At 39.5% G+C, this 57,671-nt stretch carries 39 protein-coding genes and 1 pseudogene (1 of these 40 running past the window's edge); 23 read left to right on the forward strand and 17 right to left on the reverse strand.

What is annotated here, in order from left to right; translation table 11 throughout:
* Nucleotides 1–166 precede the first annotated feature (166 nt).
* Nucleotides 167–499 carry an IS66 family insertion sequence element accessory protein TnpB gene (gene tnpB / locus H6A27_RS08880; RefSeq protein ID WP_148330882.1) on the reverse strand — a complete coding sequence of 111 codons (333 nt, stop codon included), beginning with the start codon at nucleotides 497–499 and terminating at the stop codon, nucleotides 167–169.
* Complete coding sequence (locus tag H6A27_RS08885; RefSeq protein WP_204508442.1) at nucleotides 493–858, reverse strand: hypothetical protein; 366 nt, start codon at nucleotides 856–858, stop codon at nucleotides 493–495. Before H6A27_RS08885 ends, tnpB begins: the two co-directional genes overlap by 7 nt.
* A gap of 359 nt (nucleotides 859–1,217) precedes the next feature.
* Here H6A27_RS08885 and H6A27_RS08890 point away from each other — a divergent pair, with 359 nt between their 5' ends.
* Nucleotides 1,218–2,717 carry a S41 family peptidase gene (locus tag H6A27_RS08890; protein WP_204508443.1) on the forward strand — a complete coding sequence of 500 codons (1,500 nt, stop codon included), beginning with the start codon at nucleotides 1,218–1,220 and terminating at the stop codon, nucleotides 2,715–2,717.
* Here H6A27_RS08890 and H6A27_RS08895 read toward each other — a convergent pair.
* Nucleotides 2,680–3,861, reverse strand: a complete 1,182-nt coding sequence (locus H6A27_RS08895; RefSeq protein ID WP_239469645.1) for a hypothetical protein — start codon at nucleotides 3,859–3,861, stop codon at nucleotides 2,680–2,682. The two genes, H6A27_RS08890 and H6A27_RS08895, sit on opposite strands and share 38 nt — an antisense overlap.
* 112 nt (nucleotides 3,862–3,973) lie before the next feature.
* Here H6A27_RS08895 and H6A27_RS08900 point away from each other — a divergent pair, with 112 nt between their 5' ends.
* Entirely contained in the window at nucleotides 3,974–5,152 is a 1,179-nt protein-coding gene (locus tag H6A27_RS08900; RefSeq protein WP_204403501.1) for an ATP-binding protein, read from the forward strand.
* Between the two features lie 49 nt (nucleotides 5,153–5,201).
* On the forward strand, nucleotides 5,202–8,753 hold the full coding sequence (gene nifJ, locus H6A27_RS08905; RefSeq protein ID WP_204508444.1) for a pyruvate:ferredoxin (flavodoxin) oxidoreductase: 3,552 nt from the start codon (nucleotides 5,202–5,204) through the stop codon (nucleotides 8,751–8,753).
* A gap of 78 nt (nucleotides 8,754–8,831) precedes the next feature.
* On the opposite strand, the gene H6A27_RS08910 is transcribed toward nifJ, so the two are convergent.
* Nucleotides 8,832–9,593, reverse strand: coding sequence for a LytR/AlgR family response regulator transcription factor (locus tag H6A27_RS08910; protein WP_204508445.1), 762 nt, complete (start codon nucleotides 9,591–9,593; stop codon nucleotides 8,832–8,834).
* A gap of 2 nt (nucleotides 9,594–9,595) precedes the next feature.
* Complete coding sequence (locus H6A27_RS08915; protein WP_204508446.1) at nucleotides 9,596–11,263, reverse strand: tetratricopeptide repeat-containing sensor histidine kinase; 1,668 nt, start codon at nucleotides 11,261–11,263, stop codon at nucleotides 9,596–9,598.
* A 563-nt stretch (nucleotides 11,264–11,826) separates the two neighbouring features.
* Here H6A27_RS08915 and H6A27_RS08920 point away from each other — a divergent pair.
* The 7 genes from H6A27_RS08920 to H6A27_RS08950 all read left to right on the forward strand — a co-directional run bounded on the left by H6A27_RS08920 (nucleotide 11,827) and on the right by H6A27_RS08950 (nucleotide 20,240).
* A complete protein-coding gene (locus tag H6A27_RS08920; protein ID WP_204508447.1) occupies nucleotides 11,827–13,122 on the forward strand; it encodes a bifunctional folylpolyglutamate synthase/dihydrofolate synthase in 1,296 nt (431 codons plus the stop codon).
* A gap of 129 nt (nucleotides 13,123–13,251) precedes the next feature.
* Entirely contained in the window at nucleotides 13,252–14,346 is a 1,095-nt protein-coding gene (locus H6A27_RS08925; protein ID WP_204403491.1) for an aldose epimerase family protein, read from the forward strand.
* A gap of 40 nt (nucleotides 14,347–14,386) precedes the next feature.
* Complete coding sequence (locus H6A27_RS08930) at nucleotides 14,387–15,874, forward strand: MFS transporter (RefSeq protein WP_204508448.1); 1,488 nt, start codon at nucleotides 14,387–14,389, stop codon at nucleotides 15,872–15,874.
* Nucleotides 15,875–15,951: 77 nt separating this feature from the next.
* On the forward strand, nucleotides 15,952–17,106 hold the full coding sequence (gene galK / locus H6A27_RS08935; RefSeq protein ID WP_204508449.1) for a galactokinase: 1,155 nt from the start codon (nucleotides 15,952–15,954) through the stop codon (nucleotides 17,104–17,106).
* Nucleotides 17,107–17,309: 203 nt separating this feature from the next.
* Nucleotides 17,310–17,972, forward strand: a complete 663-nt coding sequence (locus H6A27_RS08940) for a hypothetical protein (protein WP_204508450.1) — start codon at nucleotides 17,310–17,312, stop codon at nucleotides 17,970–17,972.
* A 208-nt stretch (nucleotides 17,973–18,180) separates the two neighbouring features.
* Nucleotides 18,181–19,545 (forward strand): MATE family efflux transporter, encoded by a 1,365-nt coding sequence (locus H6A27_RS08945; protein ID WP_204508451.1) that lies wholly within the window; start codon nucleotides 18,181–18,183, stop codon nucleotides 19,543–19,545.
* Nucleotides 19,546–19,610: 65 nt separating this feature from the next.
* Nucleotides 19,611–20,240: a cytidylate kinase-like family protein gene (locus H6A27_RS08950; protein WP_204405164.1), complete on the forward strand. Its 630-nt coding sequence runs from the start codon at nucleotides 19,611–19,613 to the stop codon at nucleotides 20,238–20,240.
* A 32-nt stretch (nucleotides 20,241–20,272) separates the two neighbouring features.
* On the opposite strand, the gene H6A27_RS15160 is transcribed toward H6A27_RS08950, so the two are convergent.
* On the reverse strand, nucleotides 20,273–20,407 hold the full coding sequence (locus H6A27_RS15160; RefSeq protein ID WP_338083599.1) for a helix-turn-helix domain-containing protein: 135 nt from the start codon (nucleotides 20,405–20,407) through the stop codon (nucleotides 20,273–20,275).
* Nucleotides 20,408–20,725: 318 nt separating this feature from the next.
* Here H6A27_RS15160 and H6A27_RS15430 point away from each other — a divergent pair, with 318 nt between their 5' ends.
* The gene (locus H6A27_RS15430; RefSeq protein ID WP_262897123.1) at nucleotides 20,726–20,851 is read left to right on the forward strand and encodes a hypothetical protein; all 126 of its coding nucleotides are present in this window, start codon (nucleotides 20,726–20,728) and stop codon (nucleotides 20,849–20,851) included.
* Nucleotides 20,852–20,929: 78 nt separating this feature from the next.
* Here H6A27_RS15430 and thrC read toward each other — a convergent pair whose 3' ends face one another.
* From thrC to H6A27_RS08985, 6 genes are all read right to left on the reverse strand, one after another.
* The gene (thrC, locus tag H6A27_RS08960; RefSeq protein WP_204508452.1) at nucleotides 20,930–22,231 is read right to left on the reverse strand and encodes a threonine synthase; all 1,302 of its coding nucleotides are present in this window, start codon (nucleotides 22,229–22,231) and stop codon (nucleotides 20,930–20,932) included.
* A gap of 87 nt (nucleotides 22,232–22,318) precedes the next feature.
* Entirely contained in the window at nucleotides 22,319–23,527 is a 1,209-nt protein-coding gene (locus H6A27_RS08965; RefSeq protein ID WP_204508453.1) for a cofactor-independent phosphoglycerate mutase, read from the reverse strand.
* A 52-nt stretch (nucleotides 23,528–23,579) separates the two neighbouring features.
* Nucleotides 23,580–26,012, reverse strand: a complete 2,433-nt coding sequence (gene thrA / locus H6A27_RS08970) for a bifunctional aspartate kinase/homoserine dehydrogenase I (RefSeq protein WP_204508454.1) — start codon at nucleotides 26,010–26,012, stop codon at nucleotides 23,580–23,582.
* A gap of 498 nt (nucleotides 26,013–26,510) precedes the next feature.
* The gene (locus tag H6A27_RS08975; protein WP_204508455.1) at nucleotides 26,511–27,353 is read right to left on the reverse strand and encodes an MBL fold metallo-hydrolase; all 843 of its coding nucleotides are present in this window, start codon (nucleotides 27,351–27,353) and stop codon (nucleotides 26,511–26,513) included.
* A gap of 335 nt (nucleotides 27,354–27,688) precedes the next feature.
* Nucleotides 27,689–29,455, reverse strand: a complete 1,767-nt coding sequence (locus H6A27_RS08980) for a RagB/SusD family nutrient uptake outer membrane protein (protein ID WP_204508456.1) — start codon at nucleotides 29,453–29,455, stop codon at nucleotides 27,689–27,691.
* A gap of 15 nt (nucleotides 29,456–29,470) precedes the next feature.
* Complete coding sequence (locus H6A27_RS08985; protein WP_204508457.1) at nucleotides 29,471–32,701, reverse strand: SusC/RagA family TonB-linked outer membrane protein; 3,231 nt, start codon at nucleotides 32,699–32,701, stop codon at nucleotides 29,471–29,473.
* Between the two features lie 1,001 nt (nucleotides 32,702–33,702).
* On the opposite strand from H6A27_RS08985, the gene radA reads away from it, so the two are divergent.
* From radA to H6A27_RS09010, 5 genes are all read left to right on the forward strand, one after another.
* Nucleotides 33,703–35,076 (forward strand): DNA repair protein RadA, encoded by a 1,374-nt coding sequence (gene radA, locus H6A27_RS08990; RefSeq protein WP_204508458.1) that lies wholly within the window; start codon nucleotides 33,703–33,705, stop codon nucleotides 35,074–35,076.
* Nucleotides 35,077–35,178: 102 nt separating this feature from the next.
* Complete coding sequence (locus tag H6A27_RS08995; RefSeq protein ID WP_204508459.1) at nucleotides 35,179–36,744, forward strand: ATP-binding protein; 1,566 nt, start codon at nucleotides 35,179–35,181, stop codon at nucleotides 36,742–36,744.
* A 65-nt stretch (nucleotides 36,745–36,809) separates the two neighbouring features.
* Entirely contained in the window at nucleotides 36,810–38,453 is a 1,644-nt protein-coding gene (locus tag H6A27_RS09000) for an NAD(P)/FAD-dependent oxidoreductase (RefSeq protein ID WP_204508460.1), read from the forward strand.
* Between the two features lie 44 nt (nucleotides 38,454–38,497).
* On the forward strand, nucleotides 38,498–39,079 hold the full coding sequence (locus H6A27_RS09005; protein ID WP_204401468.1) for a response regulator transcription factor: 582 nt from the start codon (nucleotides 38,498–38,500) through the stop codon (nucleotides 39,077–39,079).
* Nucleotides 39,080–39,164: 85 nt separating this feature from the next.
* The gene (locus H6A27_RS09010; RefSeq protein WP_204508461.1) at nucleotides 39,165–41,576 is read left to right on the forward strand and encodes a TonB-dependent receptor; all 2,412 of its coding nucleotides are present in this window, start codon (nucleotides 39,165–39,167) and stop codon (nucleotides 41,574–41,576) included.
* Between the two features lie 106 nt (nucleotides 41,577–41,682).
* Here H6A27_RS09010 and H6A27_RS09015 read toward each other — a convergent pair.
* From H6A27_RS09015 to H6A27_RS09035, 5 genes and pseudogenes are all read right to left on the reverse strand, one after another.
* Nucleotides 41,683–45,081: pseudogene (locus H6A27_RS09015) on the reverse strand (glycoside hydrolase family 2 TIM barrel-domain containing protein); the annotation flags it as partial.
* A gap of 124 nt (nucleotides 45,082–45,205) precedes the next feature.
* Nucleotides 45,206–46,144 carry a Ppx/GppA phosphatase family protein gene (locus tag H6A27_RS09020; RefSeq protein WP_204401472.1) on the reverse strand — a complete coding sequence of 313 codons (939 nt, stop codon included), beginning with the start codon at nucleotides 46,142–46,144 and terminating at the stop codon, nucleotides 45,206–45,208.
* 111 nt (nucleotides 46,145–46,255) lie between these two features.
* A complete protein-coding gene (locus tag H6A27_RS09025) occupies nucleotides 46,256–48,319 on the reverse strand; it encodes an RNA degradosome polyphosphate kinase (protein ID WP_204508462.1) in 2,064 nt (687 codons plus the stop codon).
* 111 nt (nucleotides 48,320–48,430) lie between these two features.
* Nucleotides 48,431–49,549: a glycosyltransferase family protein gene (locus H6A27_RS09030; RefSeq protein ID WP_204401476.1), complete on the reverse strand. Its 1,119-nt coding sequence runs from the start codon at nucleotides 49,547–49,549 to the stop codon at nucleotides 48,431–48,433.
* Nucleotides 49,546–50,346: a UDP-2,3-diacylglucosamine diphosphatase gene (locus tag H6A27_RS09035; protein WP_204401478.1), complete on the reverse strand. Its 801-nt coding sequence runs from the start codon at nucleotides 50,344–50,346 to the stop codon at nucleotides 49,546–49,548. The genes H6A27_RS09030 and H6A27_RS09035 overlap by 4 nt, the downstream gene beginning before the upstream one ends.
* 219 nt (nucleotides 50,347–50,565) lie before the next feature.
* Here H6A27_RS09035 and H6A27_RS09040 point away from each other — a divergent pair, with 219 nt between their 5' ends.
* The 7 genes from H6A27_RS09040 to H6A27_RS09070 all read left to right on the forward strand — a co-directional run.
* The gene (locus H6A27_RS09040) at nucleotides 50,566–50,949 is read left to right on the forward strand and encodes an L-rhamnose mutarotase (RefSeq protein WP_204401480.1); all 384 of its coding nucleotides are present in this window, start codon (nucleotides 50,566–50,568) and stop codon (nucleotides 50,947–50,949) included.
* A gap of 54 nt (nucleotides 50,950–51,003) precedes the next feature.
* Nucleotides 51,004–51,936, forward strand: coding sequence for an aldo/keto reductase (locus tag H6A27_RS09045; RefSeq protein WP_204401482.1), 933 nt, complete (start codon nucleotides 51,004–51,006; stop codon nucleotides 51,934–51,936).
* Between the two features lie 12 nt (nucleotides 51,937–51,948).
* Entirely contained in the window at nucleotides 51,949–52,872 is a 924-nt protein-coding gene (locus tag H6A27_RS09050) for an amidohydrolase family protein (protein ID WP_204401484.1), read from the forward strand.
* A complete protein-coding gene (fucP, locus tag H6A27_RS09055) occupies nucleotides 52,869–54,116 on the forward strand; it encodes an L-fucose:H+ symporter permease (RefSeq protein ID WP_204401486.1) in 1,248 nt (415 codons plus the stop codon). Before H6A27_RS09050 ends, fucP begins: the two co-directional genes overlap by 4 nt.
* Before the next feature lie 29 nt (nucleotides 54,117–54,145).
* Entirely contained in the window at nucleotides 54,146–55,162 is a 1,017-nt protein-coding gene (locus H6A27_RS09060) for a zinc-binding alcohol dehydrogenase family protein (protein WP_204508463.1), read from the forward strand.
* A gap of 66 nt (nucleotides 55,163–55,228) precedes the next feature.
* Nucleotides 55,229–56,677: a tagaturonate reductase gene (locus tag H6A27_RS09065; protein ID WP_204508464.1), complete on the forward strand. Its 1,449-nt coding sequence runs from the start codon at nucleotides 55,229–55,231 to the stop codon at nucleotides 56,675–56,677.
* An 8-nt stretch (nucleotides 56,678–56,685) separates the two neighbouring features.
* Nucleotides 56,686–57,671 carry the 5' portion of a UxaA family hydrolase gene (locus tag H6A27_RS09070; RefSeq protein WP_204508466.1) on the forward strand. The gene runs 505 nt beyond the window's last position, so 986 of the gene's 1,491 nt are visible here — the first part of the coding sequence; its start codon is at nucleotides 56,686–56,688; its stop codon lies beyond the right edge, outside the window.

The following is a 57,671-nucleotide window of genomic DNA, read 5'->3' on the forward strand; positions in this document are numbered from 1 at the left end:
AGCACGCCTCTTTAGGCTACTGTTGACGGAACAACAGGTTCAGACATCATGCTGAACAATTACTTGTACGACTTCTTGTCGCACAATTTTATGTAAAGATACTCATTTTTAATGAGACATACAAATATTTAGAGAACTTTTATCGCTGATTATCAGAACTTTATCATTAAATTCTTATGCTCGTTATTACCGGAGTTTCAAGTATTGTGACCAGGTCTTTCCAGTCTATTTTATATACTGTCACATCGTCCTTGCGCTCTATTTTCATGAACTTATAGCCCTTTATGAAGGACTTCTCATGAAGGTAGTAGGCATTGCGCTCATAGTGTATCATGCGGACCTTACGCTGGTCTTTCGACATGAACATGTAAACATCACCATTCAACGGATCACGGTGGTATCGACCGCGGATTATCTCACATATACGCTGAGCCTTGCATCTCATGTCGTGAAGTTCAGGAAGGTAGTAGAAGTTGTGAAGTCCGTTTATACTTAGCATAAGCCCTCCAATTTCTCCACCAGTGTTTTCAGCCCCTGATAGTCTAAGCCTTTCTTCTGAATGCACAAGCCCTCACGGGTTCTTATCGTCACCATGATGCTTCCTTTATGGGGAGTTGTACGTTTGGGCTTGTCTTTAGCAACATCCTGCTGCTCTTCATTGCCTGACTGGATCAACTCTTCAGGAATTCCTTCCACTTCTACAGGTACAACCTTCTTTTGTGTCTTCTTGAACCAGTCATAGAATGCCGTGTATGGAATATTGTTGCTAATGCAGAATGAGTTGATGGAAACTCCTTTGGGTTCACCTTCGGTCTTGTAGAGGAACCACAGTCTTTCAAAGTCTTTTTCGCTAAACATAATCTTTCAAGTTTTAAGTTTAGCACAAAGGTATGAGAAAGAGCCATGCTAGTCAATACGCCAATTTTGGATGGTTACTCTTGGCACAACCGGATTTGGTTAATATAGACCAACCGGAACTTTGGTAACGTGTTTTGGCGGAAAGTAACGGAGAAAATGCGTCTCCATTGGCACAACCATAATGAATTGATATTTAAAATAGGGAAAAACCATAAGCTCAATTCACTAACTGGAGCATCAGGTATATTAAAATTTATTCCATGAGGCACAATCTTTCTTATTAAACTGAAGCAAAATCTGTTTTTTTATATATCTTTGAAACCAAAGTAAAAAATTTTAATCTTAAAAAAACAACAACTATGGACTTAAACAGACTTAAACTTACATTGTCCTGCTTAATAATTTCAGGATATGTTATCACAGGATGTACAAAAGAAGAAGGAAACAGTAACAATTCGGGTGATAAATCAAAAATCACAGAAGAGACAAGATATGCAAACATGTTTGCAAAAGATATACTTGAAATATACTACTATTGGAACAATGAAATATCGCAAGACCTGAATAAGCTTGATCCGGAAAAGAATAGTGACCCTATAACTACTGTGGAAGAAATAAGATATCACGACGGCACAAACCCAATAGACAAATGGACCATGCTAACAAACAATATGGATGAATTTACAAGTAGTGTACAGGGGGTATCTACCACATATGGCTACACTCCTATTGTCTATTATATTACGGCTGACAGTAATGACCTTATTGCTGTAGTTGCATACGTATCAAAAGACAGTCCCGCAGAGAAAGCTGGCCTTAAAAGAGGAGATATTATATATCAGATAGACGGCAAAACTCTTACTGTAGACAATTACATGGATTTGTATTATTCATCAAATATTACACTATCTTTTGCCAAACTTAATGGTTTAGAAGTTATACCTACAGATAAAAAGGTATCTATGATAGCTATTGAAATGTATGAAAACCCAATTCTATGCGACACAGTATATAATTTCAATGGAAAGAAAGTAGGATATCTGGCATACAGCAGTTTTGACTTGACATCTATTCCTGAACTTATAAATATATGCAAGGATTTCAAAAGTGAAGGCATTAAAGAACTTGTCCTTGACTTAAGATACAATGGAGGAGGATACGTAATAACTGAAAATGTTTTGGCATCAATGTTTGCACCACAAACTAATGTCACCAATAAAGATATTTTTGAAAAAGAAGATTATAATGATTTCTTTACTGAATACTATAAGCAGGAAGGAATTTCTACTGAAACACGGTTCGAAACAGAATATAATTATAATTATAATGACATAAACCAGCATGTCAGCACCAAAGATGCGAACATTGGTCTTGAAAAGATTTATGGTATTATAACAGGTAACAGTGCCTCTGCTTCAGAAGCTTTGCTTTCAGGACTTATGCCATATATGGATATTGAACTAATAGGACAGAAGTCGCATGGTAAATATTGTACAGGATGGATGCTTGCTGCTGAAGATGCTTACAAGACAGTTCCACCAGCAATAAAGAACTGGGGTATTTATGTAATGGTCAGCATATATAAAAATGCAAACGACGAAACTCCTTGTATGCCAAACGGACTTACACCTGATTTAAATGCAGAAGATTACCCACTGGAAACATATCAGCTGGGCGACGTAAATGAGGCTATGCTGAAGGTGGCATTGCAAAGAGCAGGAAAGGTATATCCAGAATCAAGAAGCAGCGTAACTTATTCACCATTTATTGACTCTAAGGTAATTGAAACTCCTAAAAAAACTAACTTCGGAAAAAGAATCATCATGCCTTCACTATCACGTATGCCTGGTATCGAGTAGAAAGCAGAACAGGAGTAAGAGTGAGATATCCGCTTTTGATACGACCATCGGAATCGAGAACCAAAGGTTGTTCGGACAACATTTTCCGATGAGACAGCAGTGCTTCACCATCTGAATTATAATGTTCTGTAACAAAATAGCCATGTGAGGATGAAGATAGGTATCTGTCACAAATGATACGTGACACGACACCCATATTCATCCTCATATTTATTTCAACACAAGGATGCAATAATATTGATTCATCTTGGGAACAAAGCATCATATCTACACCTAAATAACCGGAATAACATCCGGCAATCATATCACCTAAAACGCTGGTTAGAATACCACGTACTTCATGCAAGAGTTCAATAGATATACCATACGAAAGTAAATGAGATTCAATTTGCGAATCAGACATTAATATATTCCGCTTATAATTACCAAAAGCATCAGTATCAAACAATGAATAACCAGCAAAACTGACTCTTGCATCTGCCGAAGAATAGAATTCCATTGCAAAATCGCATACCTTTTTATATATAGGCTCGGCCATTATACATCCCTGGGTACGCAATATGCGGGATATCCATCCTTCAATATTTGTACTCCAAGTAGATAATGAAACCTTACATAATCCTCTCCCACTACCAGACCATGGAGCTTTCAAAATTATATTACCGTCAGTAAGAAGATGAGTCTTTACATCATCTATGCTATAACAGCAATATGCCCGTCCACATGTACCTTTGACAGAAGAAAAATATGACAATACATCTACGCATCTCTGACGACCGGACAAATAACGAATTCTATTCAATCTATCTTTATCAGGCAATATCATTGTATCGACACCTTCACTGGCAAGAGAATAAACTAAAGCCGGACTCCATCCCCAAGGAATTATTTCGCTATAAAGACTACTGTCAACAAATCTTTTTGTATCAAACTGTATAAACGATGATACCTGACTGACAAAAGTACTTATGACATTATTATCTGATATTCTGACATAAGCATCTTCTTGAGCGTACCACACAGGAAGAGAACTCAAATCGTCACTCATACGGATTATCTCAGAGGAAACCTTAAAATAAGGAGTAAAATTGGCCAATGCCATATCATGCCACGGATTAAATATATATAACTGCTTGCTCATCATAAAATCGCCGGATTTTATTTACAAAGATATACTAAAAATTAATTTTTGCTATGTTGAGTTTGCAATATTATTAACTATTCGTATATTTGCACCGAAAGTAACGAATATATTCATGGAGGCTTTTTACAGAACACATTCTTATTTGGTAGAACATACCAATGCTCCTGTACGCAGAGAGCTAATGGACGAAATAGACTGGAGCGCACGTCTGATTGGTATCAAAGGTACACGGGGTGTTGGCAAGACTACTTTCCTTTTGCAGTATGCGAAAGAAAAGTATGGTTTTGACCGTTCATGCCTGTATGTAAACATGAATAACTTCTACTTTTCTAAAGTAAGTCTTGTTGACTTTGCCGCCGATTTCATTAAGCGCGGAGGTAAAGTTCTTCTTATAGACCAGGTGTTCAAACTGCCAGACTGGAGTGCTGCCCTTCGTACATGTTACGAAAAGTATCCAAACTTAAAAATCGTATTTACAGGTTCATCTGTAATGAGACTAAAGGAAGAAAATCCGGAGCTTAACGGTATCGTTAAATCATATAATTTAAGAGGATTTTCATTCAGGGAATTCCTTAACCTACAGACTGGCAACAATTTCTCAAAATATTCGTTGGAAGAAATACTTAACAACCACGAACATATAGCCAAGACTATACTTCCACATGTCAATCCAACACAGTATTTACAGGATTACATACATCATGGTTTTTACCCGTTCTTCCTCGAAAAAAGAAATTTTTCAGAAAATCTACTTAAGACCATGAACATGATGGTTGAAGTAGATATACTGTTAATCAAACAAATCGAGCTGAAATATCTCTCGAAAATAAAAAAATTACTATATTTACTGGCAGTTGACGGACCTGGAGCTCCAAACGTAAGCCAACTGGCGGAAGAAATACAGACTTCACGCGCTACTGTAATGAATTACATCAAATATCTGGCCGATGCAAGACTGATAAACATGGTTTACCCTAAAGGAGAGTCTTTCCCGAAAAAGCCCGCTAAAATCATGATGCATAACACCAGCCTGATGTACAGCATATACCCGGTGAAAGTTGAAGAACAGGATGTACTGGAAACATTCTTTGTAAATTCTTTGTGGAAGGACCACAAGATAAACAAAGGAGATAAAGGCACTTCATTCCTTGTGGACAATGACTTGCACTTCAGGATTTGCGCTGAAGGATGCAAATTCAAGACAAGCCCGAATGTGTATTATGCAATGCATAAACTTGAGTTGGGACACGGAAACCAGATTCCACTATGGATGTTCGGTTTCCTATATTAACGCGAGAATATAAGTTCTTATTAACTAATTATTATAATTTAGTAATTGTATGACTAAACAAAAAAAATTCATCACTTGTGATGGTAACCAGGCTGCTGCACATATATCATATATGTTCTCAGAAGTAGCAGCTATCTACCCTATCACTCCATCTTCTACAATGGCTGAATATGTAGATGAATGGGCTGCCGCAGGACGTAAAAACATCTTCGGCGAAACAGTTCTTGTTCAGGAAATGCAGTCAGAAGGCGGTGCAGCAGGTGCTGTTCACGGATCTCTTCAGGCTGGTGCCTTGACTACTACTTACACTGCATCTCAGGGTCTGCTTCTTATGATTCCTAACATGTATAAGATTGCAGGTGAATTCCTTCCATGTGTATTCCACGTATCTGCACGTACACTTGCATCTCACGCATTGTGTATCTTCGGCGACCATCAGGACGTTATGTCTTGCCGTCAGACAGGTTTCGCTATGCTTTGCGAAGGTTCTGTACAGGAAGTTATGGATTTGGCTGGTGTTGCCCATTTGTCAACTATCAAGTCTCGCGTTCCATTCCTGAACTTCTTCGACGGTTTCCGTACTTCACACGAGATACAGAAAATTGAAATGCTGGAAAATGAAGACCTTGCTCCTCTTATCGATCAGAAAGCATTGGCTGAATTCCGCGAACGTGCTCTTAGCCCTAACAAACCTGTTGCGCGCGGTATGGCTGAAAACCCAGACCACTTCTTCCAGCACAGAGAATCATGCAACCCATTCTATGAAGCAGTTCCTGCTATCGTAGAAGAATATATGAACGAAATCAACAAGATTACAGGACGTAACTACGGCTTGTTCAACTACTATGGTGCTGAAGACGCTGAACGCGTAATCATCGCTATGGGTTCTGTAACTGAAGCTGCCCGCGAAGCTATCGACCACTTGATGGCTAACGGCGAAAAAGTTGGTTTGGTTTCTGTACACTTGTATCGTCCATTCTCTGCTAAACACTTCCTTGCTGCTGTACCTAAGACTGCTAAACGTATCGCAGTTCTTGACCGTACAAAAGAACCTGGAGCTAACGGCGAACCTCTTTACCTTGACGTTAAAGACTGCTTCTACGGACAGGAAAATGCCCCAGTTATCGTTGGTGGACGCTACGGTCTTGGTTCTAAGGACACTACTCCTGCTCAGATTCTTTCTGTTTACGAAAACTTGGCATTGCCTACTCCTAAAGACCACTTCACAATCGGTATAGTTGACGACGTTACATTCACTTCTCTTCCTAAGAAAGAAGAAATCGCTCTTGGCGGTGAAGGTATGTTCGAAGCTAAGTTCTACGGACTTGGCGCTGACGGTACTGTAGGTGCTAACAAGAACTCTGTAAAAATCATTGGTGACAACACTAACAAATATTGCCAGGCATACTTCTCATACGACTCTAAGAAGTCTGGTGGTTTCACTTGCTCTCACTTGCGTTTCGGTGACCACCCAATCCGCTCTACATACTTGGTAACTACTCCTAACTTCGTAGCTTGCCACGTACAGGCTTACTTGCACATGTACGATGTAACTCGCGGTTTGCGTAAGAACGGTACTTTCCTTCTTAACACTATCTGGGAAGGTGAAGAACTTGCTAAGAACTTGCCTAACAAGGTTAAGAAATATTTCGCAGAAAACAATATCACTGTTTACTACATCAATGCAACTAAGATTGCTCAGGAAATCGGTCTTGGTAACCGTACTAACACAATCCTTCAGTCTGCATTCTTCCGTATCACAGGCGTTATCCCTGTAGAACTTGCTGTAGAACAGATGAAGAAATTCATCGTTAAGTCTTACGGTAAGAAGGGTGAAGACGTTGTAAACAAGAACTATGCTGCTGTTGACCGTGGTGGTGAATACAAACAGCTTACTGTAGATCCAGCATGGGCTAGCCTCGAAGTTGAAGGTGCTGCTGCTAACAACGATCCAGCATTCATCAACGAAGTTGTTCGTCCTATCAACGCTCAGGACGGTGACTTGCTTCCAGTTTCTGCATTCAAAGGTATCGAAGACGGTACTTGGCATCAGGGAACAGCTAAATACGAAAAACGTGGTGTAGCTGCTTTCGTTCCAGAATGGAATGCTGAAAACTGTATCCAGTGTAACAAGTGTGCTTACGTTTGTCCTCACGCTGCTATCCGTCCATTCGTTCTTGACGCTAACGAACAGGCTGGAGCTAACTTCACTTCATTGAAGGCTGTTGGTAAGCAGTTCGACGGTATGACATTCCGTATGCAGGTTGACGTTTTGGACTGCTTGGGTTGCGGCAACTGTGCTGACGTATGTCCGGGTAATCCTAAGAAGGGTGGTAAGGCGCTTACTATGAAACCTCTTGAAACACAGCTTGCTGAAGCTGCTAACTGGACTTACTGCATCGACAACGTTAAGAGCAAACAGCACTTGGTAGACATCAAGGCTAACGTTAAGAACTCTCAGTTCGCTACTCCATTGTTCGAGTTCTCTGGAGCTTGCTCTGGTTGTGGTGAAACTCCATACGTTAAGTTGATTTCTCAGTTGTTCGGTGACCGTGAAATGGTAGCTAACGCAACAGGATGTTCTTCTATCTATTCTGGTTCAGTTCCTTCAACTCCATATACAACTAACGAAAAAGGTCAGGGTCCAGCATGGGCTAACTCATTGTTCGAAGACTTCTGCGAATTCGGTCTTGGTATGGAATTGGCTAACAAGAAACTCCGCAACCGTCTGGAAGAAGCAATGAAGGCTGCTATCGCTGCTGAAGGTACTCCAGCTGAATACAAGGAAGCATTCCAGGAATGGATTGACGGCCGCAACGATGCTGACAAGAGCAAAGCTGCTGCTGAAAAGATCATCCCTATGGTAGAAGCTGCAAAAGACAAGTGCTCTTACTGCGCTACTATCGCTGAATTCAAAGACTACCTGGTAAAACGCTCACAGTGGATTATCGGTGGTGACGGTGCTTCTTACGATATAGGTTACGGTGGTCTTGACCACGTTATCGCTTCTGGTGAAGATGTAAACATCCTTGTACTTGATACAGAAGTTTACTCTAACACTGGTGGTCAGTCATCTAAGGCTACTCCTCTTGGTGCTATCGCTAAATTCGCTGCATCTGGTAAGAGAGTACGTAAGAAAGACCTTGGTATGATAGCTACAACTTACGGATATGTTTACGTTGCACAGATTGCAATGGGTGCTGACCAGGCTCAGACATTGAAGGCTATCCGCGAAGCTGAAGCTTATCCAGGTCCATCATTGGTTATCGCATACGCTCCATGTATCAACCACGGTTTGAAAGCTGGTATGGGTAAATCTCAGGCTGAAGAGGCTAAGGCTGTAGAATGTGGTTACTGGCACTTGTGGCGCTTCAACCCAGCATTGGAAGACGAAGGTAAGAACCCATTCTCACTTGACTCTAAAGAACCAAACTGGGAAGGATTCCAGGATTACTTGAAGGGCGAGGTTCGTTTCGCTTCTGTAATGAAACAGTATCCTGCTGAAGCTGCTGACTTGTTCGCTGCTTGCGAAGACATGGCTAAGAAACGTTATGCTTCTTACAAGCGTATGGCTGCTATGGACTGGAGCAACGAAGAATAATCTATAACGGATTAATATAAAAAATTGACGGCTGAGTACAAATCGAACTCAGCCGTCTCTTTTTTATTTAAAATAAAATCAAAATATACAGAACTTATCCATCAAATTTTTCTTATACTTCCGCGATACAGCAATGTCAGTACAGTCATCAAACGGTGGGCATAACACACAATTATTATCCTGAATCATCACAAGATAATCCAAATTTATGATATATGACTGATGTACCTGTACAAACCTTTTATAAAATGAGCATAAAAAATCTGCCGAAACATTTCTCCTCAATGAGACGCTTTCCTTTGTAATCAATACAGCCTCCCAGATTTTGCGGTCGGAAGCATATCTGAAAAATCCTACATCTGCCAACTTGATCATCTTCATTTCTCCCGTAGGCAACACTACCATAAATGAAGATTCATTATGAGTATTTACTATATCTTCGCTTTCAAATAACGGAGGATTGGTCTCATAATCAACAAGAAATCTTGAAATAACTATATCAAACTCCTTTCTGTCTATAGGCTTAAGCAGGAAATCAAAAGCACTATTCCTCAAAGCATTTATCATATATTTGTCGTGTGCGGTATAGAACACAACACGCATATTCCAGTTTATATCATTCTTTACTTTACCCAACACCTCCATTCCGTACATTTCAGGCAACTCAACATCAAGGAACAATAAATCCGGCATAACCCTCTTTATCATGGATATTCCCGATACCGCATCATGGGCTACTCCTTCGACATGAAATCTGGGATAACTTTTCAACTGCTCTATCAAAGCTTTTGCAGAATCATGTTCATCGTCTATTATCGCAACTTTGTAAAATACTGACATAATCATTTACTAATAATATATGAGTAATCCAAAGGCAATGAATATCTTATTTCACAGCCTGTTTCTGAATTGTCAAGTGGTACATTAACTATTCGCATTGTTATGGGCACTTTGTTGTACATATTAAGCAACTGGATACTCTGTGTTACTACCTTCAATCCGGTTCCAGTTCCACGATTATCACTAATCTGCTTAAATCCGCCACCGTTATCTGTTATACTGATATATATTTTATCTGCATCTTTATTTATTCTGATCCATAATTTCTTATCACCTTTCTTTGTCCTCAAGGCATGTTTCAACGCATTCTCAACTGGAATCTGAATTAGCATAGAAGGGATTTGAATTTCATATAAAGACATATCATCCATTTTATTAATCTCATAATGAAAATCACTTCCCATAGTCTGCTCTTGCAATGATATGTATGTTTTCACGAAATCAAGTTCATCGTACAGACTAATAGATAAGTTTCCTGTCAATTCAAGGTTTTTACGGATTAGTTTAGAAAGGTTTACCAGACTATTCTTGTCTTCCTCGTTATTAAATCTGACAACCTCCCTGTTTAATACATTAAAAATAAAATGTGGAGAAATTCTGTTTCTTATGTTTTCAAGTCGCAAAGAACTGATATCCTTACGCATATTCCAGATTTTCTTGTCGGTACGACGTTTTCTGAATATAATAAGAATACACAACAAAGAAACTATAAGGAGCAAACTAAGTATCAATACATAAATCCACTGATGAAGGATCAATACCTGGCTTTCTTTTTCTTTAATAAAAATCTCCTTCTTCATCAAAGTGCTGTCCTGCTTATACTTCAAAGAAATTTCCGCCGAATGCATTTTAATTCTTTCATTTCTGATGGAATCGTCCATTCGCACATTTTTCGTTTGATAAATATATGCATTCTTGTAGTCTCCACTTTCCTCAAAATAATGCTGAAGATACTTATTTCGAATGAGCAACATATTAGGCTCTATAAAATCAGGTTTTACAGCATTATTAATAATATTCGAAGCAAGCTTTATCTCACCTTTCTTTAAAGCCAATTCTATCAGCTGAGTTTCAATATAGTATAAAGCAGATACCTGGTTTATTGATTTAAAAAAAGAATAACAGTCCTCAAGATAAAGAGTAGCCGAATCTGTCTCATTCATAAGCATAAAGACCTCGCCCATATTTACCTTAGTAAAATTACGTTCAAATTCCATATCAGGGTAAGAATTGGCCAAAGCCAACGATTTTCGGAAATACTCCATAGACTTTTCATAATCTCCCCGATAATAATATGAATTTCCACGATTATTCAAGTAAATATGCTTTTCGAAAGGCAGCATTAAATCATAATAGAAACCCGCCTTATCGAAATAATAATCACAATGCTTGTAATCACGCAAATCCATATAAACTTGAGCAAGGCCATAATATGAAGGGAACCTTTCTTTCTCAGGTATCTGAAGCGAATCTGAAATCAACAATGACTTTCTATACCAATATGCACCCAAATCAAACTTACCACAACGTACATAAGAATCTGCAAGATTTATGGAAATATCTATCAAATCGCGCGAAAGGCCAAGCATTGAAGAATTCTTATATGCATTTTCAAAATAATAAACAGCAGAATCCATTACAGCCCTCCTTGCATATAAATTACCTCGCATATTATTAACGTTGGAAAGTAATTTATAGGATATATTTTCATTTTGACTATTGTTTAAGAACTCTGAGATTCCATCAAGAAATATTTCAACAGAGTCATATTCCGACAAGAATAATTTAGCCTTTGCCTTGAGTAGCAACAATGAATAATAATCTTCATTTATCCCTGAAACAGAGATAACACTATCAATTTTCCTAACCACTATATCAGGATATGCCCCTATCAAGCTATCACACTGAGATAAAAAAACGTCATTATGATAGTTTGCTTCCCCTTCATGCCTTGATATACAGACAGTAAACAACAGTTGTGAGATAATTAGACTAAATACAATAACAAAAAATCTACCCATAAATTATTGTCTATTTATTTACAAAGAAATAAAAAACATATTAGTAAACAAAAGTTATAATCATTTATTTCCATTAATAATTAAACGTTTTTCATTAATTTGTACAATCATAAATCATCACTAAACTATTCACTGGAAAAATAAAAGGCAGTATTACATGTAAACAAAAAAAATTTGATGATATTTGCATCATAATTAAGTATAAAGAAGACATGAACTATAAAGAAACCATTGAATATTTGTATAATGTCACTCCACTATTCCAAAACATTGGAAAAGATGCATATAAGGAAGGATTAGGTAACACAATCGAACTGGACAATTATTTTAATCATCCACACAAAAAATTCAAGACTATTCATATTGCAGGAACAAACGGCAAAGGCTCATGTTCGCATACAATTGCTGCAATATTACAGTCTGCCGGATATAAAACCGGATTATACACTTCACCTCATTTGGTTGACTTCAGCGAACGTATCAGAGTGGACGGGGAACCTATTGAAGAGGAATTTGTAGTAAAATTCGTTAAAGACCACAAACACTTTTTCGAGCCGTTACATCCGTCATTTTTTGAATTGACAACAGCTATGGCTTTTCTATATTTTGCACAAAAAAAAGTAGATGTGGCAGTTATTGAAGTCGGACTCGGGGGAAGATTGGATTGTACAAACATAATATCACCTGATTTAAGCATAATAACAAATATAAGCTTAGACCACACACAGTTCCTTGGAACCACACTTCCTGCCATAGCAAAAGAAAAAGCCGGTATAATAAAAAGTAATATTCCGGTAATTATAGGTGAATACACAGACGAGACTAAAGATGTTTTCAGCGAGAAGGCCAAGTCTGTAAATGCCGAAATTATATTTGCACAAGATAATGTATTGATAGAAAATGTAACAACAAATGATAATGCCCACTTCGTATATCAAACAAAAAATATAAAAGACCTTTACGGCGAGCTAAACGGATATTATCAGATAAAAAATACCAATACTATTCTTAACGCAATAAAGAAACTGAAAGATATTGGATACAAAGTTAATGAAAACAACGTAAGGGAAGGATTCAAAAATGTATGCGAACTTACAGGATTAATGGGAAGATGGCAAAAGCTTGAGGAAAAACCAACAATAATATGCGACACCGGACATAATATCGGTGGAATGAAATATATCACCGAACAGCTATCCAACATGAAATATGACAAGCTTCATATAGTAATAGGTATGGTAAACGACAAAGACATAAATGGAGTTATGTCTTTGCTTCCACCCAATGCGCAATATTATTTCACTCAGGCATCTGTGAAAAGGGCTTTACCCGCTAATGAGATAAAGAACATAGGGAATAATCACGGACTAAAAGGAAATGCATATAGCAATGTAAATGAAGCTTTGGAGGCTGCCAAAGCTTCTGCAAGCCATAATGATTTGATTTTCGTTGGAGGAAGTACTTTCATTGTGTCAGACCTTATTGTATTATACAAAAATCATAAATAAGCCCGGTATCAATACTTTTAAAAGAAGATAGAGTTTCTTTTTCGTGAAAAAAGTTTGGGTATTTTAAATAAAATCTTTTTATTTGCACTATAAAATAATTGATGTGTAAATAAAAAGATTTTTTAATATATGGACAACACATTTTACCATGAAAACAATTTAAGCGGTCTTAAAAGAGAAGACTTTAAGAAAACAATCGATGGAAAAGAAACAGATTTGTTTATCCTGACTAATGAAAAAGGTGCAGAAATCGCAGTAACAAACTATGGAGGTGCCATTTTGACAATGATGATGCCAGACAAAAACGGCAAATTCGAAAGTGTAATACAAGGTCATGACACAATAGATAATGTTATCAACAGCCCTGAAACGTTCTTAAGTACACTGATAGGAAGATATGGCAACAGAATAGCCAAGGGTAAATTCAAATTAGACGGAGTAGAATACAATCTTACCATAAACAATGGTCCAAATTCACTTCACGGAGGACCTACAGGTTATCACGCACGCGTTTGGGACGCTGAACAAACAAGCGCAAATAGTCTCGCATTACATTATCTTTCAAAAGACGGTGAAGAAGGTTTTCCTGGCAACCTTGACATAACTGTTACATATACATTGTCTAACGACAACGAATTTATTATCACATATACAGCCGTAACTGATAAAAAGACATTGGTTAATCTTACACATCATGCTTTCTTCAGCCTTTCCGGTGTAAAGAATCCAACACCATCTGTAGAAAACAACATACTTACAATTAATGCCGACTTCTATACTCCTATTGACGAAGTTTCTATACCAACAGGAGAAATCAGCAAAGTTGAAGGTACACCAATGGATTTCAGAACTCCACAAACAGTAGGAAGCAGAATTAACGATAACTTCCAGCAACTTATCAATGGTGCAGGTTACGACCATTGCTATGTATTGAATAAAGAAGAACAGGGTGTATTGACTTTCGCTGCAAAATGCGTTGACCCTGATAGCGGCAGAAGCCTTGAAGTATATACTACAGAACCTGGAGTACAGCTATATACAGCAAACTGGCAAAGTGGTTTCAAGGGTTACCACGGTGCAACATTCCCTGCAAGAAGCGCTATATGCTTTGAAGCACAGCGTTTCCCGGACACTCCTAATAAAGCACATTTCCCATCAGCAGTACTTGCTCCCGGCGAGACTTACCATCAGGTAACAATTTATAAATTTGGAATTGAAAAATAACCTAACCTAATAATTAATCATTTTATCTCTTAAACAAATTATGAACCAACAAAAACAAAACGGTAACTTCATTGCAATCATAACAATGTTCTTTTTGTTTGCGATGATTTCATTCGTTACCAACCTTGCTGCTCCTTTTGGCACTATATGGAAAAACCAATATGCCGGAGCAAACACATTAGGTATGATGGGAAACATGATGAACTTCCTGGCCTATTTGTTTATGGGTATCCCTGCCGGTAATATGCTGGTTAAGATAGGATACAAAAAAACAGCTTTAACAGCTATTGCTATCGGTTTTGTAGGATTGCTTATTCAATACTCTTCAAGCTTGTTTGGAGCAAATGTAAGTGTATTCAATGCCGGCGAATACGTAATTAAACTTAATTTCATCATCTATCTGCTCGGTGCTTTTGTCTGCGGTTTCTGCGTATGTATGCTCAACACAGTAGTAAACCCTATGCTTAACCTTCTCGGTGGAGGTGGTAACAAAGGTAATCAGCTCATCCAGACAGGTGGTGCGCTTAATTCTTTGTCAGGTACTTTGACACCTCTATTTGTAGGTGTACTTATCGGTACAGTAACAGAAAAAACTGCCATGTCCGATGTCGCTCCATTGTTGTTCATCGCAATGGGAGTTTTCGCATTTACTTTTATCGTTATTTCATTTGTTGCCATACCTGAACCTCACATGAGAAAAGGTAATGAGAAAACTGAAAAGTTTGCTCATAGCCCATGGAGCTTCAGACATACTGTTCTTGGTGTTATCGGCATATTTATCTATGTAGGTATTGAAATAGGTATCCCTGGCACATTGCTTTTCTATTTGGCTGACCCTACAGAAAAAGGCGCAGGCATTCTTACCAACGGAGCGGCAATCGGAGGTGCAATTGCAGCAATCTACTGGTTATTGATGTTGATAGGACGTCTTACAAGTAGTATCATCAGTGGAAAAGTATCAACACGCACTCAGCTTATCACCGTTTCAGCTACTGCTATTGTATTTACAGTATTGGCAATCTCTATACCAAAATCTGTTGGTGTAAATGTTCCAACATTCGTATATGACCCAATAGCAAAAACAAGCGAAACTCTTGTAAATGCCGGAATATCTGAAGAAGAAGTCGCAACATTCATTGCAAATCCATCTGAAGAAGCGTTGACACAGTATTCAGACGAACTTCAGGCAGCTAATATCAAGCCTTCTTATATAATGGGCTCACTTGAAACTCCAAAAGTTCCTTTCAGTGCTATTCTTTTGGTTTTGTGCGGTCTTTGCACATCAATCATGTGGGGTGGTATTTTCAACCTTGCAGTAGAAGGCCTTGGTAAATATACAGCTCAGGCATCAGGTATTTTTATGATGATGGTAGTCGGTGGAGGTATTCTTCCGCTTGTTCAACAGTTCATCTCTGACGAGGCTGGATATATGGCAAGCTATTGGTTAATCGTAGCAATGTTTGCCTATCAGCTATTCTACGGTCTCATAGGATGCAAGAACGTAAACAAAGACATTCCTGTAGAATAATTAACACAGAGTCATGATAGTATAATTCAATTATGCTATCATGATTTTATTATATTAACCTTTTAATATTTACAATCATGGACATAGAATTTGTAAGAAGCCGCTTTATCAAACATTTCGACGGTACTACTGGCTCAATATATGCCTCACCGGGACGTATCAACCTTATTGGTGAACACACAGACTACAATGGTGGTTTTGTTTTCCCTGGTGCAGTTGACAAAAGTATGATGGCAGAAATCAAGCCTAACGGAACAGATAAGGTTTGCGCATATTCAATCGACCTTAAGGATTATGTAGAATTCGGTCTGAACGAAGAAGATGCTCCATCAGCAAGCTGGGCAAGATATATTTTCGGTGTTTGCCGCGAAATGATCAAACGTGGTGTTGACGTAAAAGGATTCAATACAGCATTTGCAGGTGACGTTCCTCTGGGTGCCGGTATGTCTTCTTCTGCTGCATTGGAATCAACATACGCTTTTGCATTGAACGACTTGTTTGGCGATAACAAAATTGACAAATTTGAATTGGCAAAGGTTGGTCAGGCAACAGAACATAATTATTGCGGTGTTAATTGCGGTATCATGGACCAGTTTGCATCAGTATTTGGTAAAGAAGGCAGCTTAATCCGTCTTGATTGCCGTTCATTGGAATACCAATACTTCCCATTCAAACCAGAAGGCTACAGACTTGTACTTGTTGACTCTGTAGTTAAACACGAATTGGCATCATCAGCTTACAACAAACGCCGTCAGAGTTGTGAAAATGTAGTTGCAGCAATTAAGAAAACTCATCCAAACGTTGAATTCCTCCGCGACTGTACAATGGATATGCTGAATGCTGTTAAGAATGATGTCTCTGAAGAAGACTACAAACGTGCAGAATATGTAATCGAAGAAATCCAAAGAGTTCTTGATGTTTGCGACGCTTTGGAAAAAGGCGATTATGAAACTGTAGGACAGAAAATGTTCGAAACTCACCACGGCATGAGCAAATTGTACGAAGTAAGCTGCGAAGAACTTGACTTCTTGAATGATATCGCATTCGATTGCGGCGTAACCGGTTCTCGTGTAATGGGCGGTGGATTTGGTGGATGTACTATCAACCTCGTTAAAAATGAATTATACGAAACATTCGTCACTACAGCAAAAGAACGTTTCAAAGAAAAATTCGGCCGTAGCCCTAAAGTTTACGATGTAGTTATCGGCAACGGTTCACGCAAAATATGCTAATATAATATTTGAAATAGAAATATATGAGAGAGAGTCCGCAAACGGACTCTCTTTTTTTTCATATACCCAATAATAAAATTAAATATATTAAAATCATTTTAAAGACTGACTAACCACCTTATTTTTCCTAAAAAAACATATTGACAGACTACATATAGAATATATATTCAGTATCTTTGGAAATAACATCAAATATTCTATATATGAAGATAATATATTCCATAATCATATTTCTCTTATTCCCTCTATTTATCAACGCACAGAGCTTGAATGAGAAAGGAGTAATAATATCATCGACTGATTCAGTAACCAATACTGATTACATGTTACCTGCGGAAAGCAATACAGACTCACTAAACATAAATCTGGTTGCCCCAATAAGCAATATCAGTATATATTCACCATTCAGCATGTATGGAATAAGTCCTTTCTCGTATAATTACGCTAATTGGGAGCTACATAAGGGATTTAATGCTTCAATAGGCATGAACGTAACCTTCAGTCCTTCAAAATATGCGCCATCCGGTGTTGGTTTCGGACAAGACGTTGCTTTTATGTATGCTTTACCTGTCAACAACAGACTAAGTGTAGCAGCCGGACTGTATGCTACAAACATGAATTGGGGATTTATCAATTACAGAAATATAGGAATAGCCGGTGTAGCCGCATTCAAATTAAACGACAAAATAACTCTTTACGGATACGGCAACAAATCGCTGATGCCTCAACGTTCACCTATGTATTGTCCACTACCCAATTTTGCTCCCGACAAATTTGGAGGTATGATTAATTTCAAGATAGGAGAAAGTTCTTCCATTAGTTTTGGTGTAGAAGGTATAAAAGGATACGGTCCATACTATTGGTAACATCATACGGGCATATTTCCTGGTGCAAACTGAAGTGTGACGCACCGCAAACTAAAGTGTGACGCACTGCAAACTATAGTATGAAGCACTGCAAACTATAGTCAGCAGAAAAGAACATCAGAGTTTCTACACAAATCTGTTGGTAAACCTTATCACATTATGGGATAAAAATCATAACTTTGCACCCCGAAAATTAAATAGAGTATATATGTCACAAAAAGTAACTGCTACCGAATTAGGAACCAAACCTATAGGTAAACTTCTTATGCAATATGCTATACCTGCAATTATTGCAATGACAGCATCGTCACTTTATAACATGGTGGACAGTATTTTTATCGGTCACGGAGTTGGTCCAATGGCAATTTCAGGACTTGCCATCACTTTCCCTTTGATGAATTTAGCCGCAGCCTTCGGTTCTTTGGTAGGTGTCGGCGCGTCAACTTTAGTATCTGTAAAATTAGGGCAGAAAGATTATTCTTCAGCGCAGCACATATTGGGAAATGTTGTTTCGCTTAATGTTATAATGGGTATATTGTTCACCATAATAGCCCTTATATTTCTTGACCCGATATTATACTTCTTCGGCGCGAGCGAAGCTACAATACCTTATGCACGCGACTATATGGTAATAATCCTGCTCGGAAATGCAGTCACACATCTTTATCTCGGTCTGAACTCTGTCCTCCGTTCGGCAGGACATCCACAAAAAGCAATGGTGGCAACCATACTTACCGTTGTAATAAATACAATACTTGACCCTCTGTTCATATATGGTTTTGATATGGGGATAAAAGGTGCGGCGGTTGCAACCATTTTAGCACAGATAATATCTCTGGTATGGCTCATAATAATATTCTGCAATAAAAATGAGCTCCTACACTTCAGGCGTGGCATTTACAGGCTTCACGGAAATCTGGTGTCAAATATTATCGGTATCGGTATGGCTCCATTCCTTATGAATTTAGCTTCATGTTTTATTGTCATTCTTATTAATAAGGGTCTGAAACTATACGATGGCGACCTTGCCATAGGTGCATTCGGTATAGTGAACAGAATAGTATTCCTGTTTGTCATGATTGTAATGGGACTTAATCAGGGAATGCAACCAATTGCAGGATACAACTTCGGTGCAAAACAATACCAAAGAGTAAACCATGTTATGAAACTGACAGTGATTGCCGCCACAATAATAACAACTTCCGGATTTATTGTAGGCGAATTCATACCAAGACTCGCAGTCTCTGCATTTACAACTGATGAGACACTTGTCAATCTTTCTGCAAACGGACTGAGAATAGTAGTGATGTTTTTCCCAATCATAGGCTTTCAGATGGTTACATCAAACTTTTTCCAAAGCATCGGAATGGCAAGAAAAGCAATTATACTTTCACTGAGCCGTCAGGTTCTGATACTAATCCCTTGCCTGTTTATCCTGCCGTTGTTTTTTGGTTCACGCGGGGTATGGATAAGCATGCCTATCTCAGACCTTGCAGCAAGCATATTGGCTGCAATCATGCTTTACAAACAGTTCCAGCAATTCAAGAAACATAGCACTGAAGTTATTTCATAAATAGATTTTGAATTTTAATTCTTAAGAATTATATTTGTAGAAAGTCATATTAAAATCATACGACCATGAAAGATAATTTTGTTATAAACCTTGGACGCCAATTAGGTAGTGGCGGAAGGGAAATAGGCGAAAAATTAGCAAAAGAACTTAATATAGCTTTCTATGACAAAGAGTTGATAAACCTTGCTTCAAAAGAGAGCGGACTATGTAGGGAATTCTTTGAACAAGCAGACGAAAAAGCTTCGAAAACAATACTGGGCGGACTTTTCGGATCAAGATTCCCTTTTCTGACAGAAGGTGCCTATCCATATAATTCATATCTCAGCAATGATTCCTTATTCAAGATTCAAAGCGATGTGATAAGGGATTTGGCGGAGAAACAGTCTTGTCTTTTTGTTGGAAGATGCGCCGACTATATATTACGTGACCATCCTCGATGCGCAAACGTGTTTATATCATCATCACCTGAAGCAAGAATTGAAAGATTAATGTCAAAATTAGAAGTTTCGGCCGAAGAGGCGGAAGAACTGATGGAAAAGGCCGACAAGAAACGTTCGTCATATTATAACTATTACAGTTACAATACATGGGGAGCAGCAGCGACATATCATCTGTGTGTAGATTCATCGGTTTTGGGAATTGACGGCACAGTAGAATTCGTAAAAGAATTTGTCACAAAAAAGCTAAATCTATAAAATATCATCATAAGCCATAGAGCATTATTGTTCTATGGCTGTTTTTTATTATCCACCACTTCTTTTTCATATAGTCCGGGAGAAGTTCCTGTTATCTGTTTAAATACGCGATTGAAATTATTGGGTGTGCTAAACCCTGTCTCATAAGCTATCTGCTGCATTGTCATCCCTCCATCCGAAAAAAGCTCTATAGCTCTGTTATTCTGTGCATATTCAAGAACGAATTAAATCTGATTCCTGAATCATGCAGCAAACGGCTCAGATTTCTTACAGAAATATTAAATTCAATTGCTACCTGCTCTATTTTAAGATTTGAAAAAGCATGTTCCCTCATATAGCATAATATAGGGTATAATCTGTGATCATTAGGTATGGACATCGTTTTCAGCAGGAAATCAACTTTATAGCTCAATGATGGGAGCAAATTAAAGAAAGAATTATTCGGTTGGGTATGTATTCAGGGTACAATATTCCTGCTCATCATCATGAGCTATCGACTTTGGCGTGACCGCGAAGAGACATTCCGCCATCCCGTACATAAGGCCATGAACTTCCACAGGAAAGTGAAGACCAGAATGCGCAAAGGATACAAGACAATTGAAAACCAATAACCATAAATTTAAAGAAAAAAGGTTGCCTAAGAAAAAATCTTAGACAACCTTATAAAATTATTTATACTGTTACGCTCATTACTGTTTCATCAGATATTCCTTGAATGACGCAAAATCCTTGCTCATAGGCACACTAAGTTTTGTTCCACGCATGAACTCCTGAAGTTTTTCCGGGATTTTCACCTCTGCTCCTATGATGTTCTGTACAGTCTGCAGGAACTTGGCAGGATGAGCTGTCTCGAGGAATACACCAGTTTCGCCCGGCTGCAATTCTTCAGCAAGGGCACGATAACCACATGCTCCGTGAGGGTCGAGCAAGTAACCTGTTTCTTCATATACCTTCTGTACAGTCTCGCTTATCTGTTCGTCAGTATAAGTTTCACCCGAAATTTCCGCTGCTATTGCATCGTGACTTCCTCCATAAAGGTCGATGATACGTGCAAAGTTACTTGGGTCGCCAACATCCATAGCATTTGCGATAGTAGCTATAGAAGGACGCGGATTATACTCACCGGTCTTCAGATATTGATAGAAGATGTCATTACGGTTATTGGCTGCGATAAAACGTTTGATAGGCAATCCCATTTTCTTTCCGAACAGACCAGCCGTGATATTACCGAAATTACCACTCGGTACACAAACCACTAAATTATCAGCCAAGCCCAGTTTCTTCATCTGCGCGTATGCATAGAAGTAATAGAATGCCTGAGGCAGGAAGCGAGCCACATTAATGGAATTGGCAGAAGTCAGCTGCATGTGAGCATTCAACTCTTTATCCATGAATGCGTTCTTCACCAATGCCTGGCAGTCGTCAAAAGTACCGTCCACTTCTATTGCTGTAATATTCTTTCCGAGAGTAGTGAACTGCTTTTCCTGAATTTCGCTCACCTTGCCTTTTGGGTAAAGCACATAAACATGGATACCTTCCACACCAAGAAAACCGTTCGCTACAGCACTACCAGTATCACCTGATGTAGCGACAAGCACATTCACTTCCTTTTTGCCTTCCTTACGGATGAAATATCCCAAAAGTCGTGCCATGAATCGTCCGCCCACATCCTTGAATGCCAATGTCGGACCATGGAATAGTTCCAGTGAATAAATATTGTCTTTAACCTTTACGGCTGGAACATCAAAACTCAAAGTATCATAAACAATATTTTTCAAAGTCTCCGCAGGAACATCTTCACCGAAAAAAGCGTCGGCCACACGGTAAGCTATTTCCTGAAATGAAAGATTTTCTATCTCGTCAAAGAATGATTTTGGCAAAGGCTTTATCTCGTATGGCATATACAGACCTTTGTCCGATGCCAGACCTTTTACCACAGCTTCTTCCAGCGATGCGTCCGAAGCCTGTTTGTTTGTACTGTAATATTTCATAGGTTTATAAGTTTGTAAGTTTGTAAGTTTATGAGTTTGTAAGCATCAACCAACTTAAAGACTCAAGAACCTAAAAACTCAAATAATCTATTTCATAAATTCATTCATAAACTCGTCCCTCTCCATCGTGCCATACACACCTGATTTGCAGGAAACCTCATCGTATGTCTGCACACTGTCAGGCTCAATTCCCGGATAATAAATCAGGAAAGGAACAGGTTCATTGGTATGAGTGCGATGCTCGCATGGTGTAGGATGGTCAGGAAGTACCGCAATAGCGACAGGTTCGTCCCAATCCTTTACAGCCTCGTATATCGGACCGACAGCACGTCTGTCAAGGTTTTCTATAGTCTGAAGTTTTAAATTCACATCACCTTCATGTCCGGCCTCATCGCTTGCCTCAATATGCAGATAAACGAAGTCATCTGTTTTCAATGCCTCAATCGCAGCGGCAGCCTTTCCTTCATAATTTGTATTATAAAGTCCTGTAGCACCTTCCACATCAATACATCTAAGCCCGGCATAACGTCCTATACCACGGATAAGATCGACAGCCGTAATCACCGAACCCTTCTTTATCTGAGGATATTTCTGCGACAACGGTTCCATTTTAGGTCTGTATCCGGGACTCCATGGCCATATACTGTTGGCAGGATCCTTACCTTCAGCCACACGTTTCAGATTTACCGGATGCGATGCAAGGAGTTCCTGCGATTTAAGTATAAGCGCATTCAGCAAATCGGCTGTTTCCTGAGCTTCCGGACATTCAGCCTTAATCATATTAGGACGGAACGGCTGCAAAGGAATATCATGCGGAGGAACACAGTGAAGATTCTTGTTACCGCCTTTTATTACCAACAGATGACGGTACTGAACACCTGTATAGAAATGTATTCTGTCTGTACCCAACCGTTGTTCCAGATATTTTATAAGTTCATCCGCCTCTTCGGTTGTAATATGTCCTGCCGAATGATTTTTTAAAGTCTCACCTTCAACACATATTATATTGCAACGCATTGCCATATCGCCCGGTTCAAGGTCAACACCGATACTTGCAGCCTCAAGCACCCCGCGACCCTCATACACCGTAGGCAAATCATATCCCATTACAGACATGTTTGCTACCTCACTGCCCGGATGAAAGCCGTCGGCCACTGTTTTCAGCATACCAGTACGTCCCATAGCAGCAAGCTTGTTCATATATGGTGTTTTTGCGTATTGCAATAAAGTTTTATTCCCCAGGGCAGGTACAGCCCAGTCCGCCATACCGTCGCCCAAAATTATTATGTGTTTCATTTTTAAGTTCTTTAGTTTTTAAGTTTTTGAGTTCTTATAAACTCACAACGAATTATATATTCGCTATGCTCATGATATCGGCAAATACACCCGCTGCTGTAACACTTGCACCCGCACCATATCCCTGAATGAGCATAGGATATTCATTGTATCGTTCAGTAGTAATAAGTATTATATTGTTAGTGCCCTCAAGATTATAGAAAGGATGGTTAGCATCAACTTCCTGCAGCGAGACACTACCCTTTCCGTTTTCAAGTTTGGCAACGAATCTCCATCTCTTATTTTCAGCCTCAAGCTCCTTACGTTTTGCCTCAAACTCAGCATCAAGTTTCGGAATGTTATTCCAGAAGTCATCAACCGTACCTTCGAAATATTCGTCCGGAATAAACAAATGCTTCTCAACATCCTCCTGTTCGAGTCTGTATCCTGCCTCACGTGCCAGAATGACAAGTTTTCTGATAACATCCTTACCACTCAAGTCTATTCTTGGGTCCGGTTCAGAATATCCGCCTTCCTTAGCCATGCGAATAGTCTTGCTCAATGGGACATCACTACTTAATTTGTTGAATATAAAGTTCAACGTGCCGCTCACCACAGCTTCAATCCTCAAAATCTTGTCACCACTGTTGATAAGGTCATTAATTGTGTTTATCACCGGCAAACCTGCTCCCACATTAGTTTCGAACAAGAATTTCACACCGCGCTGACGGGCAATATGTTTAAGTTCCTCATAAATCTCATATTCCGATGACGCCGCAATCTTGTTGGCTGCAACCACTGAAATGTTATGACTTAGGAAATCCTTGTACAGACCGGCTATGGCAGGACTCGCTGTACAGTCCACAAACACAGAGTTGAATATATTCATACCTATAATCTCGTCATGAAGAACCTGAGGAGACGACGGTATTCCATTCTCATCAAGTTCCCTACGGTAATTCTCAAGGTCGATACCGCGACGTGTGAAATATGCCTGATGTCCGTTTGCAATACCCACAACCCTCAGACGCAAGCCGCGTTCCTTCATCAGTTTCTCCTGCTGACCGTGAATCTGCTCAATCAGACTGTTTCCTACCGTACCTATACCGCATATAAAAAGATTCAGCACCTGGTACTCAGACAAGAAAAAAGAATCATGAATTACATTCAGAGTCTTACGCAATGACTCAGCCTCAACTACGAAAGATATATTTGTTTCCGAAGCACCCTGAGCACACGCTATCACGTTGATACCGTTTCGTCCCAATGTACCGAACAGCTTACCCGCAATTCCAGGAGTATGTTTCATGTTTTCACCTACAATAGCCACAGTAGCAAGATTTCCCTCAGCCATCATAGGAGAGATTTCACCCATTTCAATCTCCTTTGCGAATTCAGTATTCAGCACTTCACATGCAAGTTCAGCGTCTTCATTACGTACACCTATAGATGTAGAGTTTTCAGACGAAGCCTGAGAAACAAGGAACACACTGATACCATTCTCTGCCAAAGTCCTGAATATACGATGGTTAACACCTATTACTCCCACCATACCAAGACCAGTCATAGTTATCAGGCAAGTATCATTGATTGAAGATATACCCTTGATAGGTTTCGACGAATGATCAGGACTCTGCTTGATAATAGTTCCCGGCGCTTCAGGGTTGAAAGTATTCTTGATAAGTACAGGAATATTCTTGTGACACACCGGATATATAGTTGGAGGATAAACTACCTTTGCACCGAAGTTACAAAGCTCCATGGCTTCCACGTAGCTCAATTCGTTGATAGGATATGCAGTACTTATCACACGGGGATCGGCCGTCATAAATCCGTCAACGTCTGTCCATATCTCCAGAATGTCTGCATCAAGTGCCGCGGCAAGGATAGCGGCAGTATAATCCGAACCGCCACGTCCAAGATTAGTCACCTCGCCGGTATTCTTGTCAGTGGAAATAAATCCGGGAACAAGCGCGACCTTAGGAAGTTCAACGAATGTCTCTCTGACGAGTCTGTTTGTCAGTTCTGAATCCAAAATATGTTTGTTGTGTTTTTTTTCTGTCTTGATGAAAGTACGTGAGTCATACCACACCGCACCTTCTATAAGAGTAGCAACTATAATAGACGACAGACGTTCACCATAACTTACGATAGTTGCAGATGTTTTAGGCGACAAATCACGAATCAGGAATATACCCTGGAAAATATCTTTCAGTTCACTCAATAATTCATTAACCTTGTCAAGGAGAATTTCCCTCTCCTTTCCTGCCGGGACAACAGTGTAAACCATCTCAATGTGACGGTTCACAATCTCCTTCATTTCCTTTTCGTATGCCGAATCACCTTCCGATGCCATTTTCGATGTCTTTATCAGCTTGTCAGTAATACCTCCCAGCGCCGATACAACAACTATAACCTTATCATCTATTGCTTCGACAATCTTTTTCACACTTAACATGCTATTGACAGAACCTACTGATGTTCCGCCGAATTTCAATACTTTCATACCTTTGAGATTATTGAATAGTTTTATTGCACCCTTCAATCAGGGAACAAAAACATGAATAAATAAACTTGAATAAAAAAAGAAGAAAATGCTTACGTCCGTAAGCGTGTATCACGTAGAAACACATTATATATAAGCTCAACCCCGAGGGGTCATCCCAGTACCACATGATGTGACGATCATACGCCCCATTCCAGAAATTGTGATATTGTTATAATGTGCTGTCATTTAGATTAAATATCTTTAAAAAGTTTTACCGCTGGCAAATATACCAACATTTTTCTACAATCAAACACTTAAATAGATTTTTTTTGCAGCAAAACACTATTTTTTGTGACAAAAAAGACATACAAGTCCATATAAAGCACAAAAAAAGGAAGAATGTATATATTATTCACACTCTTCCTTAATAAAAACAATCTGAATATGTTATTCAATTACTCCCCTTCCCCAATATATCTTCACCTTGAATAAACCAAACTCACACAGTTTACTTCGTTAAAATCCCCCTTTAGGGCGAGAATAATCCAGTAATTCCAAATCTTTCACACAACCTGTATGATTATAAAATACCATGTCACCCCACTGAGAATAAAACAAAGCGTATTTATCAACTCCAGAACAATGGCAAACTCCCAATTCTTCAGGGAATAATTCTTTCAAACCTTTTACTATTACATCACATTTTTCTTTCGGAGAATTGTGTATATGAAAACCGCCTATAAGCATCCGCATACGAATATTTTCAAAATACGAGCATATAGTGCGCAAAATATTTGTAATTCCACGATGCGAACATGCGCTAAGAACTATCATTCCTTCTATCCCTTTCAGTACCAAAGCCAACTCATCCTCAAAGCGGTCAGGAATCAGCTGTCCATCACGTCTAACAAGGAATTGTTCAAAATGAGTATCATTCTCGTCAGTGACAGGCAAATCCGGGAACACCCATATACCGGAAAGTATTTCTGTGGTTTTCTCAACAAAAATGAAGCGAGACATATCTAAACGTTCAGCATTTTTGATACCATTCTCTCTTTCTCCTTTGAATTTACGGTCAAGGGCCTCTCGTTTACATATTACTTTCGCCTTCTTATTGACTTCAAGGAATGCTTCAAGTCCACCTGAATGGTCACTATGCCCGTGCGACAGTACAAGATAGTCCACACGCTGCAAATCGCAATGCAACAGACGTGCATTTCGTACAAATAAATCCGATGCTCCTGTATCGAAAAGAACTACATGGTCGCCTGCTTCGACATATAAGGACAAGCCATGTTCAGCCTGCAGCTTACGGCCATATACACAGTTCTCTACTAATGTTGTTATTCTACATTTCATCTCTTTTCATTTAAAACTGTAACAGTGATTATATACAATTATAGTAAAAACTTATATTACCACAAAAACGTACGGACAAATAATAAAAAAAGCATTTGCTTATAAAGAAAAAATCCTTCACACAACACATTCAGTTGATAATAAACAATCACATAACCTTATAAACAAAGGCTACTGCAGAAAACGCAATCATAACACAAAAAAAACTCAATTATTGTATAACACAAATAAAACAAAATTACCCAAGCGAACATTTTAGTAAGCTTGGGTAATTTTATTTTTATTCAAAATGAGAAAATACTTCTCAAATCATCACACTAATCAAAACTATAGTTTTACCAACCTGGGTTTTGCTTAAGATTAGGAGACTTTCCTATTTCATCTGTTGGTATCGGTGACAGATAATGCTTCGGATCCTCAAATATCGGAGTCGGACTCTGACCTACATAACGTTTTTCATAAATTGTCAAAGCACCATCAGAATTCACACCTACAGTTTCCTTCAATTCAGCCAATTCTTCGTCTGAATACCCTGCTCCTTCAATGATTATACCTAAACGCGGAGCTGTCAACAAATTTCCACATTTCCAACGACGAATATCATCGTAACGTACTCCCTCGGCAAACATTTCTATACGACGTTCGCGACGGATTTCACGAATCAGTTTCGCATTATTACCAGATACATTCGGATATGCAGCCTCGATTACTGGATCGTCAAATGGTACTGTCAACTCTAATTTCTTGTTAAAACCAACACGCGCACGTAGTTTATTAATTGTCTCATCCAAGTCGGTCTGAGTAATTGTACCTAATTCTGCAGCAGCTTCAGCACGGATTAACATTATCTCACCCAATCTGAATACAGGTGCATCTTCTGTACCCTGGTAATGAGAAGCACTATACTCTTCTACATTATAAAACTTAACTATCGGATAACCAGTAGAACATCTACTTGGATTGCCAGTATTAGTAACAGAAGCAATATTAGGAGCCTTGCCATCCATATAATAACAATGATCAACGTCAGTTACATCCGGAGTTGCAGTTGTTTGCAACAGACGAGGGTCTCTGTTGGCCAATTCAGCAATCAATGTTGTATGCTGTGTATGTCCCTGACAGTTACACAAAGATATCGGTAAGCCAGTTGTTGCACACAGATAAGAATCAGCACAGTTCTTACTCATACCCAACGGAGTTTCCCCTACGAAAATCTGTCGAGTCAGGTTATTTCCTTTATCTATTCCTGGATCGTAAGCTTTAGACAAAATTACCTCAGGATTTGTAGCCTGGTCGGCAAGGCAGAACAATTCATGATATGCAGTAGCCGGACTTGAACCTTCATATAGAGAATATCCATACTCCGCCTTCATCAATTCACAAGCAGCATTATAAGCCTCTTGCAAGAATTTATCCGGATTTTCCAATCCATGATATTTACGCCATGTTCCTTCAAAAAGACACATACGTGCTTTTAAAGCCAAAGCAGCATCCTTACTAATAACTGTAACATCTGTTTTTTTAGGTAACCATTCAATCGCCTGATTGATATCTCTCAGCATATTGTCCATTACCAGAATACGCGAATCACGAGCCTTATACATCTCCTCATCACCGGGATTCATCACATTCTCAAACCATGGCACATCTCCATAAGTTTTAACTTTATTGAAATAGTCCAAGGTTTTGAAGAATAATATCATACCTGCATATTTATTTTTTACCTCTTCACTTTCTGGAGATTGTCCATAATTAGCCAAGAAATCATTACATGCACGAATATTCTCCCATTTCCACTGGGTATTATTTGCACTTGAAGGTACCGTAGCCAAGCCAAAACTTGTTGTATTACGTTCCCAAGGCAATACATCATCACTTGTAAAATCTTCCCCCAACATACCCCAGTCATAACTCTTTGGATTACCATAACCAACGATTAATTTTGGGTAAAAATCATTGCAATATTGTTCCAATGCTATTGCATTGGCAGTTGCAAAGAATTGTTCTTTTCCAATTGCATCCAGCGGTTCTCTATCCAAGAAGTTACAACTAGCCAATGCCATTGTAAACAAACACCCGCTTAATATATATATTTTTTTCATAATCATAAATCTTTTTTAGAATGTTAGATTAATACCAAATGAATATGAACGGCAGAACGGATATTGTTTCATATCCGAATTTAATGTACCAACCATTCCATCTGACGACTTCTGATAAGTATTTCCAGTCATATCAGGATCAACATATTTATACAGACCTGTTGCTTCCCACAAATTCTGAGCACTGAAGAAAATCTTCAACTGAGAAACGCTTAATGGTTCCAACCATTTTTTAGGTAATGTATATCCAATCGTCAAATCACGCAAACGTATATAAGATGCGTTCTGCAAATATTTCGTTTGAGTCTTACGACTTCTGTCATTCCATAAAGGCACAGGATAATAAGCATCAGGATTGTCTTCAGACCATGAGTTATCCACATGATAATCATTGATAGCACTGTTCCATACACCACTAAATCCCCAGAATACTTCGTTTGACAGCCACAAATCACGTTTCATCACACCTTCAAACAAAGCACGTACATCGAAGTTCTTCCAGCTTAATCCCAAATTAATATTAAAACGATAACGAGGTGTCTGATTACCAATAATAGTCTTATCACCATGATTACTCAAAGTGTTGATAGGTCCTAATTCACTATCACCTTCGTTAACTACTCCATCACCATTGATATCTGCATAACGGATATCTCCAGGAATCCAAGTATTAGATATATAAGACTGACGTACAGACTGTTCAGCAGCTTCAGCTGCATCTTTTATAAATCCTTCAGTCGTATAACCCCAGATTTCGCCCAAACGTTTACCTACGTAAAGGTCATTTAATGTACCTGTAGGATTATCATATTTTGTAATAGTTGAGTAACTATCAGAGATTCCAATTCCAACATTATAATCCATCGGACTTCCTGCCACATTTTCAATACGGTCATTCCAGTTCAAAGAGAGTTCCCAACCATTAGTTCTCATACTTGCAAGGTTCTCTTTACCACCGCTTGTACCCATAGTATTCGGATAAGCTTTTGACACTACCATATCATCAGTATAACGCAAGAAATAATCGAATGATGCAGTCAAACGGTTATTTAATAATCCTAAATCAATACCAAAGTTAGCAGTAGTTACCTTTTCCCAAGTTACATTATTATATGCCAACGTAGCCGGAGTTATACCTGTAGGTATTTTACCAGAAAGCACATAATTCAGAGTTTCACTACCAACTGTTCCAATGTAATCAAAATTACCATTAGTCACCTGATTACCCAAAGATCCGAGAGATGCACGCAATTTTACATTATTAAACAATTCTCGAGCCGGTTCAAAGAAATTTTCTTCAGAAAGTCTCCAACCCAATGATGCTGATGGGAAGAATCCCCATTGACTACCAGAAGCATATTTAGAAGAGCCATCATAACGTCCATTCAATTCTACAAGATATTTACCCTTATAATCATAATTTAAGCGGAAAAAAGCACCTTGTACAGCCCAAACAGTAGCTTCTTCACTCAATGTTTCCTTATCTTTAGCCATATCTATAATAGGGAAATCATTCATATACAGATTAGCAGCTACACCATACATATTGCTGGTAGTTTTACGTTCCTGATTATAACCGGCCATAATAGAGAATGAATGGTCTTTAATCTGTTTTTTATATTCGGCCCAAATATTCAATGCTTCGTATGTATCGTCATACTTTCTTAATCCGGCTTTATTTGTAGGCATTTTCGCCGTTTGGGAACCATCCGGATTAAGCTGATATATGGTTTTCAAATGTTCACGCTGTGTACGGAAATAACGGTTTCCAGTATAATCCCCCTTTATTGAAAGTCCTTCAAAAGGAGTAATATTGAATGAACCTGTGTACCATACATCATCATAAACATTCTTTACACGTCCGGCTTCTTCCAAAATACCTGCATAGTTGTAGTTAAAATTACTACCTTCCATAGCAGCAAAATGCTCTCCATCCGGTAAATAAACAGGAATAAACGGGAATGAACGATACACTTCATAATAAGGAGAACTACCCATATAAGCATGAGCATTAGGCTCATCGGATTCACTACGGTTATATTTCGCACGGAAACCTATTTCCAGCCATTTGGTTATCTGAGTAGTGAAATTAAACGACATATTGATTCGTTTATATGTATCGGTACCATAGGCCAATAAACCATCCTGTCCTTTGTAACCAATTGAAGCATAATATGTATTCTTCTCAGTACCACCCTGAATACTTGCATTATGCTGTTGCATGAAAGCAGCACTCTTATAAAACTCATCAAACCAATCTGTATTTCCAGCATAAGCCCATTGACCTTTCGCTGTAAAAGCACCGGTTTCATCCAAAAAAGCAGACGGGCGACTTGGATCTTGACAATAAGCATGTACAGCATCTACCAGTTCCTGACTAAAATAGCCACTACCACTGGAATTTGTATTAGCTAACTGTACTGCATCAATCCATTTATCGGAAGAGATTCCATCTGGCAGTCGTGATGGTGCAGACCATGAAAAATTGTTGTTATAGTTTATTGTAACTTTCTGATCTTTCTTACCCTTCTTAGTTGTAATGAGAACCACACCAAATGCAGCACGTGCTCCATAAACCGCTGCAGAAGAAGCATCCTTTAATACAGATACACTTTCTATATCCTGAGGATTCAACAATGAAATATCATTGGTTTCAACCCCATCGACCAATATTAATGCCGAACCACCATTCAATGATGTAATACCACGTACATTAAATGTAGCTGTAGCATTTGGATTACCACTTGGCATAGTAATGTTTAAGTTTGGAATAGCACCTTGCAAACCTTGGGCCAAGTTCGCGATAGGACGGTCTTGCAACATATCACCATCAGTCATGGCAACTGCACCGGTCAAATTTACCTTTTTCTGTGTTCCGTAGCCAACTACAACTACCTCTTCCAAAGCTTGAGAGTCTTCCTTCAATATAACTGAAAGTGGATTACCATCCCATTTAATTTCCTGAGTTTGATATCCAATGTACGAAATTTGAATTACATCCCCGATTTTAGCACCTGTCAAAGTAAATTTACCATCAAAGTCTGTAATAGTACCATTTGTAGTACCTTTCACAACAATAGAAGCACCGATTACGGTTTCACCTGTAGCATCTTTTACTACACCACTACAATTTTCCTGCTGCTGCCCAATACTTGTCAGACTTTCTGCAAAAAGTGGAGCATTCACAAAGAACGAACCACCCAGCAACAGCACTAATGCGTTTACTAATCTAATTCTCTTTAGCATAACAACAAAATTTGATTTAAGAAACAAGGTTAACATCATACTTTTAATATTAAATTAAAAATAAGGCTAACATTTACGATGCAAAGATAATAAAAAAATTAAGATAATTACAAATAATCTCAAATATTAAAAAAAATATTTATGTAAAAAGAAGATTAACACTAAGAAATAAAATAATAAAAGGCACAATAGCCCAATCTTTTTGTTTATCCAAGGGGGCCATATTAATGCTTATTTTATATTTTCAAATCCTTTTTACATGAACGAAAATTAAATTATTTATTTCCATATTTGCTTACTATATAACAAGTATCTATTTACAAAACAGTCAATTCGCCCTTGTTTATCTCGCATTTTATCACAAAAATCTCCAAATCAATAACACAACATTTTTTCATTTCTCATCATCCGGAGAGTAACAGTTAATTGCTTATCCAATTTAATCAACAAAATATACACTAAAAACAAGTTTATTGTTAAATTTATTAATTACATTAGTATTTATCCACCTAAAAGACTTCGATAAAACGTCAAAGCATCTTAACCAAAACATCAAGAAACATTTTCAAAACATGATGTTGTTTATTTAAAATCTCCAAGACAAACATTTTTATCTGTAAAAATGACATTTTTCTCTCTATTTCAAGAAAAAACACAAGCGAATTTAATATATCAATATAGCATTAAATTTAAACTATATAAAACAAACAGCAATCAATATTAAACAATATCACAACAAAATCATACTTAAAAACAACATATCTACAATTTTTACCATTATACAAACCACTAAGAATTAAATTTCTGATAAATATCAGTCCAAAGGCTGTAAGAATCATAACCTCAGACATGCAATTTATCAGATTGTCAAATTGATATTAACAAATAAATATGCCATAGATGTTAGCTGGGAATGCCATAAATTGAAAAACATAGTTTTTCATTTGCCTCTACGCTCACCTTTCATTACTTTTGCACAATATACAAAATCTGATTCAAACATGGCAAAAGACAAGACAGTATTCGTATGCACAAACTGCGGACAGGAGTCACCGAAATGGATAGGAAAATGTCCTTCGTGCGGACAGTGGAACACTTTTTCGGAAGAAGTGGTGAGGAAAGAAACACCCGTAGCCAAACATGCCGCACACGGGATTGAATCAGTACGCTCAAAGCCACAGTATCTAAGGGAAATCGTTTCATCGGACGAACAGAGAATTGACCTTATGGACGACGAGCTGAACAGAGTGCTCGGCGGCGGATTGGTGCAAGGCTCGCTCACACTGCTTGGCGGCGAACCTGGTATAGGTAAGTCAACTCTGGTACTGCAAACTGTTCTGCATCTGACAAACAAAAGAATACTTTACATTTCCGGCGAGGAAAGCGCGCGACAGCTTAAGCTGCGTGCGGACAGAATAAAGCATAACGGCGAAAGCGAATTGCTCATAGCATGCGAGACTTCACTGGAACAGATTTTTGCCAATATAAAGAGTACTGCTCCGGACTTGGTTATTATAGACTCCATACAGACTATTTCCACAGAAAATCTTGACTCATCGCCCGGCAGCATTGTACAGGTGAGAGAGTGTTCGGCTGCAATACTGAGATTTGCTAAAGAAACAGGAACTCCGGTCATACTGATTGGACATATCAATAAGGAGGGAAGCATTGCCGGACCTAAGGTACTGGAACATATAGTCGATACGGTACTTCAGTTTGAGGGAGACCAGCACTATATGTACCGCATCCTGCGAAGCATAAAGAACCGTTTCGGCAGTACTGCCGAACTCGGTATCTACGAGATGCGTCAGGACGGGCTTCGTCAGGTGAGCAACCCATCAGAACTGCTGCTCACTCAAGACCATGAGGGCATGAGCGGAATTTCAATTGCTTGTGCCACTGAAGGCATCCGTCCTTTCCTTATAGAAGTGCAGGCTTTGGTAAGTACAGCGGCATACGGTACGCCTCAACGCTCAGCAACAGGATTCGACATCCGAAGAATGAACATGCTGCTTGCCGTACTGGAGAAACGTGTAGGCTTCAAGCTTGCCCAAAAGGATGTATTCCTTAACATTGCCGGCGGACTGAAGGTAAACGATACGGCTATCGACTTGGCTGTGATAAGCGCCATACTGTCAAGCAATATGGACACAGAAATAGAATCTGGAGTATGTATGGCTGGCGAAGTGGGACTGAGCGGAGAAATACGCCCGGTAAACAGAATCGAACAGAGGATAAGCGAGGCTGAGAAACTTGGTTTCACACGTATGCTTATACCAAAGCATAACCTGCAAGGACTTGACAAAAAGAAAATAAAGATTGAACTTGTTCCGGTAAGAAAAGTGGAAGAGGCTTTCAGGGAACTTTTCGGATAAATATTATAGAAAACAAATATCTACTCAGAAAAACCAAGTTTTCCATTTGTGCTAACGCATACATTTAGCTATATTTGCAGATATTGATAAAAAACTACACTTATGAAATATCCAATCGGAATACAAAGTTTTGACCGTATCATTGAAGACGGATTTGTCTATGTTGACAAGACTGGGTTAATCTATAATCTCACCCATGAGAGTAGCATTTATTTCCTCAGCCGTCCGCGCCGTTTTGGAAAAAGCTTACTCGTTTCTACACTGAAAAACTATTATTTGGGACGTAAGGAGTTATTCCGCGGATTAGCCATAGAGAATCTGGAGAAAGAATGGAATGTGTATCCTGTTTTCCATGTAGATTTCAATGGTTCTAACTTTACAGAAGAAGGTGTTTTGGAAAAACGCCTGAATGGATATGTATCCGATTGGGAAGAAATGTATGGTTTATCATCAGACAGTGACTCACTTGATTTGGGAGGACGTTTCATCAAGGTACTCGAAGCCGCACACAGAAAAACAGGACGTCGCGCAGTAGTACTGATTGATGAGTACGACAAGCCTATTCTTGATGTGCTCGATATAAATTCAACTCTGAAAGACCGTCATCGTAACGTACTGAAAGGTTTCTATTCTGTATTCAAAGGAGCAGACGAACATCTGCAGTTTGTTTTGCTTACGGGTGTAACCAAATTCTCGCAAGTAAGTGTATTCAGCGGTTTCAACCAACCTAAGGACATCAGTATGGATACACGCTACGAAGCTTTATGTGGTATCACTCAGGAAGAGATTGAACATTATTTTCTCAAACCTATCGCCGACATGGCTATAGAATACGAATGCAGTCCTGAGGAAATGAAATTACGTCTGAAACAGCAATACGACGGTTATCACTTCAGTGACCGTATGACTGATATTTATAATCCTTTCAGCCTGCTTAACGCTTTTGACAGCAAACGAGTGTATGACTACTGGTTCCATTCAGGTACACCTACATATCTTATACGCCTACTGACCCATTTCAACGAGAATTTGAATGAACTGACAGGCAAATATTATCGTCCTGAAGAGTTCGTGGACTATAAAGCCGATATAGAAAAACCTCTTCCTATGATATATCAAAGTGGTTATCTCACGATAAAGGACTACAATATGAGGATGAACAAGTTTTTGCTTGATTTTCCAAATAATGAGGTAAAAAACGGATTCCTTACAATGTTGGCAACTTCTTATCTGAAGCCCAAACAACGTGTAGAAGGTTGGATAGATGAATTGGTAGAAACATTTGAAGCCGGTGAAGTGGAAAAACTGCAAGCTATGTTTACGGCTTTTCTGGCCAGTATTCCATATACAATGCGCCGAAAGGAAGACGAAAATGAGCGGGAACGTTATTTCCAGTACACCTTCTATCTGATTATGAGGATGGTGAGCGTATATACTGTTTATGTGGAAAAAGTACAAAGCCAGGGACGTGTGGACTGTATTGTAGAAACTCCGCAATACATTTACATCTTCGAATTCAAGCTGGACGGCACTGCTGCAGAAGCTCTTCAACAGATTGAAGAAAAAGGATATGCACGTGAATACGAAACCGATAATCGCATACTATATAAAATAGGTGTAGGATTCTCATCAGAGACAGGAACAGTAAGTGATTGGAAATACATATAACATAAAACCAATCCAAACTCATCAACCAACAACTAAAAACTAAAAACCAACAACCCCACCCTAAAATGGTAAACGAATATCAACTCAGAATATTGCCCGAACAGGCTGCAAGCGAACAGTCGCTGAAGACATATATCAGCCGCGAAAAAGGACTTGACATCAGGACTATCAATGCCGTAAGAGTTCTGAAAAAGAGTATTGACGCACGTCAGCGTACAATATACGTAAACGTAAAAGTACAGGTGTTCATCAATGAGGTTCCGGACACACAGGAATACACTCCTACCGAATACAGGAACGTTAGCGGGAAACCTCAAGTAATCGTTGTGGGTGCCGGTCCTGGAGGACTGTTTGCCGCACTGCGACTGATAGAACTTGGTCTGCGACCGATAGTGATTGAACGCGGAAAGAACGTACGCGAAAGGAAGGAAGACCTGGCAAAAATCAGCCGCGAGCATAAGGTTGACCCTGAATCGAACTACAGCTTCGGCGAGGGTGGCGCAGGAGCTTACTCCGACGGCAAGCTTTACACAAGAAGCAAGAAGCGCGGCAATGTGGATAAGATTCTGAATGTGTTCTGCCAGCACGGAGCAAGCACCTCAATCCTGATAGATGCTCATCCTCACATCGGTACAGATAAGTTGCCGAGGGTAATTGAGAACATGAGAAATACCATTCTTGAATGTGGCGGAGAAGTTCACTTCAAGACCAGAATGGATGCCATCATAATAGAGAAAAACAAGGTTGTAGGTATTGAGACTAATGACGGAAGGACCTTCAGAGGTCCGGTGATACTTGCCACAGGTCATTCGGCACGTGATGTCTACCGCTGGCTGTATGCCAACGGTGTGAAAATGGAAACGAAAGGCCTTGCTGTAGGAGTGCGTCTGGAACATCCGTCAATGCTTATCGACCAGATTCAATATCACAACAAGAACGGTAGAGGTAAATATCTGCCGGCTGCGGAATATAGTTTCGTGCAGCAGGTGGACGGACGCGGTGTATATAGTTTCTGTATGTGTCCGGGCGGTTTTGTAGTTCCGGCTGCAAGCGGTCCCCACCAGCTTGTCGTAAACGGAATGAGTCCAAGCAACCGTGGTACGAAATGGAGCAACTCGGGAATGGTGGTAGAGATTCGCCCTGAAGACCTGAACGACCCTACACTGCAACTGCAGGCATGCGAAGCGATTGAAGAATCTGCCGAACAGCAGACAGAAGAACTGATACGCAAGACAACCAAAGATGGAGAACAGTCTGTACTGTCTATGATGCAGTTCCAGGAAAGACTGGAACAGATATGCTGGCAGCAGGCAAATATGCGACAGACGGCACCGGCACAAAGAATGGTGGATTTCACAAGAAAGAAACTGAGTTACGACCTTCCTGTCACTTCCTACAGTCCTGGAATTATATCATCTCCCCTACACTTCTGGATGCCCAAATTCATCAGCGAACGTCTGAGCAAGGGATTCGAAATGTTTGGCAGAAGTTCGCGAGGTTTCCTTACCAACGACGCGGTGATGATTGCTGTAGAAACACGCACATCGGCACCGGTAAGAATTGTACGCGACAACGAAACACTGCAGCATGTCACAGTGGAAGGACTATTCCCATGTGGCGAAGGTGCAGGTTATGCCGGAGGAATAGTCTCTGCAGGAGTTGACGGAGAGAGATGCGCAGAAGCTGTTGCTGCGTTCATGAGAATTTAAACACCATTTAAATACCATTTAAACACTGTTTAAACAACTATAAAATGATTCCCGAAATAGCAATCATAGAAAGAAATACACTAACGGCATTAGGTTTGCAAACAATTTTGGAAGAGCTGATACCGCAAGCTACTATACGTGTATTCCATTCCTACGAGGAACTCATAGACGATACCCCCGACATGTACGCCCATTATTTTGTGTCAATATCAATATATTTCGAGCATACAGCTTTCTTCCTCGAAAGAAAGCCAAAGAGTATAGTCCTGTCAAACGGAGATCCTCAGATTCCATTGGGAGTACCTGTCCTAAACTCATTACTGCCGCAAGAAAAACTGATTAAGGCTTTTATGGATATGCGCACCAAAGGACACGAGATGACGCATCATCCTGTAAAGGCTCACTCCAAAGAGAATATGCCTGTACTTTCGGCAAGGGAAATAGAGGTATTGATTCTTGTGACAAAGGGATATATAAACAAAGAGATAGCCGAAAAACTGAATATAAGTCTGACCACAGTGATATCCCACCGGAAGAACATCACAGAAAAGCTTGGCATAAAATCCGTTTCAGGACTGGCCATTTATGCTGTCATGAACGGATATATTGACGCAGACAGTATATAAAAATCATAATAAATTAGGATTGTACGTTTTCGCGATTTACATTTTCTTTGCATTCGAATTACAAAAACCATATACAGACTGAAAGATGAGAAGACGCACATTTCTAAAAACATTTAAGTTCATTGCGGCAGGGGCTACCGTAGCCACGGGAGTGCTTCCTGCCTACAGTCTGCCCATAAACGAAAACATCAGCGCGCCGGCAGACACAACCAGAGTGATAGATATAGAAGAAGTGGTGGTCATAGCGACGCCAAAAGAAAATAACAGATTGAGACAACAGCCTCTGTCAGCAACATCATTCTCGCAGGGAGACATGCGAAACAACTCTGTGACATCGGTAAAGTCACTATCAGGTCTTGTTCCAAACCTGTTTATACCTGATTACGGTTCAAAACTTACTACATCCGTTTACGTCAGAGGTATCGGTTCGAGAATAAACACTCCTGCCGTAGGACTATATGTTGACAATATTCCTTTCATCGACAAGTCGGCTTTCGATTTTAACTACTCCGATATTGAACGTATCGACGTATTGCGCGGTCCGCAAGGTACCCTATACGGGCGCAACACTATGGGCGGACTAATCCGTGTATTCACTAAATCGCCGTTCACTTACCAAGGTACAGACGTAAGTCTTGGAGCTGCAACTTATAATAATTACAAGGCTTCGGTGACACATTACCACCGTATATCAGACAAGTTTGCTTTTTCTGCAGGGGCTTTCTATGAGCATGATGGAGGTTTCTTCGAAAATGTAGCCCGCAACAACGAAAAGATTGACAAGGGTAATGAGGCCGGCGGCAGGATGAGAGCTATCTGGCTTCCAAAGGACAATCTGAAACTTGACTTCACCGTGAATTACGAGTATTTAAACCAGGGAGGCTATCCTTACCAGTTGACCAGTCTTTCCGAAAATGATATTTACTATCAGGACATTAAAGGAGATTTGGGCAAGGTGGCATATAATAACGAATGTGGATATATGCGTCATCTCCTTAACGGCGGCCTAAATCTGGAACATCAGGCAGACAATTTCATTCTCAGCAGTGTGACAGGTTTCCAGTATCTGAAAGACGAGATGAACCTCGACCAGGATTTCACAAGAAAAAATGTTTACACTATGTCGCAGAGACAGAATTCCAAGACATTGAGTGAGGAAATTGTGCTTAAATCGAAACCGGGACGCCGCTGGCAGTGGACTACAGGTGTTAGTGGCTTTTACCAGTGGCTTGACACTGAAGGACCTGTTACTTTCCATGAGGATGGTATATCTTCATTAATGGAGGATAACGTAAACGGTATATTCAAGAAAATAAAGGAAGAAAAACCTATGATGCCTGATATGAGCCTTGATATAACTGACAATAATATATTAATCGGCGGGAACTTCAAATCACCAATGCTCAGCACAGGTATATATCATCAATCAACAATAAATGATATTATCTTTGAAGGACTGTCTTTCACTGCAGGTCTGAGAATGGAATACGAAAGATATTGGCTGGACTATAACTCTAACGCCAATATCAACTTTGATTTCAAGATATCCGTCATGCCAATGCCTTTCAAAGACTTGAAATCTTCGCCTAACGTGAACGGCAATATAAGCCACGATTATATACAGTTATTGCCTAAATTCGCCTTACAATACGATTTTAATAAGAACAATAACATTTACGCATCAGTAACGAAAGGTTATCGTTCGGGAGGATATAACATACAGATGTTTTCAGAAATAGTACAGGGTGAAATGATTAACGGCATGATAGCCGCATTAGATGAAAAGAGCCATGGCATGGTTTCACAAATGGGAGGTGACAAAATTCCTCATTATGAATATGACATACAGGAAACAACCATGTATAAGCCTGAGTATTCATGGAACTACGAGATAGGTTCACACCTAACTATGTTCGACGGACGACTGCAAGCTGACATTGCCGCATTCTATATGGATACTCACGACCAGCAGATTTCACGTTTTGCGGAAAGCGGCTTGGGACGTATAACCGTCAATGCAGGAAAGAGCAGAAGCGTAGGTGGAGAGCTTGCACTGAAAGCACAGATAACAGACGCATTCAGTCTGAACGGTAATTACGGATACACTCATGCCACATTCACAGACTATGTAGTAAGCGACGAAGTAAACTACAATGGCAACTACGTGCCTTTCGTTCCTAAACATACATTCAACATTGGAGGACAATATATCTTCCGTATGAAGAGAGGTGCATGGCTGGACAATATCATAGTGAATGCCAACTATAAGGGAGCCGGACGTATATACTGGACAGAACAGAACAATGCATATCAGGATCTGTACGGCACCCTGAACGGACGCGTCAGTCTGAACAAAGGCAACGGACAGATAGGTCTATGGATTAACAATGCCCTCAACACAGATTATCAGGCTTTCTACTTTGAGTCGATGGACAGAGGATTCGCACAGATGGGACGCCCGATGCAGATTGGTGTAGATTTCAGATGCAGATTCTAACCCGCAATAATTGATTATAAAAATAGCCCGCGGTTGATATTATAAAATCAGCTTCGGGCTATTATTATGTTATGGGAAATCGTAAATCTTTAATTTAAAGTCATTGTGGCAAGTCTCCTGCCGCTGATACCTTGGCATTATCAGTCAAATCGGCTGCAGCAGGACGGATAATAAAGCCAAAAGTATGATTTCCGGCCTTGATTCGGTCTTCCTCAAGAGGTGCTCCCTGTCCGCAACTGCTACCACCAAGCCCCATCATTTTCATGTCAATATGCAGATAATTGCCATCAGATTCAGGCAACTGATATGGGTGAGGCGCTTCTACCATTTGCATGGCCGACCATGGCAACGCAGATGCAGAGAATGGCGATGAAATAGAGATAAACTGTACTCCCATACCGTCAGTATCTGTCAAAGCACACCAGCGGACACCCTCACGATTGCCCATTGACTGTGGCTTAGGAAAGTTTACAAACTGATTTTCTACTGTACTACTATATAACTCAACGAACGCTCCATTCATCCTGTCATTATAGTTATTATGTGGACCACGACCATAATAAGTATAATTGGAAAGTTCCTTAGGAGTCTTCATTACATAGCCCAAACGCGGCAAATCCAAATCCGGCTCATTGGATATAATATTTGCCTGTAGCTCTATTGAACCATCAGCATACACCGTCCATACCTGGTTTGTAGTGAACTTAAAGTCTTCCGGTCCGAAATCCTTGGATTTGGTAATCTCATATCTGCCGGAGCTAATACCCAAATCACGTATTTTATAACCATACGGTGACTGTGATTCTACAGTATATGCTATCACGACCGAACCATCCTTACGTATATAGGCTGACTTGTCAAGAGCTTTATGATGCAGACTGTTCAATCCTTTTGCGAACCATTGTCCATAAGCCCAGTTGTCATTGTCTGTCTGAGCACGGAAGGCATCAAGCTTGGGACCGTTATTGTCAGTGAAAATTATCTTACTGCCATATAACAGACTGTTTATCGTACCTGTAACATTATCAAAAACAACGGTAAAGTCATTCCCTTTAACTATATATTCATCTTCAGATTTGCTCAAACTTAGCTTACCGCCTTTGGCCGATTCCGAAATGCTTACAAATCCTTCAGCAGATTTTACAGGCAACTGTTCTTCCATCTGTACATATCCTTTATTCGCCCACGGCATATCTTTGGCCAATAAGAACTGGACCTTGATGAAATATTCACTATCTGACTCAAGGCTGCTGAAATCATAAGGTATGGTATAGCCGGCCTTTTCACGAGGTCCTAAAATATTGCGTGGTCCTTTAAATGCGTTACTTTCGTGTACTTTCTTTCCGTCTTTCCACAATGACCACACCATCTCATAGTCTGTCATAGGCTTGAAATAGTTCTTGTTGAAAACTTCAATCTGTCCTTTAGTGATATCTACGGCCTTCACTCCTACATTCTGGTAAACTTTCTTTACCTCATAATATTCAGGTTTTGGCTTATGTCCGGGGAACAGAATGCCATTCATACAGAACATTCCGTCATTTGGCTTATCACCGAAATCACCTCCGTATGCCAGATATTTCTCGCCTGTAGTCTTGTCATAATTATAAAGAGACTGATCAACCCAATCCCATATTGCGCCACCGCATAAGAAATTTGTCGATTCTATTGCCTCCCAGTAATCTTCCAGGTTTCCTCAGGCATTACCCATCGAATGAGCATATTCAGAGATATGAAAAGGATATTTTATATCAAGAGTTCCTTTTACTGCCTCACGAGTCCAAGGTATTGACGGATATTGATTTGAGCCAATATCAACAATATCATTATTACGTTCGTACTGAACAGGACGACTGGTGTCAAAATCCTTTATAGCATTATAGGCATCAACAAAATTCTTACCTGGGCCTGCCTCATTACCCAACGACCATATCACGATAGAAGGATGATTTACATGTGCATGTACCAGTTCCATCACACGGGCTACATGAGCATCCCTGAATTCGGGTACATGCGACAGAGATTCTTTTCCATAATAATACTCATGACTTTCCAGATTGGCTTCGTCTTCAAGATATATCCCATACTTATCGCACAGGTAATACCAGTAAGGATTGCATGAATAATGGGAATTACGGACATGATTGATGTTACCGCGTTTCATAATCATTATTTCCTCTTCCATCTGATTGTGTGTGATACTGTTTCCGCTATTGGGATTTATCTCCTGACGGTTTACACCTTTCAGTTTCACAGGCTTATTATTGATATAGAAATAACGGCCTTTCAATCCAAACTCGTCATCCTTGGCTTCTGTGTCGCGTATCTCTATCTTACAAATACCGAAATAAGAGGAAACTACATCTACAGTCTTACCTTTTCTGTCTTTCAGCTCAGCTACCAAAGTATAACGGTTAGGCTGTTCTGCCGACCACAGTTCAGCTCCCTTGATTTCGAGGCATGTCGTTATCTTCCTGCTGACATCCTTGTCCAAAGTGAATGTTTCGGAAACTACAGGTTGGCCAATCTGTCCAAGAATCTCATCAGAATACAATTTGTTCTGAAATATTCTATAAGTCAGAGAATAGCCTTTAGCGGCTTTCTTATCAAGGTTACGCATCATTGCGTTTACAGATACAGAAGCGCCATCAGCCGTCAAATCCGTATCTATCTTCATATCACGCACTTCAACTTTTGCCGTGGAGGTGAGATAGGCATCGCGGAAAATACCTGGCAGGCGAAACATATCCTGAGCCTCAAGGAAAGAGCCGTCTGAATTACGGTAAACTTCCACAGCTACTATATTTTCACCTTTTACAAGATAGTCACTGATATTGAACGACGCGGTATTTCTTGAGTTTTTTGAAAAGCCAACATATTTGCCGTTTATCCATAGATAGAAGAATGAATTTACGCCATCGAAATTAATATACACATTACGATTCATCCAGGAGTCCGAAATACGGAAAGTCCTACGATAAGAACCCACTTCGTTACGGTACTTGTATGTGATCCAGTCTTTATCAGGTTCACGCATTACTCCACCTTTCCAGTCGCCAACCACCCTATTGTGTTTAAATATCACCGGTTGATTGCAATAAATCGGTACTCCATATTTCAAAGAGCCATCTTTCTGTATTCCTACGACATTCCAACAGGAAGGGACTGTTATTTCATCCCAGGCTGTATCGTCAAACTGAGTTTCGAAGAACGTTCTCGGACGTTCATCCGGATTTGGCGCCCAATGAAATTTCCATTATCCGTTCAGGCTATGCCAGTAAGCGCTTGCTTCCGGATGTACCTCTTTTGCGCTTTCCACATCAGCAAAAGAGAAAAAATAAGCACGCGGCTGTTCTTTATTAAGTGACAGTTTCTCAGGTGATTCCCATTCTGTTCCTTCAGGATGATGTACTGTGTCATACATAAAACCGCCCAAAGGCTGCTGTGCATATATAGAGCTATACACAATACCGCACAGAATTAAACTCAAAGCAATTTTTCTCATAGTTGATAATATTTCACGATTATTCATGCTACAAAAATAAATCTATCTTTTATAAGTAAAAAATATAAAAGATAGATTTAGATTCCATGATATGTGAGTTTAACTTATATATGGCGATTAATAATCAGTTCTCATTGTTAAGGACTTTCCATTTATTGCGCAAATAAATGCCATCAATAACTCCATCGGCAAGGCCAATTACAGGTACATAGATATATGTAGCTTTTATTATATCAGCAATGGTGAGGAATATTTCTCCTGCAGGAACAATAACATCCGCACGGTCAGGCTTGAGGCTGAACTTCAGCATTCTTTCTGCTACCGTAAGCTGTTTAAGCTCGTTATGCAACTCCTGCAATGAAGCGACAGTGATACGCGCACGCTTCTTATCCTTTTTATCAATCATGCGATACAGTTTGTTGATGTTACCTCCTGAACCGATAATATTTGTATCAGGATAAGACTGGGCCAATTCTGCCATATCATTCTTAAGCCTGCTCCACTCCTCATCCTTGACAGCTTCGTTCAGGATACGTACAGTACCGATATTGTAAGAACGGCTACATACCAGTTGACCTTTAGAAATAAGATTTATCTCTGTACTACCTCCACCCACGTCAACATACATGTAATTTCCTTTGCGGTCCTCCATTGATTCCACATGATTGTTATAAACAATCTTCGCTTCTTCCTGACCGTCAATAATCTCGATTTGAATACCTGTTTCTTTTGCTATTCGCTTGATGATTTCAGGACCATTCTTTGAATCGCGCATTGCGGAAGTGGCACATGCGCGATAGTCCTTAACGTCATATATCTTCATAAGATGGCTATATGCCTTCATCAGGCGAAGCATGTTCTTGGCACGTTTATCCGAAATCTTATTCTTTGAAAAGACGTCAAACCCCAGACGTAACGGTACACGCAACAACAAGACTTTAGAAAACTTTACACCTTCCTTTGTTTCTTCAAGGTGCTTGATAAGCAAACGTACAGCATTTGAGCCTATGTCAATGGCCGCATAATTCACACCATTAAGTGTAGTTTCAAGTTCCTTACTCATAGTATCCGGTTTTTATATTTTAAAAGTTAATCCATATAAACAAATAATTGCCTGCCACCATACCCTCACGGGCAAGCGGCAAGCATCATGTGAAAAATCAAGCTATAATATCTATTCATTTTCTGCAAGATAGCTATCATAGAGAGCTTCTTGAGAGCGGAAAGGCACATCACCTTCAGCTATTTGAACAAACTTATTGTCACCAAATCCGTCAACGACACGTCCCTGAAGAGTATCTTTCAGACCATAGTCAACAATACGTTTCAATTCTCCTTTTATTGAAGGGTCGTAAACCGGTGTTATCACCTCTACACGGTTATCAAGATTGCGAGGCATCCAATCGGCAGAACCCATGAATATCTTTTCCTCTCCTCCGGCTGCAAAAATAAATATACGTGAATGCTCAAGGTAACGGTCGATAATACCGTTAATCCTGATATTACTGCTTACACCAGGAATGCCAGGAACCAAAGAACAGTTTCCACGTACAAGCAAATCTATTTCTACTCCCGCCTGTGAGGCCTCGTAAAGTTTCTCAACCATTACAGGATCGGTAATATGGTTTATCTTAACTTTGATATATGCAGGCTTGCCTGCCTTGCGGTTCTTTATTTCATTGTTGATAAGAGCGATAAACTTGTTCTTCATCTCGTTAGGCGAAACAAGCAGTTCCTTAAACTTTATCGGCGTATAAGGACGTTCAATGAAATCGAAAACGGCATTTACATCGTTTACCAGTCTTTTAGATGCTGTCATCAACACGCAGTCTGTGTACATGCGGGCATTACCCTCGTGGAAGTTACCGGTACTAACACATGCAATATCCGGTCCGGTTTTCATTTCTATATGAGTAATCTTGGAATGGACTTTCAGTCCTTCAACACCGAAAATAACCTTTATTCCGGCATCCTGCATTTTCTTTGACCAGTTGATGTTAGAAGCCTCATCGAAACGTGCAAGCAACTCTATAACTACAGTTACCTTCTTTCCGTTTCTTGCCGCACCGATAAGGGCTTTTACCACTTTCGACTCCTTTGCAAGACGGTACAGGGTTATCTTTATGCTGTTTACCCTCTTGCTTACCGCAGCTTCCTGAAGCACTCGTATGAAAGAATCGAAGTTATGATACGGAACATGTATAAAACGGTCCTTCTCCTGTATCTTCGACAAAAGGCTTTCAGGACCATCAAGCTCCTTCTTCATAATCGGAGTCCAAGTAGGGTATTTCAAATTCTTTCTGCCACAATCCGGAAACTTCATCAGGTCTTTATGATTCTGGTAACGTCCTCCTGAAAGAATTGTATCCCAAGCATCGACATCCAATTTATTCAAGACTTTTTTCATCAAGTCCTTAGGCATATCACCATCATATATCACACGTAATGGTTCACCACGCTTGCGGCTTTTGACTCCTTTTGAAATTTTCTGCAAAGTACCAGTCCTGAGGTCATTGTCTATCTCCATCTCGGCGTCGCGTGTAAACTTAAAGGCGTAGGCTTCGAACTTCGTATATTCCAGTCCCTCGAAGACTATGGGAAGACAACACCTTACTACATCGTCAAGATACATCAGATAGCTCTTTCCGTCGCAATCCGGGAGACGGACGAAACGGCCGCACAAACCAACCGGCAATTCAAGAAAGGCATAGTCAGTAACAGTTTTTGAACCGTTTTCTTTCTGAAGCTTTACGGCAAGATAGATATTCTCATCTGTTTCCGAATCAAGAGTCTTTACTGCAGAGAACCATACGGGGACTATAAACCCATTCAGTTTCTCCTTATAATACGAACGGATATATTCCAACTGTTCCGGAGAGATATTGTCATCATCAACAAGAAATATATTTTCTTTTTCAAGATCGGAAATAACGCTTTCCACAGCCTGCTCATACTCCTTGGCATATTCCGAGTTGAGTTTTGTGATTTTCTTTATAATCTTCTTAGCCTTGTCTCTATCTTTTGCGGCAGATTTGTCTTCACACTCCGCTATACGGTTTTGCGAAGCCATACGGACACGGAAGAACTCATCAAGATTATTCGAGTATATACCCAGGAAAGCCATTCTTTCGAGCAGAGGCACATGCTGACGAGTCGCTTCCTGCAATATTCGCCTGTTAAAATACATCCAGCTTATATCCCTTTCAAGATATGGATTGTCTTTTTTCTTAATTGCCATAACGTCTAAAAAATTTTCTGCAAAGGAAAGTTATACATATTACATTGTTATTGCAATTTACAAAAAAAATCTATACAAAACTTATTTATAGATATAAAAATGCATATACCATTATATAAATTCCTCTACCATATACATATTAGGCATAAAGACATCAGAAACAAGATTTTCCAATTCATTAACTATCATATATCCAGCCGAATTTGCCCAAGCCTTAAACCTCTTATCAGGCTTATAATTATCAGCAAACTGAAGGAGTTTGCTTAAATTGAAATCATCATCTACAATTCCTGCCGAACTCCTCATTGCATCGTATGCATTACACTCCTGCTCAATATGCGCAGGTACCATCATCAAAGGTTTACCAAGATACATTGCCTCGCACACCGATTCGAAACCGGCAGTGCTTGCGTATGCCCTGCAACCTGACATTTGTCTTAAGAACTCCACATCATCAAGTTGATAAAAGGACAATGTCTCATCTATTTTCTTCACAGGCGCTTCTTCCCATCTGTCCCAGAAAAAACGCAGATGTGTTTCGGGATGTGCTTCATGCCACCTCATCACACATTCGGAAAATCCGGAATTAACCATATAGCCGTGTATATAGTTTCCTTCGGAAGTTTCCTGCCTGAACACATCGCTTCTTAATAATGGCGGAACTACCTTGATTCTGTTCTTGTCATCGTCTCTCATTGGTCTGAAAGAAAGCGCCAAATGTTCTTTTGCGCCCAATGCGGTAATACGTGTAAACAGATTAAGAAGCTTCATTCCGAACTTATGTTTGTTTGGCAATTCAAAGTCCTTATGCAGGAAAAGATATTGATGTCCGATACAAACCTGTGGGGCTGAAGGACGATAAAAGAAATAAGTCAGACCAGTAAGCAATTCATAGAAATTTATAACCATATCTGCCCCGGTACTTTTTATTCTGCTATTTATATAGTGCATACTGCTAAAATACTCGGGCACTTTCATTACATTATATAAAACACTTCGCGTGATATTAACACGTTTATTTGCCGGAGTAGGAAGGAAATTAGGACTCACGAACTGTTTTACAGGCGCATGGACACTTCGTGTAAAAAAACCAGGCAAACGTCTTGATTCGCTTTTGCCGACAAGCATTTCCACTACTTCATGACCACTCCTCAACAAAGTATCCTCCAACGTTATGGCCTGAGTAAGGTGCCCACGGCCTTCTCCCTGAACTACAAACAGAAATTTCATGATGCTACAGATAATATGGATAGTTTTGATGATTTGTTAATATATTCTATTATATCGGAATAGTTGACCACTTCCCAATTGCCGTTTTCATCTTCGATAAGAGCGGAAAGAGTTTCCACCCAATCTCCAGAATTCAAATAATGAATTCCGTCAATAATCCTATTTTCAGGGTGATGTATATGTCCGCAAATCACACCATCACACTGGCGTTTCCGCGCAAAATCTACAAGTACTTCCTCGAAATCTGAAATATAGGAGACCGCTGATTTCACTTTATGTTTTATCGCCTGCGACAATGAATAATATGGTTTGCCATGCCTTGCGCGATATCTATTATACATACCGTTCATCCATAGCAACAAAGTATAACCCACATCACCAAGTTTTGCAAGCCATTTCATTTCGGTTGTAACTTTATCAAACACATCGCCATGAGTAACGAAATAATGACGGCCGTTACTCTCAAGTATATAATCTCTGACTATACTAACATTAGAAAATTGCAAAGGCACAAGATTATCCAGAAAATCGTCATGGTTGCCACGAACATAAATAACCTCAGTACCACACTTTTCCATCATTTTCATTATTATCTTGAAAAACCGGGTATGCTCAGCCTTCCATTTTTTCACACCCGATTTTTGCAAATGCCATCCATCTATAATGTCGCCGTTAAGTATAAGCCGGTCACAATCTACCGCGCTAAGGAAATCACTGACTTCATCCACCTTTGAATGTGACGTGCCAAGATGAATGTCCGATAAAACGATTGTTCTGTAATGTGGTCTTAATTCCATGTTTCTTACTTTTTTGTCTGACGCAAAATAACGGAACACATGTTACAAAAAGATGTACATATAATTAATATACCAATACATTTAATCTTGTCAAACAACAAATCTTTTAATGATACAGGAATGACAATTACGACGAAAATGTTATGCTTTATCTCTATTTTGTCCTATACTGTTTATATGTAATGCTGTATCTTTGCCACAAATCTTAAAATTAAAAACATGAATAATAACGGTTATAAAGTAAAGGAATATAATTGTCCTGTAAAAAGATATTGTCAGACATTAAGCTTAAAGGATAATCCCGAACTGATAGCGGCATACAGAAAGGCACACAGTAAAGAAGAGTCATGGCGCGAAATAAGAGAAGGGATACGCTCTGTAGGAATACTGGAAATGGAAATCTACATTTTGGGAAACAAACTTTTCATGATTGTTGAGACTCCGCTTGATTTCGACTGGGATTCGGCAATGAAAAAATTGGCAACCCTTCCAAGACAAGCAGAATGGGAAGATTATGTCGCAAAATTCCAACAATGCGCCGAGGGTGCCACATCCGATGAAAAATGGCAAATGATGGAACGTATGTTCTACCTATACGACTAACAGACAGAATTTTATCTAACATTATAATAAACCTATAAAAATCTTTTTTACATTATGGAATACCGCGATTTAGGCAAAACAGGCTTGAAAGTTCCTGTGTTAAGTTTTGGAGCCTCTTCATTGGGAGGAGTTTTTCATTCAATCAAAGAAGAAAATGCTTTGAAGGCAGTATTTACTGCAGTGGAAAACGGACTGAACTTCATTGATGTTTCTCCTTATTATGGTCACTATAAGGCTGAAACAGTTTTGGGAAAGGCATTGAAAGAAATACCAAGAAGCTCATATACATTATCCACTAAGGTAGGAAGATACGGAAAAGATGGAGTAAACACATGGGATTATTCCGGAAAACGCGCAAAGGAAAGCGTGTACGAAAGTATGGAAAGGCTGAATATCGATTATATCGATTTAATCAATGTTCATGACATAGAATTCGCCGACCTGCAGCAAGTAGTAGATGAGACCTTGCCTGCATTGGTAGAACTTAAGGAAAAAGGAATTGTAGGACATGTGGGAATAACAGACCTTCAGCTTGAAAATCTGAAATGGGTTATAGAACATTCAAAGCCAGGTGTGGTTGAAACAGTATTGAACTTCTGCCATTATTCACTTAATGATGACAAGTTAGTGGATTTCCTTGATTTCTTCGAAGAACGCGGCATTGGAGTAATAAATGCCTCACCATTCTCTATGGGACTTCTTACTCAAAGAGGTATTCCAGACTGGCATCCGGCACCAAAACCATTAGTAGAAGCCTGCAAGAAAGCTGCCGAATATTGTTCAGAACAAGGATATCCAATAGAAAAACTCGCTATTCAATATTCTGTAAGCAACAAGAGAATACCTACCACACTGTTCAGCTCTGCGAATCCGGATTCTGTATTGAAGAACATCAAATATATACAAGAGCCTATTGACTGGAATCTTGTAGAAAAGGTAAAAGAAATAATTGGCGACCAGAAAAGAGTAAGTTGGGCAAATTCATAAAACACTATTGCAATGGAAATGACAATTATTGATGCGCATTCACATTTATGGCTGTATCAGGACACAGAGGTTGACGGTCTAAAAATACAGACAACGGAAAATGGCCAATCATTGTTCATGGGGGAGATACGCCAGATGCTCCCCCCGTTTATGATTGACGGACGTAACAGTGCCGAGGTATTTTTAGCCAACATGAACTATGCACAGGTTGGCGCTGCTGTAGTGACACAGGAATACATAGACGGCATACAAAATGACTATCTGATGGAGGTCAAAAGAAAATATCCTGACCGTTTCTTCGTATGCGGAATGTGCGAATTCAGAAAAGACGGATTTTACAGTCAGGCTGAAGAGCTGATAAGCAAAGGTTTCAAAGGAATCAAGATTCCTGCCCAAAGACTTCTAATGAAAGACAAAAGAGTTTACCTCAATTCTGAAGAAATGATGAAGATGTTTCACCTTATGGAGAAAAACAATATCATTCTTTCTATAGACCTTGCCGACGGTGACACACAGGTGGGAGAACTTAAAGAAGTCATATCGGAATGCCCTGATATGAAAATTGCAATAGGACATTTTGGGATGGTTACCACCGACAGATGGCAAGAACAAATAAAACTTGCAAGAAACAAGAATGTTATGATTGAGTCAGGAGGTATAACATGGCTTTTCAATGACGAGTTCTATCCATTCAATGGCGCTGTAAAAGCCATCAGGGAAGCTGCCGATCTTGTTGGAATGGACAAACTGATGTGGGGGTCCGATTATCCGAGAACAATAACCGCCATCACATACCGCATGTCATACGATTTTATTATTAAATCAAAGGAACTGTCTGATAAAGAAAAAGAATTATTCTTAGGCAAGAATGCCAAATCATTCTACGGGTTCGGTGAACTGCCAGTGCTTCCTTACATAAAAAACATGTCAGAATGAGAAACAAATATCTAATACCTTTATCACTTATTTTCAGTTTGTTCTTCTTGTGGGCAATAAGCAGCAATCTGCTTCCCACCATGATAAGACAACTGATGAAAACATGCGAGCTCAACGCTTTTGAGGCTTCATTCACTGAATCGGCTTACTGGATTGCATATTTCATTTTTCCTATACCGATAGCCATGTTCATGAAGCGTTTCAGTTACAAATCGGGAATAATCGTGGGTTTGCTTCTTGCTGCAGTAGGCGGATTACTGTTTTTCCCAGCGGCATCAATAAAGCAATACTGGGCATATCTGATGATTTTCTTCATCATTGCCACAGGTATGTGTTTTCTTGAAACTGCAGCCAACCCGTACGTCACAGCGCTTGGTTCACAGGAAACTGCGTCAAGACGCCTGAACCTTGCACAATCGTTCAACGGTCTTGGAGCATTTATTTCTGCCATGTTCTTGAGCAAACTCATACTTACAGGATACAATTACACCCGTGAGACACTTCCACAGGACTATCCCGGAGGATGGGACGGATATATACAGATGGAAACAGATGCTATGAAACTGCCTTATCTGTGTTTGGCAGCACTGTTAATACTGATAGCCATCATACTGATATTCTCCAAACTGCCAAAGATAGACGATGAAAAGAATGATAATAAAGGAAATACTAAACTCATAAACTTTAAGGTTCTTAAAAGGTCGCATTTGAAATGCGGAGTAATCGCGCAATTCTTCTATAACGGTGGACAAACCGCAATAAACAGTCTGTTCCTGGTTTACTGCTGCATGTATGTAGGGCTGCCTGAAGATACAGCAACAACTTTTTTCGGTTTCTACATGCTGGCATTTTTAGCCGGAAGATGGATTGGCACGATGCTAATGGTAAAATTCCGTCCGCAGGACATGCTCTTTGTTTACTCCATAGTAAATATAATCCTATGTGGCATTATAATGATTTTCGGCGGTATGACCGGTCTATATGCCATGCTTGGAGTTTCATTCTTCATGTCGATAATGTACCCTACACAGTTCTCACTCGCGATAAACGATTTGGGTGAAGACACAAAAAGCGGCTCGGCATTCTTGGTTATGGCAATCATAGGTAATGCCTGTATTCCACAACTTACAGCTTACATAATGAATCATAATAAGGATGTCTATTACTTTGCATATATCATTCCGTTAATATGCTTCTTCTTTACAGCATATTATGGATGGAAAGGATATAAAATAAAAGATTAAAATATTTCAAACCCCAAAAACAAAAAGATATGAAAGCATTACAAATAGCAGAAGCAGGTGTTGTCAGAGTTGCTGATGTAGAAAAACCTGTACTAAAATCCGGTGAAATTTTATTAAGTATTAAATATGTAGGATTTTGCGGTTCAGACCTTAATACATATCGTGGAAACAATCCAATGGTAAAAATGCCTGTAATACCAGGTCATGAAGTCGGAGCTGTCATTGAAGAAATTGGTGAAGGTGTTCCGGAAGGATTTCACAAAGGTATGGCGGTTACTGTAAACCCATACACAAACTGCGGCAAATGTGCTTCATGCCGTAATGGAAGAGTAAATGCGTGCGAACATAATGAAACTCTCGGCGTTCAACGCAATGGTTCAATGCAGGAATACCTTGTATTACCGTGGAATAAGGTTATTCCAGCCAACGGTTTGTCGGCAAAAGAATGTGCTCTTATCGAGCCGATGAGCGTAGGTTTCCATGCTGTATCAAGAGGTCAGGTTACAGATATTGACACTGTAGCCGTTATCGGTTGCGGGATGATAGGACTTGGAGCTATTGTACGCGCAAGCCTGAGAGGAGCGTCTGTAATCGCAATAGATCTGGATGACGAAAAACTTGAGCTTGCGAAAAGATTAGGAGCAAGATATGTCATAAACTCTAAGACAGAAGATACAGTCAAGAAAATAAAGGAGATTACTGACGGATATATGGCAGACGTTGTAATAGAAGCTGTAGGTAGTCCTGCTACATACGTTACCGCTATTGATGCCGTTTCATTCACCGGCAAAGTGGTATGTATAGGCTATGCAAAGAGCGATGTTTCTTTCCAGACTAAGTACTTCGTACAGAAAGAACTTGATATCCGCGGCTCAAGAAATGCAATGCCGGAAGATTTCAGAGCAGTAATACAGTATCTGAAAAACAGTAATTGCCCTAAGGAAGAACTTATCTCAGCAATAGTTAAACCTGAAGAAGCTGGTGACGCGCTAAAGAAATGGTCTGAAAATCCAGGAAAGGTATTCAGAATTTTGGTTGAATTCTAATTACCATATTCAGAGAATCAAAATTTAAACCACACAAAATGTTTAACATATAATTAGCATACTATAATGAAACAGTTGAACATAAACACAGCAGTAAAGACCAAACGCCCTGAAAGGATAATACAATTTGGCGAAGGAAACTTCCTAAGAGCTTTCGTTGACTGGATTATTTCAAACATGAACGAGAAGACAGATTTCAACAGTAGTGTAGTAGTTGTACAACCGATAGAGAAAGGCATGATTGATGCGCTTAACAGTCAAGACTGTCTATATCACGTCAATCTGCAAGGACTGGATAACGGAAAGACTGTCAACTCATACAGAATGATTGACGTAATAAGCAGAGCCTTAAATCCTTATCATGATTTTAAAGCATTTATGTCACTCGCCGAACAACCTGAAATGAGGTTTGTTATTTCAAACACCACAGAAGCAGGTATCGCATTCGATTCTTCATGCAAACTTGACGATGCTCCAGCAAGCTCATATCCAGGAAAGCTTACACAGCTGCTATACCACAGGTTCAAGTTCTTTAACGGTGACCCAACAAAGGGACTGATTATTTTCCCCTGCGAACTTATCTTCCTGAACGGACATAAACTGAAAGATACTATATACCAATACATAGAACTTTGGAATCTTGGCAATGACTTTAAGGAATGGTTTGAAAAATCATGCGGAGTATATGCCACATTGGTTGACCGCATCGTTCCAGGATTTCCTAAGAAAGACATTGACAAGATTAAGGAAGAACTTGGCTATGATGACAATATGGTTGTAAGAGGAGAGGCATTCCATCTTTGGGTGATAGAAGCTCCACAGTCTGTAGCCGAAGAGTTCCCTGCAGACAAGGCAGGTCTCAACGTATTGTTCGTTCCGTCAGAAGAGCCTTACCATGAACGCAAGGTAACCCTGCTGAATGGTCCTCACACTGTACTTTCGCCTGTAGCATACCTTTCTGGAGTTGACATTGTTAGAGATGCCTGCCAGCACGAAGTGATAGGCAAATATATCCATAGAGTTATGTTTGACGAACTTATGGAAACTCTGAACCTGCCAATGGATGAATTAAAACAATTCGCAGAAAACGTATTGGAACGCTTCAACAATCCTTTCGTAGATCATCAGGTAACTTCAATCATGCTGAATTCATTCCCTAAATATGCGACGAGAGATCTTCCGGGATTGAAGGTTTATCTGCAAAGGAAAGGCTGTCTGCCTGAAGGACTTGTTTTAGGTCTTGCAGCAATAATCGTATATTACAAGGGAGGCAAACGTCAGGACGGAACAGATATAATCCCTAACGACGCGCCTGAAATAATGCAACTGCTTACTGATTTATGGAGTAAGGGTTCTGTAGAAGAATTAGTTAAAGGTGTGCTTGGAGCTGTTTCTATCTGGAACGAAGATTTGAATAATATTCCAGGATTACATAACCGTGTAGTTTATTATATCAACAATATAATGGAACATGGCATGTTGGAAACCGTAAAAGGACTCGTTGCCGGCAATTAATGTAATATATTATGACAGGATATATTCAAATTAATAAAACAGATAACGTTGCGGTAGCCTTAAAGGATTTAACAAAAGGAAGCGTTCTGGAAATATCAGGGAATATTATCACTACAAATGAAGACATCCCTGCCGGACATAAAATAGCATTGAAAGATTTCTCGACAGGAGATTTGGTGATAAAATATGGCTTCCCCATCGGACATACCACTACAGATGTAAAAACAGGATGCCTTATAAATGAAAAGAATATCAAAACCAATCTTTCAGGATTGGACACATATTCATATACACCACACTTCAGGAAGCAAAACTTCAATAATGAAGGACGGTCATTCATGGGGTATCGCAGGACTGACGGGAAAGTAGGAATCAGAAACGAAATCTGGATTATACCCACTGTTGGATGCGTAAACGGTATTGCGGCTGAACTTGCACAGAAGTTACGCGACGAAACTAAAGGCGAAGGTGTTGATGCCATAGTAGCCTACACACATAACTATGGTTGTTCACAATTGGGCGACGACCATGAGAATACTCGCAAGATACTCCGCAACATGGCAAAACATCCTAATGCAGGAGGAGTACTTATAATAGGTTTGGGATGCGAAAACAATCAGCCTGACGCATTCATGGATTTTCTCGGCGAATATGACAAGAACAGAATTAAATGTCTGGTATGCCAGAAAACCGATGATGAAATAAGCGAAGGAATGAAAATACTTAAAGGGCTTTATGAAACCGCAAAGAAGGACTCCAGGACTGAGGTACCGTTGTCTGAACTGAAAATAGGACTGAAATGCGGAGGCTCTGACGGATTTTCAGGTATAACGGCCAACCCTTTATTGGGATTGCTGTCAGACTATATTGTCGCACAGGGAGGATCGACTGTGCTTACAGAAGTCCCGGAAATGTTTGGAGCGGAAACCATCCTAATGGAAAGATGCAGCTCGAAAGAAATATTCGACAACACTGTTTCCATGATAAATGGTTT

The sequence above is a fragment of the Bacteroides caecigallinarum genome, assembly GCF_016902295.1.
Lineage (GTDB): Bacteria > Bacteroidota > Bacteroidia > Bacteroidales > Bacteroidaceae > Phocaeicola > Phocaeicola caecigallinarum_A.

Excerpts from the sequence above, each read along its gene's own strand:
- H6A27_RS08885 (WP_204508442.1), bottom strand. The coding sequence starts at position 858 with ATGTTTAGCGAAAAAGACTTTGAAAGACTGTGGTTCCTCTACAAGACC.
- H6A27_RS08930 (WP_204508448.1), top strand. The coding sequence starts at position 14,387 with ATGAACCAACAAAAACAAAACGGTAACTTCATTGCAATCATAACAATG.
- H6A27_RS08995 (WP_204508459.1), top strand. The coding sequence starts at position 35,179 with ATGAAATATCCAATCGGAATACAAAGTTTTGACCGTATCATTGAAGAC.
- H6A27_RS08915 (WP_204508446.1), bottom strand. The coding sequence starts at position 11,263 with ATGCGAGGTAATTTATATGCAAGGAGGGCTGTAATGGATTCTGCTGTT.
- H6A27_RS08950 (WP_204405164.1), top strand. The coding sequence starts at position 19,611 with ATGAAAGATAATTTTGTTATAAACCTTGGACGCCAATTAGGTAGTGGC.
- H6A27_RS09050 (WP_204401484.1), top strand. The coding sequence starts at position 51,949 with ATGGAAATGACAATTATTGATGCGCATTCACATTTATGGCTGTATCAG.
- H6A27_RS08985 (WP_204508457.1), bottom strand. The coding sequence starts at position 32,701 with ATGCTAAAGAGAATTAGATTAGTAAACGCATTAGTGCTGTTGCTGGGT.
- H6A27_RS09010 (WP_204508461.1), top strand. The coding sequence starts at position 39,165 with ATGAGAAGACGCACATTTCTAAAAACATTTAAGTTCATTGCGGCAGGG.
- H6A27_RS08920 (WP_204508447.1), top strand. The coding sequence starts at position 11,827 with ATGAACTATAAAGAAACCATTGAATATTTGTATAATGTCACTCCACTA.
- galK (WP_204508449.1), top strand. The coding sequence starts at position 15,952 with ATGGACATAGAATTTGTAAGAAGCCGCTTTATCAAACATTTCGACGGT.
- H6A27_RS09020 (WP_204401472.1), bottom strand. The coding sequence starts at position 46,144 with ATGAGTAAGGAACTTGAAACTACACTTAATGGTGTGAATTATGCGGCC.
- H6A27_RS08925 (WP_204403491.1), top strand. The coding sequence starts at position 13,252 with ATGGACAACACATTTTACCATGAAAACAATTTAAGCGGTCTTAAAAGA.
- H6A27_RS09000 (WP_204508460.1), top strand. The coding sequence starts at position 36,810 with ATGGTAAACGAATATCAACTCAGAATATTGCCCGAACAGGCTGCAAGC.
- H6A27_RS08945 (WP_204508451.1), top strand. The coding sequence starts at position 18,181 with ATGTCACAAAAAGTAACTGCTACCGAATTAGGAACCAAACCTATAGGT.
- H6A27_RS09065 (WP_204508464.1), top strand. The coding sequence starts at position 55,229 with ATGAAACAGTTGAACATAAACACAGCAGTAAAGACCAAACGCCCTGAA.
- H6A27_RS08890 (WP_204508443.1), top strand. The coding sequence starts at position 1,218 with ATGGACTTAAACAGACTTAAACTTACATTGTCCTGCTTAATAATTTCA.
- H6A27_RS08965 (WP_204508453.1), bottom strand. The coding sequence starts at position 23,527 with ATGAAACACATAATAATTTTGGGCGACGGTATGGCGGACTGGGCTGTA.
- H6A27_RS15160 (WP_338083599.1), bottom strand. The coding sequence starts at position 20,407 with ATGACAATGCAGCAGATAGCTTATGAGACAGGGTTTAGCACACCCAAT.
- radA (WP_204508458.1), top strand. The coding sequence starts at position 33,703 with ATGGCAAAAGACAAGACAGTATTCGTATGCACAAACTGCGGACAGGAG.
- tnpB (WP_148330882.1), bottom strand. The coding sequence starts at position 499 with ATGCTAAGTATAAACGGACTTCACAACTTCTACTACCTTCCTGAACTT.
- H6A27_RS08975 (WP_204508455.1), bottom strand. The coding sequence starts at position 27,353 with ATGAAATGTAGAATAACAACATTAGTAGAGAACTGTGTATATGGCCGT.
- thrA (WP_204508454.1), bottom strand. The coding sequence starts at position 26,012 with ATGAAAGTATTGAAATTCGGCGGAACATCAGTAGGTTCTGTCAATAGC.
- H6A27_RS08980 (WP_204508456.1), bottom strand. The coding sequence starts at position 29,455 with ATGAAAAAAATATATATATTAAGCGGGTGTTTGTTTACAATGGCATTG.
- H6A27_RS09045 (WP_204401482.1), top strand. The coding sequence starts at position 51,004 with ATGGAATACCGCGATTTAGGCAAAACAGGCTTGAAAGTTCCTGTGTTA.
- H6A27_RS09060 (WP_204508463.1), top strand. The coding sequence starts at position 54,146 with ATGAAAGCATTACAAATAGCAGAAGCAGGTGTTGTCAGAGTTGCTGAT.
- H6A27_RS09005 (WP_204401468.1), top strand. The coding sequence starts at position 38,498 with ATGATTCCCGAAATAGCAATCATAGAAAGAAATACACTAACGGCATTA.
- fucP (WP_204401486.1), top strand. The coding sequence starts at position 52,869 with ATGAGAAACAAATATCTAATACCTTTATCACTTATTTTCAGTTTGTTC.
- thrC (WP_204508452.1), bottom strand. The coding sequence starts at position 22,231 with ATGAAATATTACAGTACAAACAAACAGGCTTCGGACGCATCGCTGGAA.
- nifJ (WP_204508444.1), top strand. The coding sequence starts at position 5,202 with ATGACTAAACAAAAAAAATTCATCACTTGTGATGGTAACCAGGCTGCT.
- H6A27_RS09035 (WP_204401478.1), bottom strand. The coding sequence starts at position 50,346 with ATGGAATTAAGACCACATTACAGAACAATCGTTTTATCGGACATTCAT.
- H6A27_RS08900 (WP_204403501.1), top strand. The coding sequence starts at position 3,974 with ATGGAGGCTTTTTACAGAACACATTCTTATTTGGTAGAACATACCAAT.
- H6A27_RS08895 (WP_239469645.1), bottom strand. The coding sequence starts at position 3,861 with ATGATGAGCAAGCAGTTATATATATTTAATCCGTGGCATGATATGGCA.
- H6A27_RS09025 (WP_204508462.1), bottom strand. The coding sequence starts at position 48,319 with ATGGCAATTAAGAAAAAAGACAATCCATATCTTGAAAGGGATATAAGC.
- H6A27_RS08940 (WP_204508450.1), top strand. The coding sequence starts at position 17,310 with ATGAAGATAATATATTCCATAATCATATTTCTCTTATTCCCTCTATTT.
- H6A27_RS09030 (WP_204401476.1), bottom strand. The coding sequence starts at position 49,549 with ATGAAATTTCTGTTTGTAGTTCAGGGAGAAGGCCGTGGGCACCTTACT.
- H6A27_RS15430 (WP_262897123.1), top strand. The coding sequence starts at position 20,726 with ATGAGCTATCGACTTTGGCGTGACCGCGAAGAGACATTCCGCCATCCC.
- H6A27_RS08910 (WP_204508445.1), bottom strand. The coding sequence starts at position 9,593 with ATGTCAGTATTTTACAAAGTTGCGATAATAGACGATGAACATGATTCT.
- H6A27_RS09040 (WP_204401480.1), top strand. The coding sequence starts at position 50,566 with ATGAATAATAACGGTTATAAAGTAAAGGAATATAATTGTCCTGTAAAA.